48 protein-coding genes and 2 pseudogenes (2 of these 50 running past the window's edge) are annotated in these 57,671 nt (G+C 70.5%); 35 read left to right on the plus strand and 15 right to left on the minus strand.

Annotated features, from left to right (window positions below; genetic code table 11):
• Window positions 1-1,032, plus strand: partial view of an aldehyde dehydrogenase family protein gene (locus ACZ7L1_RS14750; protein ID WP_471437410.1) — the 3' portion only. The gene continues 348 nt to the left of window position 1, outside the view; only the last 1,032 of its 1,380 coding nucleotides appear in the window; the start codon falls outside the window, past its left edge; the stop codon is at window positions 1,030-1,032.
• Window positions 1,029-1,820 (plus strand): 3-oxoacyl-ACP reductase, encoded by a 792-nt coding sequence (locus ACZ7L1_RS14755; RefSeq protein ID WP_471437259.1) that lies wholly within the window; start codon window positions 1,029-1,031, stop codon window positions 1,818-1,820. Before ACZ7L1_RS14750 ends, ACZ7L1_RS14755 begins: the two co-directional genes overlap by 4 nt.
• 88 nt (window positions 1,821-1,908) lie before the next feature.
• On the opposite strand, the gene ACZ7L1_RS14760 is transcribed toward ACZ7L1_RS14755, so the two are convergent.
• On the minus strand, window positions 1,909-3,111 hold the full coding sequence (locus ACZ7L1_RS14760) for an amino acid deaminase/aldolase (RefSeq protein WP_471437261.1): 1,203 nt from the start codon (window positions 3,109-3,111) through the stop codon (window positions 1,909-1,911).
• A gap of 596 nt (window positions 3,112-3,707) precedes the next feature.
• On the opposite strand from ACZ7L1_RS14760, the gene ACZ7L1_RS14765 reads away from it, so the two are divergent.
• Window positions 3,708-5,141 (plus strand): hypothetical protein, encoded by a 1,434-nt coding sequence (locus ACZ7L1_RS14765; protein WP_471437263.1) that lies wholly within the window; start codon window positions 3,708-3,710, stop codon window positions 5,139-5,141.
• Window positions 5,138-6,304: a type VII secretion-associated serine protease mycosin gene (mycP, locus tag ACZ7L1_RS14770; protein ID WP_471437265.1), complete on the plus strand. Its 1,167-nt coding sequence runs from the start codon at window positions 5,138-5,140 to the stop codon at window positions 6,302-6,304. The genes ACZ7L1_RS14765 and mycP overlap by 4 nt, the downstream gene beginning before the upstream one ends.
• Window positions 6,305-6,328: 24 nt before the next feature.
• Here the strand turns inward: mycP and ACZ7L1_RS14775 are convergent, their stop codons facing one another.
• Window positions 6,329-7,279, minus strand: coding sequence for a serine hydrolase (locus tag ACZ7L1_RS14775; RefSeq protein ID WP_471437267.1), 951 nt, complete (start codon window positions 7,277-7,279; stop codon window positions 6,329-6,331).
• A 151-nt stretch (window positions 7,280-7,430) separates the two neighbouring features.
• Here ACZ7L1_RS14775 and ACZ7L1_RS14780 point away from each other — a divergent pair, with 151 nt between their 5' ends.
• Entirely contained in the window at window positions 7,431-8,162 is a 732-nt protein-coding gene (locus ACZ7L1_RS14780; protein WP_471437269.1) for an SseB family protein, read from the plus strand.
• Between the two features lie 28 nt (window positions 8,163-8,190).
• Here ACZ7L1_RS14780 and ACZ7L1_RS14785 read toward each other — a convergent pair whose 3' ends face one another.
• A complete protein-coding gene (locus ACZ7L1_RS14785; RefSeq protein ID WP_471437271.1) occupies window positions 8,191-8,586 on the minus strand; it encodes a DUF1844 domain-containing protein in 396 nt (131 codons plus the stop codon).
• Between the two features lie 370 nt (window positions 8,587-8,956).
• On the opposite strand from ACZ7L1_RS14785, the gene infC reads away from it, so the two are divergent.
• The 9 genes from infC to ACZ7L1_RS14830 all read left to right on the plus strand — a co-directional run bounded on the left by infC (window position 8,957) and on the right by ACZ7L1_RS14830 (window position 19,052).
• Window positions 8,957-9,604, plus strand: a complete 648-nt coding sequence (gene infC / locus ACZ7L1_RS14790; RefSeq protein ID WP_471437411.1) for a translation initiation factor IF-3 — start codon at window positions 8,957-8,959, stop codon at window positions 9,602-9,604.
• Between the two features lie 185 nt (window positions 9,605-9,789).
• Window positions 9,790-9,984, plus strand: a complete 195-nt coding sequence (gene rpmI, locus ACZ7L1_RS14795) for a 50S ribosomal protein L35 (protein WP_007829094.1) — start codon at window positions 9,790-9,792, stop codon at window positions 9,982-9,984.
• 113 nt (window positions 9,985-10,097) lie between these two features.
• Complete coding sequence (gene rplT / locus ACZ7L1_RS14800; protein ID WP_004002577.1) at window positions 10,098-10,481, plus strand: 50S ribosomal protein L20; 384 nt, start codon at window positions 10,098-10,100, stop codon at window positions 10,479-10,481.
• A gap of 218 nt (window positions 10,482-10,699) precedes the next feature.
• Entirely contained in the window at window positions 10,700-11,560 is an 861-nt protein-coding gene (locus ACZ7L1_RS14805) for a TrmH family RNA methyltransferase (RefSeq protein ID WP_471437273.1), read from the plus strand.
• Window positions 11,561-11,610: 50 nt separating this feature from the next.
• The gene (locus ACZ7L1_RS14810; RefSeq protein WP_471437275.1) at window positions 11,611-12,747 is read left to right on the plus strand and encodes a sensor histidine kinase; all 1,137 of its coding nucleotides are present in this window, start codon (window positions 11,611-11,613) and stop codon (window positions 12,745-12,747) included.
• Between the two features lie 139 nt (window positions 12,748-12,886).
• On the plus strand, window positions 12,887-14,008 hold the full coding sequence (gene pheS, locus ACZ7L1_RS14815) for a phenylalanine--tRNA ligase subunit alpha (RefSeq protein ID WP_471437277.1): 1,122 nt from the start codon (window positions 12,887-12,889) through the stop codon (window positions 14,006-14,008).
• Window positions 14,008-16,521 (plus strand): phenylalanine--tRNA ligase subunit beta, encoded by a 2,514-nt coding sequence (pheT, locus tag ACZ7L1_RS14820; RefSeq protein WP_471437279.1) that lies wholly within the window; start codon window positions 14,008-14,010, stop codon window positions 16,519-16,521. Before pheS ends, pheT begins: the two co-directional genes overlap by 1 nt.
• Window positions 16,522-17,014: 493 nt before the next feature.
• Window positions 17,015-18,355: a transcriptional regulator gene (locus ACZ7L1_RS14825; RefSeq protein WP_471437281.1), complete on the plus strand. Its 1,341-nt coding sequence runs from the start codon at window positions 17,015-17,017 to the stop codon at window positions 18,353-18,355.
• A gap of 151 nt (window positions 18,356-18,506) precedes the next feature.
• Window positions 18,507-19,052, plus strand: coding sequence for an NUDIX hydrolase (locus ACZ7L1_RS14830; RefSeq protein WP_471437283.1), 546 nt, complete (start codon window positions 18,507-18,509; stop codon window positions 19,050-19,052).
• Between the two features lie 17 nt (window positions 19,053-19,069).
• Here the strand turns inward: ACZ7L1_RS14830 and ACZ7L1_RS14835 are convergent, their stop codons facing one another.
• Window positions 19,070-19,327, minus strand: coding sequence for a hypothetical protein (locus tag ACZ7L1_RS14835; protein WP_471437285.1), 258 nt, complete (start codon window positions 19,325-19,327; stop codon window positions 19,070-19,072).
• A 951-nt stretch (window positions 19,328-20,278) separates the two neighbouring features.
• On the opposite strand from ACZ7L1_RS14835, the gene ACZ7L1_RS14840 reads away from it, so the two are divergent.
• From ACZ7L1_RS14840 to ACZ7L1_RS14855, 4 genes are all read left to right on the plus strand, one after another.
• Window positions 20,279-20,842 carry a BMP family ABC transporter substrate-binding protein gene (locus ACZ7L1_RS14840; protein WP_471437287.1) on the plus strand — a complete coding sequence of 188 codons (564 nt, stop codon included), beginning with the start codon at window positions 20,279-20,281 and terminating at the stop codon, window positions 20,840-20,842.
• Window positions 20,843-21,104: 262 nt separating this feature from the next.
• A complete protein-coding gene (locus ACZ7L1_RS14845; protein ID WP_471437289.1) occupies window positions 21,105-31,670 on the plus strand; it encodes a LamG-like jellyroll fold domain-containing protein in 10,566 nt (3,521 codons plus the stop codon).
• A gap of 10 nt (window positions 31,671-31,680) precedes the next feature.
• Window positions 31,681-31,917: a hypothetical protein gene (locus ACZ7L1_RS14850; RefSeq protein ID WP_471437291.1), complete on the plus strand. Its 237-nt coding sequence runs from the start codon at window positions 31,681-31,683 to the stop codon at window positions 31,915-31,917.
• Between the two features lie 132 nt (window positions 31,918-32,049).
• Window positions 32,050-32,208, plus strand: a complete 159-nt coding sequence (locus ACZ7L1_RS14855; protein ID WP_471437293.1) for a hypothetical protein — start codon at window positions 32,050-32,052, stop codon at window positions 32,206-32,208.
• A 185-nt stretch (window positions 32,209-32,393) separates the two neighbouring features.
• Here ACZ7L1_RS14855 and ACZ7L1_RS14860 read toward each other — a convergent pair whose 3' ends face one another.
• The gene (locus tag ACZ7L1_RS14860; protein ID WP_471437295.1) at window positions 32,394-32,747 is read right to left on the minus strand and encodes a VOC family protein; all 354 of its coding nucleotides are present in this window, start codon (window positions 32,745-32,747) and stop codon (window positions 32,394-32,396) included.
• Between the two features lie 72 nt (window positions 32,748-32,819).
• Here ACZ7L1_RS14860 and ACZ7L1_RS14865 point away from each other — a divergent pair.
• The 5 genes and pseudogenes from ACZ7L1_RS14865 to ACZ7L1_RS14885 form a co-directional block, all read left to right on the plus strand.
• Window positions 32,820-33,428: pseudogene (locus ACZ7L1_RS14865) on the plus strand (SIR2 family NAD-dependent protein deacylase); the annotation flags it as partial.
• Between the two features lie 263 nt (window positions 33,429-33,691).
• Complete coding sequence (locus ACZ7L1_RS14870) at window positions 33,692-34,162, plus strand: NUDIX domain-containing protein (protein WP_471437297.1); 471 nt, start codon at window positions 33,692-33,694, stop codon at window positions 34,160-34,162.
• A 131-nt stretch (window positions 34,163-34,293) separates the two neighbouring features.
• A complete protein-coding gene (locus ACZ7L1_RS14875; protein WP_471437299.1) occupies window positions 34,294-34,608 on the plus strand; it encodes a hypothetical protein in 315 nt (104 codons plus the stop codon).
• A 192-nt stretch (window positions 34,609-34,800) separates the two neighbouring features.
• Window positions 34,801-35,424, plus strand: coding sequence for a hypothetical protein (locus ACZ7L1_RS14880; protein WP_471437301.1), 624 nt, complete (start codon window positions 34,801-34,803; stop codon window positions 35,422-35,424).
• Between the two features lie 759 nt (window positions 35,425-36,183).
• Window positions 36,184-36,513: pseudogene (locus ACZ7L1_RS14885) on the plus strand (CU044_2847 family protein); the annotation flags it as partial.
• 265 nt (window positions 36,514-36,778) lie between these two features.
• On the opposite strand, the gene ACZ7L1_RS14890 reads toward ACZ7L1_RS14885, so the two are convergent.
• On the minus strand, window positions 36,779-37,636 hold the full coding sequence (locus tag ACZ7L1_RS14890; protein WP_471437303.1) for a 3-hydroxybutyryl-CoA dehydrogenase: 858 nt from the start codon (window positions 37,634-37,636) through the stop codon (window positions 36,779-36,781).
• A 170-nt stretch (window positions 37,637-37,806) separates the two neighbouring features.
• Here ACZ7L1_RS14890 and ACZ7L1_RS14895 point away from each other — a divergent pair, with 170 nt between their 5' ends.
• Window positions 37,807-39,027, plus strand: a complete 1,221-nt coding sequence (locus tag ACZ7L1_RS14895) for a glycoside hydrolase family 10-like protein (RefSeq protein ID WP_471437305.1) — start codon at window positions 37,807-37,809, stop codon at window positions 39,025-39,027.
• 9 nt (window positions 39,028-39,036) lie between these two features.
• Here ACZ7L1_RS14895 and ACZ7L1_RS14900 read toward each other — a convergent pair whose 3' ends face one another.
• The gene (locus tag ACZ7L1_RS14900; protein ID WP_471437307.1) at window positions 39,037-39,246 is read right to left on the minus strand and encodes a DUF1918 domain-containing protein; all 210 of its coding nucleotides are present in this window, start codon (window positions 39,244-39,246) and stop codon (window positions 39,037-39,039) included.
• 149 nt (window positions 39,247-39,395) lie between these two features.
• Window positions 39,396-40,328: a DMT family transporter gene (locus ACZ7L1_RS14905; RefSeq protein WP_471437309.1), complete on the minus strand. Its 933-nt coding sequence runs from the start codon at window positions 40,326-40,328 to the stop codon at window positions 39,396-39,398.
• Here ACZ7L1_RS14905 and ACZ7L1_RS14910 point away from each other — a divergent pair.
• The 3 genes from ACZ7L1_RS14910 to ACZ7L1_RS14920 all read left to right on the plus strand — a co-directional run bounded on the left by ACZ7L1_RS14910 (window position 40,327) and on the right by ACZ7L1_RS14920 (window position 42,988).
• Window positions 40,327-41,769, plus strand: a complete 1,443-nt coding sequence (locus tag ACZ7L1_RS14910) for an aminotransferase-like domain-containing protein (RefSeq protein ID WP_471437311.1) — start codon at window positions 40,327-40,329, stop codon at window positions 41,767-41,769. The two genes, ACZ7L1_RS14905 and ACZ7L1_RS14910, sit on opposite strands and share 2 nt — an antisense overlap.
• Window positions 41,770-41,829: 60 nt before the next feature.
• Window positions 41,830-42,297, plus strand: a complete 468-nt coding sequence (locus ACZ7L1_RS14915) for a GNAT family N-acetyltransferase (RefSeq protein WP_471437313.1) — start codon at window positions 41,830-41,832, stop codon at window positions 42,295-42,297.
• A gap of 73 nt (window positions 42,298-42,370) precedes the next feature.
• Window positions 42,371-42,988 (plus strand): histidine phosphatase family protein, encoded by a 618-nt coding sequence (locus ACZ7L1_RS14920; protein ID WP_471437315.1) that lies wholly within the window; start codon window positions 42,371-42,373, stop codon window positions 42,986-42,988.
• Here ACZ7L1_RS14920 and ACZ7L1_RS14925 read toward each other — a convergent pair.
• From ACZ7L1_RS14925 to ACZ7L1_RS14935, 3 genes are all read right to left on the minus strand, one after another.
• Window positions 42,946-43,419: a DUF6314 family protein gene (locus ACZ7L1_RS14925; protein WP_471437317.1), complete on the minus strand. Its 474-nt coding sequence runs from the start codon at window positions 43,417-43,419 to the stop codon at window positions 42,946-42,948. The two genes, ACZ7L1_RS14920 and ACZ7L1_RS14925, sit on opposite strands and share 43 nt — an antisense overlap.
• A 173-nt stretch (window positions 43,420-43,592) precedes the next feature.
• Entirely contained in the window at window positions 43,593-44,030 is a 438-nt protein-coding gene (locus tag ACZ7L1_RS14930; protein ID WP_471437319.1) for a carboxymuconolactone decarboxylase family protein, read from the minus strand.
• Window positions 44,027-44,458 (minus strand): MerR family transcriptional regulator, encoded by a 432-nt coding sequence (locus tag ACZ7L1_RS14935; RefSeq protein ID WP_471437321.1) that lies wholly within the window; start codon window positions 44,456-44,458, stop codon window positions 44,027-44,029. The genes ACZ7L1_RS14930 and ACZ7L1_RS14935 overlap by 4 nt, the downstream gene beginning before the upstream one ends.
• A gap of 424 nt (window positions 44,459-44,882) precedes the next feature.
• On the opposite strand from ACZ7L1_RS14935, the gene ACZ7L1_RS14940 reads away from it, so the two are divergent.
• From ACZ7L1_RS14940 to ACZ7L1_RS14975, 8 genes are all read left to right on the plus strand, one after another.
• The gene (locus ACZ7L1_RS14940; RefSeq protein ID WP_471437323.1) at window positions 44,883-47,570 is read left to right on the plus strand and encodes a YfhO family protein; all 2,688 of its coding nucleotides are present in this window, start codon (window positions 44,883-44,885) and stop codon (window positions 47,568-47,570) included.
• A 22-nt stretch (window positions 47,571-47,592) separates the two neighbouring features.
• Window positions 47,593-48,570 (plus strand): glycosyltransferase family 2 protein, encoded by a 978-nt coding sequence (locus ACZ7L1_RS14945; protein WP_471437325.1) that lies wholly within the window; start codon window positions 47,593-47,595, stop codon window positions 48,568-48,570.
• Complete coding sequence (locus ACZ7L1_RS14950; protein WP_471437327.1) at window positions 48,570-48,971, plus strand: GtrA family protein; 402 nt, start codon at window positions 48,570-48,572, stop codon at window positions 48,969-48,971. Before ACZ7L1_RS14945 ends, ACZ7L1_RS14950 begins: the two co-directional genes overlap by 1 nt.
• A gap of 96 nt (window positions 48,972-49,067) precedes the next feature.
• A complete protein-coding gene (argC, locus tag ACZ7L1_RS14955; RefSeq protein WP_471437329.1) occupies window positions 49,068-50,096 on the plus strand; it encodes an N-acetyl-gamma-glutamyl-phosphate reductase in 1,029 nt (342 codons plus the stop codon).
• A gap of 112 nt (window positions 50,097-50,208) precedes the next feature.
• Complete coding sequence (gene argJ / locus ACZ7L1_RS14960; protein ID WP_471437331.1) at window positions 50,209-51,360, plus strand: bifunctional glutamate N-acetyltransferase/amino-acid acetyltransferase ArgJ; 1,152 nt, start codon at window positions 50,209-50,211, stop codon at window positions 51,358-51,360.
• Window positions 51,357-52,292: an acetylglutamate kinase gene (gene argB, locus ACZ7L1_RS14965; RefSeq protein WP_471437333.1), complete on the plus strand. Its 936-nt coding sequence runs from the start codon at window positions 51,357-51,359 to the stop codon at window positions 52,290-52,292. Before argJ ends, argB begins: the two co-directional genes overlap by 4 nt.
• A complete protein-coding gene (locus tag ACZ7L1_RS14970) occupies window positions 52,289-53,494 on the plus strand; it encodes an acetylornithine transaminase (RefSeq protein WP_471437335.1) in 1,206 nt (401 codons plus the stop codon). Before argB ends, ACZ7L1_RS14970 begins: the two co-directional genes overlap by 4 nt.
• A 7-nt stretch (window positions 53,495-53,501) precedes the next feature.
• Entirely contained in the window at window positions 53,502-54,038 is a 537-nt protein-coding gene (locus ACZ7L1_RS14975; protein WP_471437337.1) for an arginine repressor, read from the plus strand.
• A 232-nt stretch (window positions 54,039-54,270) separates the two neighbouring features.
• Here the strand turns inward: ACZ7L1_RS14975 and ACZ7L1_RS14980 are convergent, their stop codons facing one another.
• The 4 genes from ACZ7L1_RS14980 to ACZ7L1_RS14995 all read right to left on the minus strand — a co-directional run.
• A complete protein-coding gene (locus ACZ7L1_RS14980) occupies window positions 54,271-55,008 on the minus strand; it encodes an FAD:protein FMN transferase (protein ID WP_471437413.1) in 738 nt (245 codons plus the stop codon).
• A 60-nt stretch (window positions 55,009-55,068) separates the two neighbouring features.
• Window positions 55,069-55,863 carry an FMN-binding protein gene (locus ACZ7L1_RS14985; RefSeq protein WP_471437339.1) on the minus strand — a complete coding sequence of 265 codons (795 nt, stop codon included), beginning with the start codon at window positions 55,861-55,863 and terminating at the stop codon, window positions 55,069-55,071.
• 29 nt (window positions 55,864-55,892) lie between these two features.
• Complete coding sequence (locus ACZ7L1_RS14990) at window positions 55,893-57,230, minus strand: ferredoxin reductase family protein (protein WP_471437416.1); 1,338 nt, start codon at window positions 57,228-57,230, stop codon at window positions 55,893-55,895.
• Between the two features lie 124 nt (window positions 57,231-57,354).
• Window positions 57,355-57,671: the 3' portion of an FMN-binding protein gene (locus ACZ7L1_RS14995; RefSeq protein WP_471437341.1), read on the minus strand. The gene runs 217 nt beyond the window's last position; 317 of the gene's 534 nt are visible here — the last part of the coding sequence; the start codon falls outside the window, past its right edge; its stop codon occupies window positions 57,355-57,357.

The raw sequence follows: 57,671 nt of genomic DNA on the forward strand, positions 1-57,671 counted from the left end.
GACGTCACGATTCTCGAACCGCTCGGTGTCGTGGGCGTCATCGCGCCCTGGAACTTCCCGATGCCGATCGCCGCATGGGGCGCCGCCCCGGCGCTCGCGGCGGGCAACGCGGTGCTGCTCAAGCCCGCCGAGACGACCCCGCTCACCGCCCTGCGCCTGGCCGAACTGGCCCTGGAGGCGGGCCTGCCACAAGGTCTGTTCCAGGTGCTGCCCGGCCACGGCCCCGTCGCGGGTGCCGCGCTCGTCGAGCACCCGGGCGTGACGAAGATCGTCTTCACCGGGTCGACGGCCGTGGGCAAACAGGTGTTGGCGAAGGGCTCGGCCCTGCTCAAGCGCGTCACCCTCGAACTCGGCGGCAAGAGCCCCAACATCGTCTTCGCCGACGCCGACCTCGAGACCGCCGCGGCCACCGCCCCCATGTCGTTCCTCGACAACTCCGGCCAGGACTGCTGCGCGCGTACCCGTATCCTCGTCCAGCGCTCCGCCTACGACCGCTTCCTCGACCTGCTCGCCCCCGCCGTCGAGTCGGTCCTCGTCGGCGACCCGGCCGACGAGAACACCCAGATGGGCCCGCTGATCTCCAGGACACAGCTGGAGCGCGTCCGCTCGTACGTCCCCGCGGACGCCGAAGGGATCCGCGGCAAGGCACCCGAGGGGCCGGGCTTCTGGTTCCCGCCGACCGTCCTCACCGGCGTCGACCCCCGCGCGCGCGTGGCCGTCGAGGAGGTCTTCGGCCCGGTCGCCGTCGTCCTGCCCTTCGAGGACGAGGCCGACGCGATCCGGCTCGCCAACGACACGCCGTACGGGCTCTCCGGCTCCATCTGGACCCGGGACGTCGGCCGCGCGCTGCGCGTCTCCCAGGCCGTCCGCGCGGGCAACCTGTCCGTCAACTCCCACTCCAGCGTCCGCTACTGGACCCCCTTCGGCGGCTTCAAGCAGTCGGGGATCGGCCGCGAGCTCGGCCCGGACGCCCTGACCGCCTTCACCGAGACCAAGAACGTCTTCATCAGCACGGAGGGCCCCGCACAGTGACCGCTCAGATCCCTGACACCGTCTGCCGCCGCCTGGCCGGCCGTACCGCCGTCGTCACCGGTGCCGGCAGCGGCATCGGTCTCGCCAGTGCGCGCAGGCTCGCCTCCGAGGGAGCCCATGTCGTCTGCGGCGACATCGACGAGACCCGCGGCAAGGCCGCCGCCGAGGAGGTCGGCGGGCTGTTCGTGAAGGTCGACGTCACCGATCCCGAGCAGGTGGAGGCGCTGTTCGAGGCGGCCTACGACACCTACGGGTCCGTCGACGTCGCCTTCAACAACGCGGGCATCTCCCCGCCCGACGACGACTCGATTCTCGAGACCGGCCTGGAGGCCTGGAAGCGGGTCCAGGAGGTCAACCTGACCTCCGTCTACCTGTGCTGCAAGGCCGCCATCCCCTACATGCGGCGCCAGGGCAAGGGCTCCATCATCAACACGGCCTCGTTCGTGGCCCGCATGGGCGCGGCCACCTCGCAGATCTCGTACACGGCCTCCAAGGGCGGCGTCCTCGCCCTGTCCCGCGAGCTGGGCGTGCAGTTCGCGCGGGAGGGCATCCGGGTCAACGCGCTGTGCCCCGGGCCGGTCAACACCCCGCTCCTGCAGGAGCTGTTCGCCAAGGACCCCGAGCGGGCCGCGCGCCGTCTGGTGCACATCCCGGTCGGCCGGTTCGCGGAGGCGGAGGAGATCGCCGCGGCGGTCGCGTTCCTCGCCAGCGACGACTCGTCCTTCGTGAACGCCACCGACTTCCTGGTGGACGGCGGAATCGCGGGCGCGTACGTCACGCCCCTGTAGCGGGCCTCGGCCTCGTGACCGGGTCACGGCGGCATCAGGGCGACCCGAGTGGCGGCACCGGCGCCTGGCGCCGGTGCCGGTGGCAGCGTCAGAGGAAGGTGTGCCCCTCGCCGCGGTACGTCGGCACGGTCGCCGTGACCCGGTCGTCCTCGACCAGGTGGAGCGCGTCGAAACGCTCGCACAGCTCGCCCGCCTTGGCGTGCCGGAACCACACCTTGTCGCCGATGAGCAGGTCGTCGGCGGCCGAGCCCAGCAGCGGCGTCTGCACCTCGCCGGGCCCCTCCTGCGGGTCGTACTTCAGCCCCTCGGGCAGATACGGCACGGGCAGCCGGTCGGGGCCCGCGGCGCCCGACGCGGGGTAGCCGCCGCCCAGCACGGTCACCACCCCGACGCCGGGCCTGCGCACCACCGGCTGGGCGAACAGGGCGGCCGGACGGCCGTGGAACGAGGTGTAGTTGTCGAACAGCCGAGGCTGGTAGAGCCCGGACCCCGCCGCTACCTCGGTCACCGCGTCCTCGGCGGCCGTGTGCTGGACGCTGCCTGTGCCGCCTCCGTTGACGAACTCCAGGTCCGGCGCCACGGCCCGGACCGCGCGCACCACTTCCGCGCGCCGCCTGCCGAGCTCCCTGCGCGCCGTGGCCTGCATCAGCCGGATGGCCCGCGACCGCACCGGACGCCCGGCCACCGCGTCGCCGACACCGGCGACATGGCCCTCGTACGCCATGATGCCCACCAGCCGGAAACCAGGCGTGCGGACCACCGTCCGGGCCATCTCGGCGACCTGTTCGGGGGAGTGCAGCGGCGAGCGGCGCGCGCCGACGCGGACCCGGCCGCCGAGCAGCTTCAGCGAGGTGTCCAACTCCAGGCAGACACGCACCTCTTCGGTGCCGCCCCGGCGGGCGTCCTCGATGAGGCGCAGCTGGGCCGGGTCGTCGATCATCACCGAGACGGCGGCGGCGAGCTTGGGGTCGCCGGTCAGTTCGGCGAACGCCTGGCGGTCGGCCGAGGGGTAGGCCAGCAGGACGTCGTCGAAACCGGAACGGGCCAGCCACAGGGACTCGGCGAGCGTGAAGGACATGATGCCCGCGAAACCGTCCCGGGCGAGCACCCGTTCGAGCAGAGCGCGGCAGCGTACGGACTTGCTGGCGACACGGATCGGCTTGCCGCCGGCCCGGCGGAGCAGGTCGTCGACGTTCGCGTCGAACGCCTCCAGGTCCACGATGGCGACAGGGGCGTCGAGATGAGCGGTGGCCCGGTCGTAGCGGGCCCGGTCTGCGGCGCGGGCAGTCATGGACGCAGCCTGCCAGATGCGATTACCGCAGGGTAGGGGGACGATCCGGGCAGATGCCGCCGGTGACGTGGACCGGTTCCCGTTCGAGGCGGATCAACCCGTAGAGTGACGCGCACGTGGGCAAGCGGCTGCTCCGCTCGGGCGCGTACGCCTGGGATGGGCGCCCGCTCGCGCGGGTATGTCTGCCCAGGGCGGGCCGGCGTCCGCACCACGCCCACCGGCCGTCCGCCCTGGGCGGTCGAACACCCGGGACGTCCCGGGAGGTCCGGCTACAACGAAACGGGGGGTGCATGAGCACGGAAGCGCACCGCGCCTCCATCCCTCCGCGCCCCTCGACCCCGCCCCGCCCGGCCACGCCGCCGGGCGACCCCATGACTGCGCGCCGTCCGTCGACGGCACCGGACGAGCCGGCGACTCCGCCCCGCCCGGCGACGCGCTCCGACGCCTCCGTGCCTGCGCCGCGCCCGTCGACGACGACGCCGGGTGTCCGGCCCGTGGGGGCGAACGGCACTTCGGCGCCCGGAGGCGACCGATCTCGGCCGACGCAGCGCAACGGCTCCGCCGGAACGATCCCGCCCCGCCCGGAGCAGCCGCCCGTGGCGGCACCCCCGTCCGGCCCGCAGGTCCCGGCCGCACCGCGGCGAACGCCGCCGGTCCGTGCGCCCTTCCCGCCGGTCCCGTCCCGCCCCGAGCAGCCGCCCCGGAGGCAGACCGCGACCGGGTCCGGCGCGGCCGGGGCCCCGGTGCGGCCCGGTACGGACGAGTTCTTCAGCAGTTCCGGTGCGGAGGGCACCTCTCGCCGGCCGGACACGGCGGACGCCCCCGGGCACTCCGCCGCGGCCGGGCCCTCGGCCCCTTCCGGTACGGCCCGTCCCCCGGCCGGTCCCGGTGCGGTCGGTGCGTCCGCCCGGACCGGTGCCGTCGCGCGGCCGTTCAGGCTCGGCGCGGACGGGCCCCAGCGGCCCGCCGACGTCCCCCAGGGCGGACCCGGTGGTGACGGGCAACCGTCGGCGCGGCCCGCCCCCGAGTATCGCCGGCTCGCGGACGTCCAGCGCGACCCGCACGCCGACGCCCCCGGTCCGCCCCCGCCGGCGGCCACCGCACGCTTCCCCGATGCGCCCCCGGCCGTCGGCGCCGCCCCCGCCGCGGACGCCCCCGGCATCGTGGAGACCACCGCGCGGCTGCGGCCCGTCCAACCGGCGCGGCCCTTCGTGACCCTCGCGCAGCCCGACACCCGCGGTGTCGAACCCCCCAGGCCGCGGCTGCCCTTCGGCGCCCGCGTCCGCCCCCGGGTCGCCGCGTCCGCCGCCTGCCTCGTCCTCGGGCTCGGGCTGATCGGCGGTGCCGTGACCGGCAGTTGGCTCACCGGGGACGACTCACCGAACGGTGCGCGGGGTGCGTACGCCGTCGCCGGAACCCTGTGGCACAGCGTCCCCGTCGACCGGCTCTTCCCGCCCACCGTCAACGGCCCGGGCGCGGGCCCCGGCGGCGCCGACCGCACCTGGACCCGTATCGCCGTCGCCCCCGACAGCGGCTGCGCGGACGCCTTCGACCCGCTCCTGCGCAAGGCCCTGGCCCCCGTCGGCTGCCTGCGCCTGCTGCGCGCCACCTACACCGATGCGACCCGCAGTCAGGTCACCACCGTCGGACTGCTGTTCACACGGGCCGACGCCGCCGCCATGGGCGCCCTCGCCAGCCGCTTCAAGGACGAGGGCCTGGACCGTCGCACCGACCTCATGCCCCGCCCGTACGCGGCCGAGGGGACCGTCGCGGCGGGCTTCGGCGACGCCCAGCGCGCGTCCTGGACGATATCCGTCCTCACGGACGCCCCCGTCGTCGTCTACGCCGTCTCCGGCTTCGCCGACGGCCGCACCGTCACCGAACCCGAGCCGGCCGAGAACGCCGTGAAGACCGGCGCCACCACGGCCCCCGCACAGGCGGGGCTCGGCAATGACGCGGCCGGCCTCGCCGACCGTGTCGAGGCGGCCCTGCGCAAGACCTTCACCTCGGCCACGGAGAAGCCCTCATGAGGGCCCGTACGACCGGCGCGCGCCTGCTCACCCTCCTCCTCACCGCCGCCCTCTGCGTGCTGCCCGCCACCGCCGCCCACGCCGACGGCATCCGGGCCCAGGAGTGGGCCCTCGACGCCCTGCACATCCAGCAGGCCTGGCAGACGACCAAGGGCAAGGGCATCACCGTCGCCGTCCTCGACACCGGCGTCGACGACACCCACCCCGACCTGGCGGGCAACGTCCTCCCCGCCAAGGACCTGGTCGGCTTCGGCGCCCGGCGCGGCGACCGCCCCTGGGCCCGGCACGGCACCGCCATGGCGGGCATCATCGCCGGGCACGGCCACGGCATCGGCGACACCGACGGCGTCATCGGCGTCGCCCCCGAGGCGAAGATCCTCCCCGTCCGCGTCATCCTCGAGGACGGCGACCCGGCCCGTGCGAAGGCCCGCAACACCCGCGGCAACGCCCTCGCCGAAGGCATCCGCTGGGCCGCCGACCACGGCGCCGACGTCATCAACCTCTCCCTCGGTGACGACTCCGACTCCGCGCACCCCGAAGCGGCCGAGGACGAGGCGATCCAGTACGCGCTGAAGAAGGGCACGGTCGTCGTCGCCTCGGCCGGCAACGGCGGCGAGCTCGGCGACCACACCTCGTACCCGGCGGCCTACCCGGGCGTCATCGCCGCCACCGCCGTCGACAGCGACGGCACCCGCGCCTCCTTCTCCACCCGCCGCTGGTACGCCACGGTCAGCGCCCCCGGCGTCGACGTCGTCATCGCCGACCCGGACCGCAAGTACTACGAGGGATGGGGCACGAGCGCGGCGTCCGCCTTCGTCTCGGGCGCCGTGGCGCTCATCAAGGCCGCCCATCCGGGACTCGGCCCGGCCCAGATCAAGCAACTCCTGGAGAAGACCGCCCGCAACGTCCCCACCGGCGGCCGGGACGACTCCCGCGGCTTCGGCTTCATCGACCCCGCGGCAGCCATCAAGGCGGCGGCCGGCCTCAGACCGGACAACCTGCGCCCGGCGGCGTACGGCAAGGAATACTTCGGCTCCGGCCCGGACGCGGCCGCCGCCGCCTCGGACTCCCCGGGCTGGGCGAGCTCCCTGGCGGGCGCCCTGGGCGTGGCACTGCTGGTGGCTTCGGTACTGCTGTGGAGGAGCCGCGCAAGCGCCCCGTAGGCGCCCCGCGGTGCTACGGCGCTCTCACCCGAACGCGGCCACGGCCGCTCGCGCCGCGGCCTCCACCACGGAAATCCCCTGCTCCTTCGTCGAGTTCCCGTCGGACAGCGCCGCCACCAGGTAGTCGCGTCCGTCGGCCGTGACCCGTCCGATGCTGTTGACGTCCCACAGCCCGGTCGTGCTCCGCGCCAGCCATCCGTTCTTGAGCGCCCACGCGGAGCCGTCCGCCGCTGCGGAAACCCCCCACCGCTGATCCTCGGCGATGTCGCCCATGAGCCCCCGCAGATAGGACCGCGAGGCCTCGCTCAGCTGAGAGTCGTCCCCGAACACCTGCCGGAGGAGGGTCAGCTGATCCGCCGCAGTGGTCTGCGTGAGCCCCCACAGCGTGCCGTCACCGCCGACCGTGTCCGTCAGACCGAAGCGTTTGTTCGCGCTGTCCAGGCCGTCGGCGCGCCCGATCGCGTTCCACAGCGCCGAGGCGGACGCGTTGTCGCTGGTCTCGATCATCGCGGTGGCGTACGCCTTCTCCTGCGCGGTCAGGTGCCGGCCGGCGTCCTGCGCCCGGAGCAGCAGCCCCGCCAGGATGTCCACCTTCACGATGCTCGCCGTGTCGAAGGTGCCGTCGCCGTACGCGGCGCTCTCCCCGGAGTCCATCGAGAGGACCGCCACGGCCACGTCCGCCGCGTCCTCCACGGCCACCGACGTCATCGCCCGCTTGAGCAGCGCCTCCCGGACCACCGAGGGTTCCGCGGCAGGTTCCACCGATGCCTCCCGGCTCGACGAGGCCGACGCCGAGGGCGTCACCGACGCCACCGACGATACGGCGCCCGCGTCGGCGTGTGCCCGCTCCCTCAGGTACACCGTCCCCGTCGCCGTACCGCCGGCCGCGACGGCTGCTGCCAGCGCCGTACAGAAGAACGACCGGCGCCTACAGGCGCGGGCGTGGCGGCGACGGTGGGTTCTTCGGGACTCCATGGCCGCCGATGGTCTTCACCCGTGCTGTGCGCGCCGTGGGACGGGCGTGAGAGGTGCGTCAGGAGGCGCTGAGAAATCGGTGAGAGCGGTGACCGCCGTGACTCAGGGGCGCCACGACCCCGGCGAAGACCCCCCGATAGGGTCGGTGACCGTGGCGAACAAGAACATTCCCGACTCCGGCTTCTCCGATGACGACGGTTCGGCCGACCCCCGGCTGAGCGCGGCGCTCGCCGCCTGGGCCGAGGACCGCACCGCCGTGGGGCCCGTCCTCGAGGCGCTGAAAAGCGCACGGCTCCTCGTCCCCGTTGTCGCGATCCTCGGCGAGGTGGAGGAGGACGAGAAGGGGCTGCGCCGCGAGAAGACCAGCGAGATGGCCGTACCGACCCTTAAGGCCGGTGGCCGCACCGCCCTGCCCGCCTTCACCTCCACACACGCGCTGGCCCGCTGGGACCCCGAGGCCCGCCCGGTCGCCGTCCCGCTGCACCAGGCCTTGCAGGCCGCCGCGCACGAGAAGGCCGACACGATCGTGCTGGACCTGTCCGGGCCGGTGCCGTTCGAACTGACGGGCCCCGCGCTGCTGGCCCTCGCCGAGGGCCGTACGACGACCGACCCGCTCGCCGACCCGGCCGTCACCGGCGCCGTACGGGCCGCCGTGGCCGCCGAGCCCGCCGTGCGGCGCGCCTACCTCGGCCCGGGCCGGGCGGACGGCATCCTCGCGCTCGTCCTGGACCCGGCGGCGAGCCCGGGCGAGGCCGCGCGCGCCGTGGCCGAGCGGATGGCCGCCGACGACACACTGAGGGCCCGCCTGGTGCGCGGCCTCGACCTGGCAGTCCTGCCGGCCGGAGCGACGCCTCCGGGCGAGCCCCTGTTCGTGCGTTCGTGAACGATCTCCGTATGGTCGCGGGTTCGCCCTAGCCGTAGATCGGCCCGGTGTACTTCTCGCCCGGGCCCTGGCCCGGCTCGTCCGGGACGACCGACGCCTCGCGGAACGCCAACTGCAGCGACTTCAGGCCGTCGCGCAGCGGCGCAGCGTGGAAGGAGCTGATCTCCGTCGCGCTCGCGTCGAGCAGCCCGGCGAGGGCGTGCACCAGCTTGCGGGCCTCGTCCAGGTCCTTGTACTTGTCGCCCTCCTCGGTGAGACCGAGCTTTACGGCGGCGGCGCTCATCAGGTTGACGGCGACCGTCACGATCACCTCGACCGCGGGCACCTCCGCGATGTCGCGGGTCATGGCGTCGAAGTCGGGCTGCGCGGCGGAATCCGGGTGTTCCGTGGGGGCCTCGGATTCCGAGGGGGAGGTGTCACTCATGCACCACACGATAGGTGCCGGACGTGCGTTCGCCTGAATTAGCCCTGGCCGACCGAAGCTGCTAGCCTTGACTGACGACCGGCCGGACACTTGGTTGCCCGGCCCACAAGTGGAGGCTCCGATCTCCCACCTGGCTGCCCCTAGGGGCGGCGGGTCACCGGTCAGGCGGCCACCACCGTTCCGTACGGACGGTGGAGTCGCCCGAAAGCGCGCCCCGCGGTCCACCGCGGCGGTGCTCCGGAAAGCTCGGAGTCCCGCCTGTGTCCCGTCCGGGGCATTTTTCATGCGCCGTGATGGTTGGTCCTTATGTCAACCCAGACATATACGCGGCCGTCCGCCAGGCGGCCGTAGGTGCTACCGAGGAGGATCCATCAGCGCCGAGCCCCGCATCAACGACCGGATTCGCGTTCCCGAGGTGCGACTTGTCGGTCCCAGTGGCGAGCAGGTCGGCATCGTGCCGCTTGCCAAGGCACTGGAGCTTGCGCAGGAGTACGACCTGGACCTGGTCGAGGTCGCGGCGAACGCCCGTCCGCCCGTGTGCAAGCTCATGGACTACGGGAAGTTCAAGTACGAGTCGGCCATGAAGGCCCGTGAGGCGCGCAAGAACCAGGCGCACACGGTCATCAAGGAGATGAAGCTCCGGCCGAAGATCGACCCGCACGACTATGACACCAAGAAGGGTCACGTCGTCCGGTTCCTCAAGCAGGGCGACAAGGTCAAGATCACGATCATGTTCCGTGGCCGCGAGCAGTCCCGCCCCGAGCTGGGCTACCGACTGCTGCAGCGCCTCGCGGAGGACGTCCAGGACCTCGGTTTCGTGGAGTCGAACCCGAAGCAGGACGGCCGCAACATGATCATGGTTCTCGGTCCGCACAAGAAGAAGACCGAGGCGATGGCCGAGGCCCGTCAGGCGCAGGAGGCCCGCAAGGCCGAAGCGAAGGCCCACCCCGGCCGCTCGCAGAATGCCGCCGACGCCGAGACCGCCGAGGCACCGGCCGAGGCTTCCGCCGAGGCCTGATCCCGGGGCGTGAGCCCCGGGGGAGCCGGACGCACGGACGTACGACCGCCGCAGGGCGGACGTGCGGACCCCGGAAAGCCCGGGACGCCAGTCCCAGGATGTAACCGATACAAGAGCGACGCTTCATCGTGCCCGGTTTTAGCGACCGGGCACCGGAGCGCCACCGACGAGGAGAGAACGGCGCTATGCCGAAGAACAAGTCGCACAGCGGTGCCAGCAAGCGCTTCAAGGTCACCGGCTCCGGCAAGGTGCTCCGTGAGCGCGCCGGCAAGCGCCACCTGCTCGAGCACAAGTCGTCCCGTCTGACGCGTCGCCTCACCGGCAACGCCGAGATGGCCCCGGGCGACGCCAAGAAGATCAAGAAGCTTCTCGGCAAGTGACGCCACGGCGCTCGATCTTCTGATCAGTCCGCGCCGTACGTACGTCAGGACCGGGACCCAATCGTTTCGGGCCGTGTGAAGACCACCACGGCCCCGCTACAAGGAGTTAACAAGTGGCACGCGTCAAGCGGGCAGTCAACGCCCACAAGAAGCGCCGGGCGATCCTCGAGCAGGCCTCTGGCTACCGCGGTCAGCGTTCGCGCCTGTACCGCAAGGCCAAGGAGCAGGTCACCCACTCGCTGGTCTACAACTACAACGACCGCAAGAAGCGCAAGGGCGACTTCCGTCAGCTGTGGATCCAGCGCATCAATGCCGCTGCCCGCGCCAACGGCATCACCTACAACCGCTTCATCCAGGGTCTGAAGGCGGCCAACGTCGAGGTCGACCGCAAGATCCTCGCTGAGCTGGCCGTCAACGACGCGGGTGCGTTCGCCGCGCTCGTGGAGGTCGCGCAGAAGGCCCTGCCGTCGGACGTGAACGCGCCCAAGGCCGCGTGACGCGACGGCACCGCGTCGGCTCAGGCCGAAGTGACTGAACGGACCCGCAGGCTACGAAGCCTGCGGGTCCGGTTGTGTCCGGGCCGGCTGGAGTCGGCAAGTCCCCCGGTGCGGCGCTGCGGCACGCACTGCGCGTCGTATCCGGCAGTTCGGCACCGCCGAAGTCCGCCGTCGTGGCTGAGCCGCTGCGGCGGCGACAAGTACTGAAGGTGAACAGCATGCCCTCGGCCACCCCCGAGCTCATCTCTCCCCGCTCTCCCCGCGTCAGCGCCGCGCGGCGGCTGGCGAAGCGGAACTTCCGGGGCAAGGAGCGGCTGTTCCTCGCGGAGGGGCCGCAGGCCGTGCGGGAGGCCGCGGGGCACCGGAGCGGGGGTACGGCGACCCTCGTCGAGCTGTTCGCCACCCCGGACGCGGCGGAGCGGTACCCGGACATCGTGGGGGCGGCCCATGACGCCGGCGCCCGCGTCCACCTCGCCGCCGAGCAGGTCATCGCCGACATCTCCACCACCGTCACCCCGCAGGGCCTCGTCGGGATCTGCCGGTTCCTGGACACCGACCTCGACGCGATCCTCAGGGCCCGCCCCCGCCTGGTCGCCGTCCTCGCCCACGTGCGTGACCCGGGCAACGCCGGAACCGTCCTGCGCTGCGCCGACGCCGCCGGTGCCGAGGCCGTCGTCCTCACCGACGCCTCCGTCGACGTGTACAACCCCAAGGCCGTCCGCGCCTCCGTCGGCTCCCTCTTCCACCTGCCCGTCGCCGTCGGCGTCCCCGTCGAGCGGGCCGTGGCCGGGCTCAAGGACGCCGGCGTGCGCATCCTCGCCGCCGACGGCGCGGGCGAGAACGACCTCGACGACGAACTCGACAAGGGCACCATGGGCGTGCCCACCGCCTGGGTGTTCGGCAACGAGGCATGGGGACTGCCCGAGGAGACGCGGGAGCTGGCCGACGCCGTCGTCCGTGTGCCCATCCACGGAAGGGCCGAGAGCCTGAACCTCGCGACCGCCGCGGCCGTATGTCTCTATGCGTCCGCCCGTGCACAGCGCGCCCCCGCAGGGTGCCGCTCCGTCACTCCCGGCTAGTAGGGTGGCGGGCTCGGGGCCCACGGCCTGACGAGAGGTGGGGTACGGGGATGAGGGTCGGCACGAGCAGAGCACCGGAGGCACGGGACGCGCACCGCGCCCCCGGGCCCCGGCACGGCGATCTCGCCGAGCTCGGCATCGACCCGGACGAACTCCCCGACGGACTCGTCATCGCCGACGAGCACGGCCGCGTGATCTGCTTCAACGCCGCCGCCGAGCGCATCACCGCCGTCCGCGCCGCCGACGCCCTCGGACAACGGCTCGACAAAGCCCTGCCATTAGAAGATCTCGAGGGGCGGCGCTGGTGGCAGCTGACCGATCCCTACGGGGGGCTCGCGATCCGCGTACGGCAGCCGGAGCGCAACCTCCTGCTGCCCGGGGGGCGCGAGGTCCTCGTCTCCGCGCGCTATGTGCGCACCCGCCCCGCCGGACCCATCCGTCGCGTCGTCGTCACCCTCCGCGACACGGAGGCCCGCCGCCGTACCGAACGCAGTCACGCCGAACTGATCGCCACCGTGGCCCACGAACTGCGCTCCCCGCTCACCTCCGTCAAGGGCTTCACCGCCACCCTCCTCGCCAAGTGGGAACGCTTCACCGACGACCAGAAGCGGCTCATGCTGGAGACCGTCGACGCCGACGCGGACCGGGTCACCCGGCTCATCGCCGAGCTGCTGGACATCTCACGGATCGACTCCGGGCGGCTGGAGGTCCGCCGTCAGCCCGTCGACATAGGAGCGGCCGTCGGACGGCACATCCAGGCCTACGTCGCCGCCGGCCAGCCCGCCGACCGTTTCCTGCTGCGCATCGAGCAACCCCTGCCCGCCCTGTGGGCCGACCCCGACAAGATCGACCAGGTGCTCAGCAACCTCCTCGAAAATGCCGTGCGCCACGGGGAGGGAACCGTCACGATTGACATCACGCCCTCGGTGTCGCCCCGCGAAGGCGAGGACACCGGCACGTCGGTCACGGTGAGCGACGAGGGCCCCGGCATCCCGGAGGAGTCCATGAACCGCGTCTTCACCCGCTTCTGGCGGGGCAGCAAGCGCGGGGGCACGGGCCTCGGGCTCTACATCGTCAAGGGCATCGTCGAGGCCCACGGCGGCACCATCACGGTCGGCCGCGCCCGCGGCGGCGGCGCCGAATTCCGATTTACGTTGCCCGTGGGGGCACCGGCCTACCTGGCCTGAGCAACCCACGGGCGCATTCACTTTCCCCAGCCCCGTTAGACTCGGCCATTGGCGCCTTTGCGTCCCAATATCCGGAGACGATTCGTCCGCGAGTCGGTGACGGGGACCGTCAGCCAGCCAATCGGAAGCACGGGAAGAGATGTCGGCACCCAATAAGTCGTACGACCCTGTCGAGGTCGAGGCCTTGAAACCGGAAGAGATCGAGCGCATGCGGGACGAGGCGCTCGCCGCCTTCGCCGCCGCGGACTCCCTCGACGCGCTCCACGAGGCCAAGGTCGCCCACACCGGCCCCACCTCGCCGCTGGCTCTCGCCAACCGCGAGATCGGCGCCCTGCCCCCACACGCCAAGGCCGACGCCGGCAAGCGCGTGGGCCAGGCCCGTGGCGCCGTGAACAAGGCCCTCTCCGGCCGCCAGGCCGAACTCGAGGCCGAGCGGGACGCCCGCGTGCTGGTCGAGGAGTCGGTGGACGTCACGCTGCCCTACGACCGCGTGCCCGCGGGCGCCCGGCACCCGCTGACCACGCTCTCGGAGCGCATCGAGGACGTCTTCGTCGCCATGGGCTACGAGGTCGCCGAGGGCCCCGAGGTGGAGGCGGAGTGGTTCAACTTCGACGCCCTGAACATCGGCCCGGACCACCCGGCCCGCGGCGAGGCCGACACCTTCTTCGTGCAGGCGCCCGACGGCGGCTCGGAGTCCGGTGTCGTGCTGCGCACCCACACCTCGCCCGTGCAGATCCGCTCCCTGCTGAACCGCGAGCTGCCGGTCTACGTGATCTGCCCCGGCCGCGTGTACCGCACCGACGAGCTGGACGCCACCCACACCCCGGTCTTCCACCAGGTCGAGCTGCTCGCGGTCGACGAGGGCCTGACCATGGCGGACCTGAAGGGCACGCTGGACCACATGGTCCAGTCGCTGTTCGGCGAGGGCATGAAGACCCGGCTGCGGCCGAACTTCTTCCCGTTCACCGAGCCGTCCGCCGAGATGGACATGGTGTGCTACGTCTGCCGCGGTGAGTCCGTCGGCAACCCCGACCGACCCTGCCGCACCTGCTCCTCCGAGGGCTGGATCGAGCTCGGCGGCTGCGGCATGGTCAACCCGCGGGTGCTCACCGCCTGCGGCGTCGACCCGGAGAAGTACAGCGGCTTCGCCTTCGGGTTCGGCATCGAGCGGATGCTGATGTTCCGCCACAACGTCGAAGACATGCGAGACATGGTCGAGGGTGACGTCCGGTTCACCCGGCCGTTCGGGATGGAGATCTGATGCGGGTCCCGCTTTCCTGGCTGCGGGAGTACGTCGACCTGCCGGCGACTGAGACCGGGCGTGACGTCCAGGCCAAGCTCATTTCGGCCGGCCTCGAGGTGGAGACCGTCGAGCAGCTCGGCGCCGACCTCACGGGTCCGCTGGTCGTGGGCCAGGTGCTGACCATCGAGGAGCTGGAGGGCTTCAAGAAGCCGATCCGCTACTGCACCGTCGACGTCGGCAAGGCCAACGGCACCGGCGAGCCGCAGGAGATCGTCTGCGGCGCCCGTAACTTCGCCGTCGGCGACAAGGTCGTGGTGGCCCTCCCCGGCGCGGTCCTGCCCGGCGACTTCGCGATCGCGGAGCGCAAGACGTACGGCCGGATGTCGCGCGGCATGATCTGCTCCAGCGAGGAGCTGAACATGGGCGACGACGGCACCAAGGGCATCATCGTGCTGCCGCCCGGCACCGAGGTCGGCAAGGACGCGATCGAGCTGCTCGAGTTGGTCGACGAGGTGCTCGACATCGCGGTGACCGCCAACCGCGGTGACTGCCTGTCGATCCGCGGTGTCGCCCGCGAGACCGCCATCGCCTACGGCCTGCCGCTGCGCGACCCCGCGCTGCTCGACGTGCCGGCGCCGAACGCGTACGGCCACCCGGTGAAGATCTCGGAGCCCCTCGGCTGCGACCGCTTCACGGCCCGTACGGTGACCGGCGTCGACCCCGAGGCCCGCTCCCCGATCTGGCTGCAGCGCCGGCTGCAGAAGGTCGGCATGCGCCCGATCTCGCTCGCCGTCGACATCACCAACTACGTGATGATGGAGGTCGGCCAGCCGCTGCACGCCTACGACCGCAAGCTGGTCCAGGGCACGATCGGCGTACGCCGCGCCGAGGAGGGCGAGAAGTTCACCACCCTCGACGGCGTGACGCGCACCCTGCACGCCGAGGACCTCGTCATCACCGACGACCGCGGCCCGATCGGCCTCGCCGGCGTCATGGGCGGCGCCAACACCGAGATCGCGGACCACGACGACGTCGAGAACGCCACCACCGAGATCGTCATCGAGGCCGCGCACTTCAACCAGGTCTCCATCGCCCGTACCGCGCGCCGTCACAAGCTGTCCTCCGAGGCGTCACGCCGCTTCGAGCGCGGTGTGGACCCGCTGGCCGCGCCCGCCGCCGCCCAGCGCACGGTCGACCTGCTGGTGCTGCTCGCGGGCGGTACCGCCGACGCGGGCGTCACCGAGATCATCGCGCCGTCCGCGCCGCACACCATCGCCATGCCGGCCGACCACCCGGACAAGGTCGCCGGCGTGCACTACGGCCGCGAGACCGTCGTACGCCGCCTGCAGGAGGTCGGCTGCGACGTCTACGGCCAGGACGAGCTGATCGTCACCGTGCCGTCCTGGCGGCCGGACCTGGCGGAGCCGAACGACCTGGCCGAGGAGGTCATCCGGCTGGAGGGCTACGAGAACCTGCCCTCCACCCTGCCCAAGCCCCCGTCCGGGCGCGGTCTGACCCACCGGCAGCGGCTGCACCGCCGCGTCGGCCGGGCCCTGGCCGGGGCCGGTTACGTCGAGGCGCCGACCTACCCGTTCGTCAGCGAGCAGGTCTTCGACCAGTTCGGTCTGGAGAGCGACGACCCGGCCCGCCGCGCGGTCAAGTTGGTCAACCCGCTCAGCGACGAGGAGCCCGCGCTGCGCACGACGCTGCTGCCGGGCCTGCTCGGCGCGCTGCGCCGCAACGACGGCCGCGGCTCGCACGACCTGGCGCTGTTCGAGACCGGGCTGGTCTTCCACCCGCGTCAGGAGCGGCGTGTGGCCGCCCACCTGCCGGTCGACCGGCGTCCCACCGATGAGGAGATCGCCGCGCTGACCGCCGTGCTGCCCGAGCAGCCGCGCCACGTGGCCGTCGTCCTCGCGGGCGCCCGGGAACAGGCCGGCTGGTGGGGCAAGGGCCGCCCGGCCGAGTGGGCCGACGCGGTCGAGGCCGCCCGGACCGTGGCCCGCGAGGCCGGGGCCGAGCTGATCGTCCGCAAGGGCCAGTACGGGCCGTGGCACCCGGGCCGCTGCGCCGAGCTCGCCGTCGTCACGGACGGTGCCGAGCGGGTCGTGGGCCACGCGGGCGAGCTGCATCCCCGCGTTCTGAAGGCGCTGGGGCTGCCCGAGCGCACCTGCGCGATGGAGCTGAACCTGGACGCGCTGGAAGCGGTCGGCGACGGCACTCCGCAGGCACCGGGCATCTCCACCTTCCCGGTCGCCACGCAGGACGTCGCGCTCGTCGTCGACAAGCCGGTGCCGCAGGCGGATGTCGAGGCCGCGCTGCGCGAGGGCGCCGGTGAACTCCTCGAGTCCATCCGGCTGTTCGACGTCTACGAGAACGAGGAGCAGCTGGGGGAGGGCCGCAAGTCGCTGGCGTACGCGCTGCGCTTCCGGGCGGCCGACCGGACGCTCACGGTGGACGAGGCGTCCGCCGCGCGCGACGCGGCGGTGGCGCTGGCCGCTGAGCGCACGGGGGCAGTGCTGCGGAGCTAGCTCCGCCGGGGAGTGTCGGGGAACTGCGGGTTGTTCGCCGGTCGCGGGCCGTCCGTGGCTGGTCGCGCAGTTCCCCGCGCCCCTATCGGGGCGCGTCCGTGTCGAGCTCGCGCAAACGTGCCCCTTTCAGGGGCGCGGAGCTGCGACATCATGCGGCTTCGGCGCGTCCGCGTGTGCGCGAGAAACCACGACGAGCCCGCGCCCGACGAACGAACTGGGGTACCCGGCGCTTCCAGCGAAGCGCCTGGCACGGCCACGCCGTCCGCCGGCCACGGAGTGTCGGGCAGGCAGCCGGTCGGACGGCGTGGAGGGGCCGCCGCACTGTACGAGGGGGAGCCGGCGGCCCGGCCGGCCTCTTGCGAGGGATTTCAAGTCAAGCGGCCGGAAACCCTCCGCGACAGCGCACGCACAGCGCGGATTCGCGCACTCCGTTCACACCCCGTGTGAAGTGGTTCGCACTACCCTGGCGAAACCGAGCCACCGGAGTGCACCCATGCAGCCCAACACTCTGCTCGACGCGATCCTCGACGAGGCGGGAATCTCCCACGCGGGACTGGCCGCGCACGTCAACCAGGCGGGGCGGGCACGCGGCCTCGCGCTGAGGTACGAACACACGGCCGTGGCACGGTGGTTGAAGGGCCAGCGCCCGCGCGGCCAGGTGCCCGACCTGATCTGCGAGGTGCTCGCGGCCCGGCTGCACCGCCCGGTGACCCTCGACGACATCGGCCTCGGCGTGCCCGGCGAACCGGCCGCCCCGCACGGCTCCAGCCTCTCCGGGTTCGTCGAGCGGGCCACCGCCCTGTGGCGCTCCGACGAACAGCAGCGCCCTCACGTCCTGGGCGCCCCGGCCGTGACCGGCACGCCCGCCGTGATGCCCGTGTGGGAGTGGGAGAACCCGCCCGAGGACGTGGACGTCTCCCGCGGCGGCCGCCACCGGGTCACCCCCGCCGACATCGACATGCTGCGCGCGGCCCGCGCCCACTACGAGCAGATGTACCGCAAGGCGGGCGGCATAGCCACCCGTGCCCGTATCGTCGGCTTCCTCAACGCCGAGACGGCACCGCTGCTGCGCGGCGGCTACACCGACGCGATGGGCCGCCAACTGCACCGTGCCACCGGGGGACTTGTCGCGATCGCCGGTATCTGTGCGTACGACTCCGACGCCCACGGCCTCGCCCAGCGCTACTTCCACCAGGCCCTGCGCCTGGCCAAGGCCAGCGGGGACCGGGGGCTCGGCGCGTACGTCATAGCCCTGCTGGTCAACCAGTCGCTGCTCATGAGGGAGTACCGGCAGGCCGTGGCCTTCGCCGAGGCCGCGCTCCGCGCCGCGGGCAAGCAGATCACCCCGGCGCTCGCCTCCGACCTGTACGCGATGCAGGCGAAGGCGTACGCGCACCTCGGGGACGTGTCGGGCGCGCTGTCCTGCATCCGGCGGGCCGAGTCGGCCGCCGAGCGCATCCGGCGCGGCCACGAACCGGACGAGACCGGCTACGTCCAGCCCGGCCTCGTCAACGTCCAGGTCGCCGAGGCGCTGCTCAGCCTTGGCGACCTGACGGCGGCCGGGGAGCACGCCGCGGCCGCGGTGGGTACGCCCGCGCACGACCGGGGCCGGGTGCACCGGCTCGCCATGCTCAGCCAGATCGAACTGCGCCAGGGCAACGCCGACAAGGCGGTGGCCACCGCCGTGGAGATGGCGGAGCGGGCCCGCGGAATGGAGTCCATGCGCCTGCGCGACAGACTCCGGGCGGTGCGCGAACACCTCGTCCGCAGTGGCTGCGCCGGAACGGCCGAGGCGGCCGAACTCATCGACGGGGCCCTGCGCGTACCGCTGTAGTCACCGCCCCACCACTGCATGAGTGCCGCGCGATGTCCGCCGGCACGGACGACTGCGCCCGCCGCTGCGCCGGGCGTGCGCCGCTGTGAGCCTGCTGAGTCGCCGCTCCTGCTGCGATATTGCCCCTTACTCGGCGGAAGGTGGCAGAACCATGCAGTGGACGAAACAGAACGAACAAACTGTGTATGAAAACCGCTGGTTCAGCGTCAACCTGGCGGATGTCGAGCTGCCGGACGGCCGGCACCTCGACCACTTCCTGATACGGCTGCGGCCCGTCGCCGTGGCCACCGTCGTCAACGACGCCAACGAGGTGCTGCTGCTGTGGCGGCACCGCTTCATCACCGACAGCTGGGGGTGGGAACTCGCGGCGGGCGTCGTCGAGGACGGCGAGGACATCGCCGACGCGGCGGCCCGTGAACTCGAGGAGGAGACCGGCTGGCGGCCGGGACCTCTGCGGCATCTCATGAGCGTGGAGCCCTCCAACGGACTCACCGACGCCCGGCACCATGTCTACTGGGCGGACGAGGGCGAGTACGTCGGGCACCCCGTGGACGACTTCGAGTCGGATCGCCGGGAATGGGTTCCCCTCAAACTCGTCCCCGACATGGTCGCCCGTGGGGAGGTCCCGGCCGCCAACATGGCGGCCGCGTTACTGCTTCTGCATCACCTCAGGCTCGGGCAGGACGCGATGTCCTGAGCCACGTGCGTCCGGCTCTAGTGGCCAAGGGCCTGCCAGACGGCCACGACGAGCGCGCCCACCGCCGTGAGGGTGGCGACGGCGGGCAGCGGCCAGCGTGCCTGTTCCAGCGTGATGAGGCGGGTGTGCAGTTCGTCCAGCTCCTTGGCCGTCTCCTCGGTGCGATGGCTGAGCAGCGCCAGCCCACCCTCGACGCGCGTGTAGGCCACGTCGAGTCGGCGGCGTAACTCTGCGAGTTCTCCATGGACGACGGGATGCTCGGGATCGGCGGTCACAAGTCCGCTCCTTTCCGTAGTCGTCTCACATCCCTTGCATGCGCATGCTGAGTCAACTCGCCTGGTGGGCGGGTGAGGAGAGTGTGCGAGCGGCATATGCGGGTTCGTCCCGCACACGCCGTGTGAACGGCGTGTGCCCGGCACCGTCCGACGGTGCCGGGCCCACGCGAGCCGGGTCTTGACGCCGGGTGGTCAGGAGTAAGTGTAGAAACCCGAGCCGGTCTTGCGCCCCGGCCGACCCGCTTCGACCCCCGGCCAAAGCCGATCGGGCTGGGGCCCGCAGGTTCGCCGAGCAGCACGGCGGCCTGCGTGAACTCCTCGGCGAGCTCCCCCTCGGGTTCGAAGCCGAAGCCGCGCGCGTAGTCGGCGGCCCCGAACACCAGAGCGCGGGCGAGGTCGGCCGGAACCTGCACATGCCCCTCGAAGGCGCTGAGGTAGAGCCCCCCCGGTGCCTGGCCAGCCGACTTTCACTCATCGGCTCCGGAGCGAGCGCGTTCTTCACCCCCAGACACCACACGCCCAGCAGGAACCCCGCGACCTGCGCCTTCGTTGAACGCGTGCTGTCCGCGGCGACGAGCACCGCGACCAGGCCGCGCACCTCCTCCGCGTCGGAAGCGCCGGGGTCAAGGCCTGCCCACTGCGGCGCACCCTCAAGATCCACACTGCGGCTCCAGCCGGCGTTCACCCAGCAACGAGGCTCGCCGCGACCCGGCCCCGAGGCCGCGACCGCGCCATTCAGCACCCCGACAACGTCTGCGGCGCTCATCCCCATCGCCCTGGCGATCGCCTTCACCGACCGACCCTGCTGATCAAGCAGCCGCACCCGCGCAACAAGCGACTCATCCACTGGTCGAGCCCCGGCTGACGCAGAGTCCTTGAGGTCGGAACACTGTTCTATTCTCGCCTCCGCACGGGGTGATGGTCACTCCGGGATTCCGGAAGGACACGGACATGCAGTGGTCGTGGCAGTGGTTGGGGCGGATCTGGTCGGCTTCGCAGGGGGCGGTGCGTGGGCGTCCGGTCGTCTTCGGCGTGGGACTCGGGGTCGTGGTCGCCGCCGCGGTGGCGGCGGTCTTCCTGTGGCCGTCCACGGGGAAGGACGATGTGATGCCGACGGCGCGGGCCTACCGCGACGTGGACGCCTGTCTGCTCACCGACAGCCGCGGAATCTCGCCGGGTCTACCGGCGGCGCCGGTGTGGGCCGGCATGCAGGACGCCTCCCTCGCGACCAAGGCGCGGGCGAGTTTCCTGTCGGCGATGGGGCCGGACACCCAGGCGAACGTCGTGCCGTACGTCAACTCCCTGGTGCAGGAGCACTGCTCGGTGGTGGTGGCCGTGGGCTCGACGCCGGTGAACGCCGTGCGTGCGGTGGCGCCCCGTCAGAAGGATGTGCATTTCGTCGTCGTGGGCGACGGAGTGGATTCCGCGAACGTCTCGGTGGTGCGGGAGGGCGACCGGACGAAGGTGAGGGAGCACGTGCGTGAACTTCTCACCTCTCTGACCCGAGCGTCCTGACACATCCCCTTCGAGGAGTTCAATCCGCTTATGACCCAGGCATATTGGGCTGGTCGGACACCAGTTGCCTCATACCCAGTAAGGATCATGTAAAAAGATCGACTGACTGTGGTCAGAACGTGATCACCAAGGAAGCATTGATCTTGTTTTGTGTTCACAATGTTTCCTTTAAGGATCGATCATGTCCTCCGTTCAACGTCGCCGCTCAGCGCGGCAACCACGGTGGTTGCGCCGCCGTTGGTTGGCGCGTGGCGTCACCCTGATGGTCAGTTTCCTGCTCGCGTTCATACCGTCCGCCGAAGAGGCGATGGCGCAGGGAATGACGCTCCCGGCTCTGACCATGCCGAAGATGACCCTGAGCGGCCTCTGGGACTGGCTCAACACCTCGCCGCTCAAGCTGCCCAAGCAGCTCGGCGGTTCGGCGAGCGGGCTGGCCCACACCGCGTCGGCGGCGCGCACGCGCGCGAACGGCGGCCACGGTCACAAGCCGGGCTCCGGCAAGGGCGAACTGCCCGCGGACACCCGGCACCACCGCGCCACGAAGGAACACACCACGGGCGCCGCGGTGGTCAAGGGGCGTGACGGTTTCGTCGCGGCGACCAGCAAGCGCGACGCGGCCGCCTCGTCGGCGAAGGTCGACGTGTTCCGCAACGCGAACGGCACGACGACCAGGCGCGTGTACTTCTCCCGCCACAACTTCCGTGCCCCCGACGGCTCCTGGAAGCCGATCGACACCACGCCGGTGAAGTCCGGCGGACGTTGGCGGGAGAAGGCCAACGACGTGGCGGTCGACCTCGCCGGTGTGGCGGGCGACGAGCGGCTGGCGTCGGTGGAGTCCGGCTCCGGGCACAACGTGGCGTACGCGCTGAAGGGCGCGCAGGACGTGCCGGGCGTCACGGACGCGGACGGCACCGTCTCCTACGCCGGCGTGCTGCCGGACACGGACCTGAAGCTGGTACCGCTGGCGGACGGCGTCAAGGAGAAGATCGTCCTGTCCTCGGCGAAGGCGCCGACGTCGTGGTCGTTCAAGCTGGACGCCTCGGGTCTGACGCCGCGCCTCGCCGACCAGGGGTCGGTCGAGTTCACCGACGCCTCGGGCGCCGTGGTGGAGCGGATTCCGCACGCGTTCATGCAGGACTCGAGCGTGAACCGCAGGTCCGGCGAGCCGACGACCTCGCAGGCGGTGGAGTACGGTCTCTCGCGGTCCGGCGACGACTGGATCCTGACCATGACGGCGGACCGTTCGTGGCTGGGCGCCAAGAACCGGGTGTGGCCGGTCACGGTGGACCCGACGCTGGCCGTGAGCGACAGCACGTACGCCGAGAGCAACCTCTCGGGCGACCACTCCACGGAGGACGTGCTCAAGGTCGGCTCGTACGACTCCGGCACGCACAGCGCCAACTCGTTCCTGCACCTGACGGGCCTGACCGGCATGATCACCGGTCAGACCGTGTCGGCGGCGAGCCTGCACCTCTTCGACATCTGGGCCGCGACCTGTACCGCTGAGCCGTTCTCCGTCGCCTCGATCAGTGCCTCGTGGACGGGTTCGGCGGTCACGTCCTACCCGGGCCCGGCGTACGACAGCCCCGCGCTGGGACAGCTGACCGCCAACCCGGGTGCGGCGTGCACCAACTCCGGCGGTTCGCGGACCACGGGTACGTGGATGAACGTGCCGCTGAACACCACCTGGTTCAACGGCATCGCCGGCGGAACGGTCAGCAACCACGGTCTCGCGCTGTACTCGACGAACACCGACGCCCTGCACTGGAAGCAGTTCGACTCGGTCAACGCTCCCACCAGCTACCGGCCCTACCTGGACCTGACGCTGAACGGGAACGTCGCCCCGCAGATCGACGCCTCCTACCCGCCGGACAACTACAACACCCAGACGCTGAAGCCCGAACTGGTGGCGTACGGCTACGACTCGGACAACTACCCGGGTTCGGCGCTGAAGTACCAGTTCCAGCTCCTGGACGCCTCCACCGGTGCGGTGATCTCCGACTCGGGGCTGATCACCGGTGGTGACTGGACCGTCCCCTCGGGGAAGATGACCTGGGGCGGCACCTACCTGTGGCAGGTGCGCACCTACGACAGCCTGCTGTACTCGCCGTGGACGCAGAGCGAGCTCACGGCCGTGGTGCCGCAGCCCGTGGTGACCTCGGGTCTGTCGCAGAACACCGACGGACACGACTTCGATCCGAGCGTCGGCAACTACACCACCTCCGACACCGACGCCGACGTGCAGACGGTCGGCCCGTCGCTGTCGGTCGAGCGTGACTACAACTCCCTGGACCCGCGGGTGGACGGCGCGTTCGGCGCGGGCTGGTCGACGGTCGCGGACATGGAGGCCGCGGAGGTCAAGGACTCCTCGGGCGCGTTGGCGAGTGTCAACATCACCTACCCCGACGGTTCGCAGGTCGGCTTCGGCAAGAACGCCGACGGCTCCTTCACCCCGCCGCCGGGGCGCTGGGCGTCCCTGACCGCGACCACCACGCCGGCCGGCTACAAGCTGGTGGACAAGGACGACACCGCATACCTCTTCCAGAAGGGGATCACGGGCAGGACGGGCGCGTACGCGATCACCTCGATCACGGACTACGCCGGCCGCGCGGAGACCTTCGACTACAGCTCCGGCCCGCTCACCAAGATCACTTCGCAGGTCTCGGGCCGCACGCTGAACTTCACCTGGTCGAAGCCCGCGGGCGCGACCGTCTCCCACGTGGCGACGGTGGCGACCGATCCCGCGACGGCGGGGAACTCCAGCACGATCGAGACCTGGAGCTACGGCTACAGCGGCGACAACCTGACCTCCGTCTGCCCGCCTGCCGACCCCACGCACTGCACCACCTACGGCTACGCCGCCGGCAACCATTACCGGACCACGGTGTTGGACGCGGACCCGTTCGCGTACTGGCGCATGGGTGAGACGTCCGGCACGACGGCCGCCGACGGTGTGGACACCAACGAGGGCAACCTCAACGGCACTTATCACAACGTCACCCTGGGCTCGACCGGGCCGCTGGCGAGCAGCCACGCCGCGTCGTTCAACGGCACCAGCTCGTACCTGTCGATCCCGGGCACGCCGGGCGCGACGCGCACGTACGCGTCGGTGTCGCTCTGGTTCAAGACGTCCCAGGCCGGCGGCGTGCTGTTCTACTACGGTGACAAGCCGCTGACCGACTCCGACCCGGTCGCGAACACCAAGTACAACACCCCGGCGATCTACATCGGCACCAACGGCAAGCTGCACGGCTGCTTCGCGATGGCCGCCGGCTGCAACACCCCGATCCAGTCCGCGACCACGGTCAACAACAACGCCTGGCACCAGGTGGTCCTCACCTCCGCGGGCAACACCCAGTCGATGTACCTCGACGGCGCCCTGGCCGGAACCATGGCCGGCAGCCTGTGGTCCTGGAACCAGCCGTACGTCACCTTCGGCGCGGGTGTGGACACCCACGGCTGGCCCGACATGCCCGCCGACACCCTCGGCCACTACAGCGGTCTGATGGCCGAGGCGGCGATCTTCAACCAGCCGCTGGACGCGGCGACGATCACCAACCAGTACTCGGCGGCCACGACGTCCGCGAAGGTGCTGCAGACCATCACGCTGCCCTCGGGCAAGACCCAGAACAGCGTGCAGTACAACGCGGTCGACGACACCATCTCCCAGGAGACGGACAACAACGGCGGCGTCTGGAAGCTGAGCCCGCCCACGGTCACCGGATCCTCGCAGGTCTACCGCTCCGCGGTGATGGGTGCCGGACCCTCCGGCTACTGGCGGCTGAGCGACACCTCGGGTTCCGCCGGGGCCAACGAGGTCAACACCGGCCACGCCACCTACAACAACGTCACCCTCAACGCCGCCGGCCCGTTCGGCGCCAGTGACGTGAAGGCGGCGTCGTTCGCGAACGCCTCCGGCTCCTGGGCGAGCCCCGGCACGTCGGAGGTCGACACCTCCAAGAGCTTCAGCGTCTCGGCGTGGGTGAACCTCAACTCCACCACCCGTAACTACACGGCCGTCAGCCAGGACGGCACGTACCACGCCGGGTTCTACCTCGGTTACGAGCACACCCAGAACAAGTGGGCGCTACGGGTTCCGACGGCTGACTCCTCGAGCGGCAACCTGACCACGCAGGCCGTGTACTCGACCGCCATCGCGGCGACCGGCCAGTGGACCCACCTCGCGGCCAGCTACGACGCCACGAGCGGCCAGCTCGCGCTCTACGTCAACGGCACGCTCCAGGGCACGATCGCACGGCCGAACGTGTGGTCCGCGACCGGCGCCCTGCAGATCGGACGCGCCCTGTACGCGGGGAACGAGAGCGACCACTGGGAAGGATCGCTCGCCGAGGTCGCGGTCTTCCGTTCGGCCCTGAGCGCCGCCCAGGTGACGCAGCAGTGGTCGGCGTACAAGGCATCCTCCGGTGTCGCGCCGGTGCGGACGGTGCAGATCCAGGTGCCGACCACCGACGGGTCGACGAAGTACATCACCTACGGCTACGACGTCGACAACGGTGACCGGGTCCTCTCCCAGACGGACGCCCTGGGCAACCGCACCACCTACGGCTACGACACCTCCGGCTTCCTCTACACCACCACGGACCCGGACGGGAACACGACCACCACCGGTCACGACGTGCGTGGCAACGTGGTGTCGAAGACGACGTGCCAGGACCAGTCGCAGAACCTGTGCTCGACGGAGTACTACACCTACTATCCGGACGACACGACGGCGAACCCGACGCCGGACCCGCGCAACGACCTGATGCTCACCGAGCGGGACGGGCGCTCCTCCGGTCCGACGGACAACACGTACCTGACGAGCTACGGCTACGACCAGTACGGCAACCAGACGACGGTGACCACCCCGCCGGTGCCGGGCTTCCCGGCCGGCCGGACCACGACGACGACCTACACCACGGCGACCACGGCCGCCGCGGACACCGGGTACGCCCCGGCGTACCTGGAGGCGTCCGTCGTCACGCCGGGTGGCGCGACCACGACGTACACCTACAACCACAACGGTGACCTGGCGCGGCAGACGGACGCCAACGGCGCGTCGGTCAACTTCGGTTACGACAACATCGGCCGGAAGCTGAGCAGCACCGAGATATCGGACAGCTACCCGGCGGGTCTGACGACGTCGTACACGTACGACAAGGACGACCAGGTCGTTTCTGAGACCGCCCCGCCCGTCCTCGACCGCGTGACCAGCGCGACCCACACCGCGCAGACGACGACGGTCTACGACACCGACGGCAACCCTCTCTCCGAGACGATCAAGGACCTGACCGGCGGGGACGGACAGCGCCGCACCGAGTGGACCTACGACTCGGGCAACCGCATGGCCACCAAGTCGGAGGTCTCGGCCTTCAACGCGGACGGCTCGGACAAGACGCTCCTGACCACGACCTACACGCACGACGTGTACGGCAACGTGGTCACCGAGGTCGACCCGTCGGGGAACGAGACGGACTACACCTTCGACGCCGACAACCGTGGGATCACCACCACGCAGCCCGGCTACACAGGTGACCCGGACAACCCGTCCCCCGCACGCACCCTGACGCTGGACTCGCGGGCGTACGACCCGGCGGGACGTCTCGCCTCGGTCACGAACTCGATGGGCTTCACGACGTCCTACACGTACACGGACAACGGGCTCCCGGCGACGATCACGCGCACGGACGCGGTGACGGACCCGGCCAACCCGAAGTCGTTCGTGGACCAGGTCAACACCTACGACGCCGCCGACAACCTGATCAAGCAGGTCTCCGACGACGGCGCGGCCACGACCACCTTCGCGGTGGACGCGGCGTCCCGCACGACCACCACGACGCTGGACCCCACGGGGTTGAACCGCAGCGACACGGTGTCGTACGACCCGGACGACCACGTGGTCACGTCCACGCACACCGGCGCCTCCGGTACGCCCGAGACGACGTCGTACTCCTACGACGCGCTCGGCAACACCCTCTCGGCGACGGTGCACGACGCCAACACCGCGCCGGTCGGCCGCTGGAAGCTGAACGAGACGTCCGGAACCAACGCGGCCGACTCCTCCGGGGCGAACAACCCCGCGACCGCCGCGAGCGGTGTGACGAGGTCGACCGACCACGGCGGCAGCGCCGTGTTCAACGGCACGTCCACGTCGTACGCGGAGACCGCGAGTCCGGTCGTGGACACCGCGACGGGCTACACCGTCTCGGCGTGGGTCAAGCTCGGCTCCTCGGCGAGCAACTCCACGTTCGTCTCCCAGAACGGCACCACCACCAGCGGCTTCCAGCTGTACTACTCCTCCGGGTCCAACGCCTGGGCGTTCGGTGGTCACGCCAGTGACACCACCGGCGCCGTCTGGACCGCTGCGTACGGCGGCACTCCTGTCGTGGGTCAGTGGACCCACCTGACCGGTGTCTACAACGCCGCGGCGAGCCAGTTCGAGCTCTACGTCAACGGTGCTCTGGCCGGCACGAAGGCCTTCACCACCCCGTGGAACGCCACCAGCACCTTCGACATCGCCCGGAAGAAGTCCGCGGGCACCTGGGGCGAGTACGCCAACGGCTCGATATCCGATGTCCAGGCCTACTCCAGCGCACTGTCCGCCACGCAGGTCTCGAGTCTGTACGGCGGGACGCTCCCTGTGGCGAACTCGACCGTGCACACCACGCGGGAGGACCTGGACCAGCGGGGACTTCCCCTCTGGGCGGCCGACGCGAACGGCAACGTCACGTCCTACGCCTACGACGAGGCCGGGAATCCCGCGGTCACGACGGCGCCGACGGCGAACTCGGAGACGGTCGACGCGGCGACGGGCACCTCGGCCGTCGGGGCCTCGCACGCGGTCGCCTACAACGGTTACAACACCTTCGGCGAGGTGGCGGAGACCAAGGACCCGAACGGCAACGTCGTCACGATCGGTTACGACGCGCTGGGTCAGCAGGTCTCGCAGACCATGCCCACGTACACGCCGCCGGGCTCCTCGACACCGATCACCCCGGTCAGCTCCACGCAGTACAACGCCGCCGGTCAGATCACCTCCGAGACCGACGCACTGGGCAAGGTCACGTCCTACACCTACGACCAGCTCGGCGACCAGGTCGACGAGACGCTGCCGGGCGGACGCACGACGCACTCCGCCTACGACACCAACGGTGACCTGCTGTCGGTGACCGACCCCACCGGCGCGGTGAGCCAGTCCACGTACGACTACCTGGGCCACCAGCTCACCTCCACGCAGGTCGAGCGCCGGCCGTCGCAGGCCGCGTACACCACCACCAACCACTACGACGCCCCCGGCGGCCTGCTGTCGTCGTCGGTGTCGCCGGACGGTGTGACCACGTCGTTCACCTACAACGCGGCCGGTGAGCAGACCACGGTCGTGGACGGGGCGAACAACACCACCCAGTACACCTACGACCTGGACGGCCGCCAGACCAAGGTCACCAACCCGGACGGCACTTTCTCGACGACGACGTACGACGCCTTCGGCAACGCGGTCGGCACCGCGGACTACGACGCCACCTCGATGCTGCGCCGCACCACCTCCGCGCAGTACGACCCGGAGGGCAACCTGACGTCCTCCACCGACGGCAACGGCCACACCACCACCCTCGCCTACGACGCGACGGGAATGGTGACCAAGGAGGTACAGCCGGTCGCGGCCGGACAGTCGATCACGACCTCGTTCGGATACGACGCGGTCGGCAACATCACCCGGTTCACCGACGGCAACGGCTACGACGCCTCGGGCAACCCCGTCGCCGGACACGACTGGCTGACCACGTACAACAAGTGGGGCCTGCCGGAGTCGCAGATCGAGCCGTCCACGCCTGCCTACCCGGCGGTCGCGGACCGGACCTACACCACCGTCTACGACGCCGACGCGCGGGTGACGCAGCAGATGTCCCCCGGCGGCGTGTCCGTCGTCGACTCCTACGACTCGACCACAGGAGACCTGACCAGGCAGACCGGCACCGGTGCCGAGGCGGCGACCGCGGACCACACCTTCGGCTACGACGCCGACGGCCGCGTCACCTCCGCCGCCGCTCCGAACACGGACGACACCTTCACCTACGACGACCGTGGCAACCTGCTCACCACCGCCGGACCGTCGGGAACCTCGTCCTTCGCCTACGGCGGCGACGGGGAGATGACCAGGCGTACCGACGCGGCGGGCACCTCCACCTACGGTTACGACACCGCGGGCCGGCTGAAGACCATCGCTGACGCCGCCACCGGGTCCACCGCCACCGTCAGCTACAACACGATGTCGCTGCCGTCGTCCATCTCCTACGGGACCGGCAAGGCGAACCGCACCCTGCAGTACGACTGGGCGCACCGGCTCACCAGCGACACCCTCACCAAGCCGGCGGGCGGGACCGAGGCGTCGGTCACCTACGGCTACGACCTGAACGACAACGAGACCTCCAAGACCACCACCGGATTCTCGGGGGCCGCGACCAACACCTACACCTACGACTGGGCCGACCGGCTCTCCTCCTGGAACAACGGCACCACCACGACCACCTACGGATACGACAACGCGGGCAACCGCACCAGAGTCGGCGCGGACACCTACACGTACAACGCCCGCAACGAACTGACGTCGGACAGCCACAGCACCTACAGCTACACCGCCCGTGGCACCCTGCGCTCCGTCGTCAACGCACAGAGCCAGACCACCAGCACCACCGCGGACGCCTTCAACCGGGTGATCACCTCCGGTGTGAAGACGTACGCGTACGACGGACTGGACCGGATGGTCACCGCCGGCAACGGGGCCGCCAACCAGACCTTCTCCTACACCGGTATCGCCAACGATCTGGCCTCCGACGGCGCCACCACCTACAGTCGCGACCCCGATGGCGCACTGATCGGCATCAACGCGGGCGGCACCAAGGTGCTGGCCATGACCGACGTGCACGACGACGTGGTCGGCCAGTTCACCGACGCCGGCACGGCGCTGACCGGATCGACCACCTACGACCCGTTCGGCAAGGTCCTCGCCACGCAGAGCATGGTCGGGGCCCTGGGCTACCAGTCGGAGTGGACCGACCCGGACACCTCCCAGGTCGACATGGCCGCGCGTTGGTACAACCCCAACATCGGCCAGTTCTCCTCCCGGGACACGGTCAGCAACAACCCCGTCCCCGACTCGGTCGACGCGGACCGCTTCGCCTACGGCGACGACAACCCGCTGACCAACACCGACCCCACCGGCCACTGGTCGCTGTGGGGCGCGGTGAAGTCCATCAAGAAGAAGGCCTCCCACGCCTGGCACCACTCCAGTCTGCGCCGTCACCTGAAGTCGGCCGCCAGGCACGTCAAGAACTTCGTGAAGCAGGTGAAGAAGCACGGACTGAAGGCCGCGATCAAGAAGGTCGCCAAGCACTACGCCAGGAAGGTCGTCAAGTACGTCCGTGACCACCATCCGGCCATCTACCACTACGTCAGCCACACTTACCACCGCGTTCGGCATTACGTGCACCGCGCGATCAAGAGCGCGACGAGGCACTACCACAGCGCCGTCAAGCAGCTCAAACACGCCGCCAAGGCGGTCGGCGGTGCGCTGAAGAAGGCCAAGAGGGCCGCGGACAAGTTCATCAAGAAGCACAAGACCGCCATCGTCGCGACGCTCGTCACCCTGGCGGTGGTCGGTGCGGCCGTCTGTGTCGTCGCCACCGCCGGCGCCTGCATCGGAGCCATCGGCGGCGCCATGCTCGAGGGCGTCGCGATGGCAGGCGCCGGAGGCGCACTCGCCGGTGGCATCACAGCCGCTATCGCGGAAGGCGGTTCAGCCCTCATCGGCGCCGGCGTCGCAGCCACAGCGGGCGGAGGCGCACTCGCGGTCGAGTCGGCTGCGGGCGAGGAAGCGGCAGCAGGTTCGTCTGCGGCCAAGTCGGTCAGCTCTGCCTCGCCGAGGTCGGCCGGAGGAACCGCCAGGGCCGGCGGAGGTGCCAAGGTCGACGAGGGCGGCGAGGGCGGTGGCCTCAAGGCACCGAAGAAGTCGTCTCAGGGGAATTCGTGCACCTGTCCGTGCAGCTTCTCCCCGGACACCAAGGTCCTGATGAAGGACGGCAAGACCAAGGCGATCGGCAAGATCAAGGTCGGCGACAAGGTCGAGTCCGCCAGCCCCAAGACGGGTAAGCACGAAGGCGCCCGCGATGTTGAGCACGTGTGGGTCAACCACGACCGTGACCTGCTCGACCTGACCGTCCGCACGAAGGGCGGCAAGACCGCCACCCTCCACACCACGTCTAACCATCCCTTCTGGAACGACACCACCCACGCCTGGGTCCCCGCTGGTGAACTTCACCACGGCGATGTCCTCAACACGGCCACCAACGGGCACGTCTACGTAGTCACCACCCGGATCACCCCTGGTGAGGCAGACCGCTGGAACCTCACCGTCCAGGAACTCCACACGTACTATGTGCTGGCAGGGGCCACGCCGGTCCTGGTCCACAACTGCGACGTCTACGACGACCTTCTCTCCGAGGCGCGGGATTCCGGTACCCGCATCGACCCGAAGGACAAGCGGGCGGAATACGAGAGCGCGGGGCGCGCGCTTGAGAAGCACTCAGGGCCAGGTCGTGAGTCCTACGTTCCGGGCCGGTGGCCCATTCCTGAGGGAAAGCGAAACCCAGCGGCGTGGAACTCCCTCGGGCGGCGGGTGCAGGACGAGATATTGGGCAGCGTCGATACGGTAGAGCACTACTACTCCCGAAAGTACAAGAGTAATCTGCTTGACATACGAAGCAGTGACGGAAGGGGGATTAGATATTGGGTCACCGACGGAAAGTTGCGGTTCATGGGATTCCTCGACTAGGAGTTACTCGGTGAGTTTCGAAAGCCATCGCGGACACGAAGTTCAAGTCGCGAAATTCTCGCCGATCGACTCGGATGAGATCATTGTCGAGTTTCGCACCAGAGACGATCACGGGGCCATCGTGGAAATCCTTGAGGTTTTCCGAAACGAGGGGTCGGAGGAGTTGTTTATCCGACTCATCGACCAGCCGGTGAGTGTCAAGCTGATGCAATGGGCAATTGAGGAGGCAGCGAAGAGGCTGGCCTAACGGGGCGGCCGCTGGGTAGCCGGGTGTGCCGCTTTCATGCTGGGCGGCACACCCGGCTTCGACTTTCAGGGCGCAGAGAAGCCGCCAGGATGTGCAGCGTTCACGCCTTCGGGCGGTGGTTGCTCTCCGCCCATGGAGACGGTCCTGGCCGACTCCATGGTCAACCGGAAAGTGATACAGCAAATTACACGGCTGCGCGAGGATCTTTCCGATGCACTCGAAGGCACCGCAGGAGTGGACGAGGCCGAGAAAGTCTCCGAAGAAGCATACTTCTACGAAGATCCAGCCTGAGCGCCAATTAGCCCGTACCCGGTGACGCCCGCCGGATCCCCGGCGGGCCGTTTTCTAGTTCGGCGGGGAGGTCCAACCGATAATGCGGGATGGTCTACCGGCACCACGACCTCGACGGCGAGATGCAACCGGGAGCCGGGAAGCGGCAGGGCATCACCGGGTGCGCGCACGCCGCGCGGAAGCCGTCAGGCGGGCTGCCAGAGTTCGATGCGGTTGCCCTCCGGGTCGGTGACCCAGCCGAAGCGGCCGACGCCGTTCATTTCCTGGGTCTCCTCGGCCACGTCGGCGCCTGCGGCGCGCAGCTGCGTGAGCATCGCGGCCAGGTCGCGGACGCGGAAGTTGAGCATGCTCTGCTGGGTGCGGGACCCGAAGTAGTCGGTGCCGGCCTCGAACGCCGCGAACACCGTCGGCCCCTCCCCCTGCCGCCACAGACCGTTCTCGTCGGCGTCCAGGCCGAGGCAGTCGCGGTACCACTCGCTCAGGGCCGCCGGGTCCGACGCCCGCAGGAAATATCCACCGATTCCCAGTACTCGTTCCATGGCGCCATCCTGCCAGCGCGGTCTCCCGATATCCGTTCGCCCCGGGCGGCCGCCCGGCCTACGCTCGGCCCCATGAACAGGCCACTCGTCGCCATCCTCAGCGGAGCGGGTATCTCCACCGACTCGGGAATCCCGGACTACCGCGGCCCGAACGGGCTGTGGCGGCGGGATCCGGAAGCAGAGAAGCTCGTGACGTACGAGTACTACATGGGCGACCCGGAGATCCGGCGCAGGTCATGGCAGCTCCGGCGCAAGAACCGGACCCTGAAGGCCGAGCCCAACGCCGCGCACCTCGCCGTCGCGGAGCTCGAGAAGTCCGGGATCCCGGTGCGGGTCATCACGCAGAACGTGGACGGGCTGCACCAGCTCGCCGGCATGCCCGCCCGCAAGGTGCTGTAGCTGCACGGCACCGCACGCAGCGTCGTGTGCACGCGGTGTCACGCCCGCGAGCCCATGGAGGAAGCGCTCGCCCGGGTCGAGGCCGGCGAGGAGGACCCGGCGTGCCTGGGGTGCGGCGGGATCCTGAAGTCCGCGACCGTGATGTTCGGTGAGCGGCTGGACCCCCAGGTGCTGGGGCAGGCCGTGGCGATCGCCACGGCCTGCCAGGTGTTCATCGCCGTGGGCAGCAGCCTCCAGGTGCAGCCCGCCGCCGGCCTCGTCGGTGTCGCCGCCGACCACGGGGAGCTGCGCCCACACCGCGCGCTGGAACGGTGTTCCGTGGAGGGCGAGTTCGAGGGTGAACTCGGTCGACTCGCCATCGAAGTGGCCCTCTACCGTGCCGACGACCAGCAACTCGTCAACGCCCACGTCTGGGGCGTCAACGCCTACGCCGCCCCCGTGTGGCATCTTCGCCGTCACGAGACAGGCGGCATGTTCGACACCTACGCCGACAGCTTCGACGCCGTGTGGGCGACCGCAACCCCCGTACGAGAGGAAGGCTGACCGTGGCCCGCACCGAGTACTACGACGACCCCACCGCACCCAAGCCGAACAGCATGGTCGTCGCCGCATCCGCCGTCGTCACCGACGACCACGGCCGCATCCTCCTCCAGCGCCGCCGCGACAACGACCTATGGGCACTGCCCGGCGGCGGCATGGACCTCACCGACTCCCTGCCAGGCACCGCCGTCCGCGAAGTCAAGGAAGAAACCGGCCTCGACGTCGAGATCACCGGCCTGGTCGGCACCTACACCGACCCGAAACACATCATCGCTTACACCGACGGCGAGGTCCGCCGCCAGTTCAACGTCTGCTTCACCGCCCGCATCACCGGCGGCCAGCTGGAGATCTCAGACGAATCCACCGAACTCCGCTTCGTACCGCCCGAAGAGATCGAACAGTTGCCGATGCACCACACCCAACGACTCAGACTCCAGCACTTCCTGGAACACCGGGAGACGCCGTACCTGGGCTGAACCGCCTGACGGCAGTAGCTGACGGCAACAACCCCGCACAACCACGGACACCCACGCACCTCACCGGACCAGCAAACGCGCTTGACCTGCATAAAAGCAGGTAGAGGGGTGCCGCATAGCACACGTACTATGTGCTGGCGCGAGCCACGCCGGTACTGGTCCACAACTGCGACGAGGACGGCGGTGACTGGACTCCTGACCCGGAGTACTCGAAGAAGGCCATCGATGAGCGTCACAACGAGTGGAAGAGTCAGTCGGAACTGACCAAGGACCACGACTATCTGGCGCGCAAGGTGGCATCTGACCCGAACTACCCTCAGCGACTCACCAGGGACCCGAACACCAACACGCTGGTGCCCGACTTCTGGCAGAACAGGTCGAATGTCGCGGGTTGGGGAGACTGGAAGGGGGCGAAGATCTACGATATGGAGCCCCTGGGTAAGTAAAGCCAGGTACGCATAATGGTCCACCCGAAGACGGGTGAAATCGCCTGGTTCCCGATCAGGAACGGGACACACCAATACGGAGATCCCAGGTACTACAAGTACCAGACGAAAAACTGATCTGAGGGCGGGCGGGCCGTCGCACAAGACGGCCCGCCCGCCGGTTCGACCGAAGAAAGAAAGAAGGAACAAAGAGTGACGGCCGACTTCCCACAGGAACTTGCGGACAAGCTCTCCCGCGCCGGATTCACTTTCCTGGAAGTGGTCGACACTCGGGACGATCTCGTGCCCTATCTCGTCGCGCGGTATGTGACGTACCTGCAGTCGGAAGACGGCCGCTCGGACGTCATCATCGAACATGACGAACCGAACCTGGGCGCCAGGTTCAACGCGGAATGGGAGCGTGCGGCCCAGGAGTGCGGCTTGTTCTCGACAGCGAGTGACGGTCGACGGGAATTTCTGCTCGGCTTGGACATATCGGCCGATGCGCCGGATGCGGAAGACGAGGAGAATCCTCCCGCCTATCGATGGGTGCGTGTCCTGCTCCGCGACGAATGGGACATCGCCGGCGTCGGCTGTGCGAACGGAGTCTTCGGATCGGGTGAGAACAACCCGACCTTCGCCGCGACGTCGTTGAGCGGTGACGTGGTGATGGTTGCCGGATACTGGCAGGTCGGTATCGGGTTCACTCTCGCTTCGCACCCTGAACGCATCGCGACGCTGCGGGAGCACGCGAAGCGCATCGCATCCTACGAGCACGTCGAGCCTGCGCAACGGCAGTGGGCCGAACGCTGGCTCGCCCACAGCCAGGCACGATGACGCAAGTGAAGCCCTCCTGAAGCTTTCAGCTCCGGGCGATACAGGCGACTTGGTAGGTCACCGGCATCAACCGGAGCTTCGTTGCATACGGGGCGGCCCGCGACCCCATCGTCATGATGCCGTGACCAGCACGGATCCTTGATCCGCAAGACTTTGAAGCCGCCCTGGCCTTGATCCGCAGCCTGAATTCTGAGCACGGGTTCGGGCGGGTTCCGGGTGTTCCTTTGGGGTGCGGGCAGCGGTGATCGCCGGATCGCCGTCCGGTGCGGGGTCTCCAAGTTATTTCGGGTCGTGGACGGGCAGGGCGGTCGTGCGGCTCAGGTGACCATGCGCTGTCCGGTCGCCGTCCATAGGTCGGTGAAATCGTCGGCCCAGCTCGAGTGTTGGGGCAGGTGGAGGGTGAGGCGGCGGGCGCCGGTGGCGATCCGAGCGGGGATGTTGATCAGGTGGCGGCGGATCGTGCCGGTTCGCGCTCTGGCGTGGAAGGCGGAGGCGAGGTGGCCGACGGCGCGGATGTGAGGTGGTGGCGCCGGACGCCGAACAGTTCGGCCTGCCCCGGCATGCTCTTCGGGTTCAGGCGCTTGACCCGGCGCACGATCAGCCGGGCGGTGGCCTGGAATGCCTTCTTCTTGCTGGTGAACGCAGTGAAGGGGACATAGGCGATCTCGGCGTCGGAGATCCAGCGTTCCTCCTCGGCGTCCCAGACGGCAGCGGCGTTGATCGCGGTTCAATGCCCGCGGTGATGGCCAGTGGGAAGACGACTCGCCCGTCGGACCGGTCGGCGCTGGTTCCCGGGTGATCCAGCGGTCGGGTCAGTTGCTGCACGACGCCTTCGCCCCGCTGGTGCCGATCCTGTCGGGCATCCACGATCAAGCACTCAGGATGGGCAACGCACCGGATGAACTGTCTGTCGAATTCGGCGTGAAGCTCACTGCTGGGTTGAAGATGGCAGTTGCGAGCGGCGGAGAGGCTAGCTTCACCGTGACCGCTACATGGAACACGCCCCGGGAACAACCGCAGAACCACAGTTGTGTCAATGCATCCCAGCCCGCCGCCCTAGTCGTCGGTGGTGGGGAGCCATTGAGCTGATTCGGGTCTGGCGCACGGATCGTGATGGAGGCAGACGAACCGCTGTGGAACGCGTTCGTAGCCCCCGTGGCTGGCCTCCTTGTGGAGATGCTCGATGGCTCGCGCCACCCCTTGGCGCTGCGCGATGCTGCGATCCGTGCAGGCGAGGACCGCGCGGATGAGGACCTGGCGAGCGCCACGAGGCCAAGAAGGCAGCGCCGCCGTGGGCGCTGGTCCGGGTGAATTCGCCCTTGAACAGCGCCACTTGGCGGCGTCGCCGCACTCGCTAGTACGAGTAGAAGCCGGAGCCCGTCTTGCGGCCGAGCCGGCCCGCCTCCACCATGCGCTGGAGCAGCGGGGGAGCGGCGTACAGCGGCTCCTTGTACTCGTGGTACATCGAGTTGGCGATCGAGACGACGGTGTCCAGCCCGATCAGATCGGCGAGCTTCAGCGGGCCCATCGGGTGGGCGCAGCCCATCTCCATGCCGTTGTCGATGTCCTCGCGCCCGGCGATGCCCGACTCGAACATCCGGATCGCGGACAGCAGGTACGGCACCAGCAGCGCGTTGACGACGAAGCCCGAGCGGTCCTGGGCGCGGATGGCGTGCTTGCCGAGGAGCTTCTCCGTGAACAGCTGGGCCCGGCTCAGGGTGCCCTCGGAGGTGGTGAGCGCCGGGATCAGCTCGACGAGATTCTGCACCGGGGCCGGGTTGAAGAAGTGGATGCCGATCACCTGGTCCGGCCGCGAGGTCGCCACGGCCAGCTTCACCAGCGGGATCGAGGAGGTGTTGGAGGCGAGGATGGCGTCCGGGCGGGTCACCACCTGGTCGAGCACCTGGAAGATCTCGGTCTTCACCTGCTCGTTCTCGACGACGGCCTCGATCACCAGGTCGCGGTCCGCGAACTCCCCGAGGTCGGTGGTGAAGGTCAGGCGCGCCTGCGTCGCCTCCCGCTCCTCCTCGGAGATCTTGCCGCGCTCGGCTGCCTTGGACAGGGAGTTGAACAGGCGAGTCCGGCCGATCTCCAGGGCCTCGCCGGTGGTCTCGGCGACCTTCACGTCCAGGCCGGCGCGGGCGCACACCTCGGCGATGCCCGCGCCCATCTGGCCGCAGCCCACCACTCCGACGCGTTCGATGTCGGTCACATCGTCCCTTTCGCTGATCTACGGCTGGCAGGTCCGATCGGGTTCCGGTCGCCTGCTCCGATCGTGCACGTTACTCCCAAGTATCGATGATCGATCGTCCGGGTGGGAGCATGCTGGGGCACCGGGACGATCCGTGACGAGGCGGGTCCGCAGAGTACGGGGGTGTGCCGATGGGCCGCTTGTCACGTCGGGCGTTCACGGTGGCCGCGCTGGCGAGCCTGGTGCCGGCGGGAGACGCCGCGGCCGCACCGCAGGGGTCGGCGGCCGGGGAGATGAGGGGCATGTGGCTGGCCTGCGTGGCCAACCGCGACTGGCCCTCACGTCCCGGTCTGACGGCGTCCGCGCAGCGCGCCGAGCTGTGCGCCCTGCTCGACGTGGCCGTGCGGCGCCGGCTGAACACGGTGTTCTTGCAGGTGCGCCCCACGGCCGACGCCCTGTGGCCCTCCCCGTACGAGCCGTGGTCCCAGTACCTGACCGGCGTCCAGGGGCGGGATCCCGGCTGGGACCCGCTCGGCACGGCCGTCACCGAGGCGCACGCGCGGGGCCTGCAACTGCACGCCTGGTTCAACCCGTACCGGATCGCCCTGCACGCCGACCCCTCCCGGCTCGCCGCCCGGCACCCCGCCCGCGAGCACCCCGACTGGGTCGTGCCCTACGGCGGAAAGCTGTACTACGACCCCGGACTGCCCGAGGTCCGGGCCTTCGTCGAGGACGCCATCCTGGACGCCGTGCGCCGCTACCCGGTCGACGGCGTCCACTTCGACGACTACTTCTACCCGTACCCGGTCGCCGGGGAGGACTTCGACGACGAGGACGCCTACGAGGAGTACGGCGAGGACTTCCCGAGCCGGGCCGCCTGGCGCCGGGACAACATCGACCGGCTGGTGCGCGAGACCGCGAGCCGTGTGCGGCAGACCAGACCGGCCGCGCGCTTCGGGATCAGCCCCTTCGGGGTGTGGCGCAACGCCGGCACCGACCCCCGCGGCTCGGACACCCGGGCCGGGGTGCAGACGTACGACGACCTGTACGCGGACACGCGGACCTGGGTGAGGTCGGGGTGGCTGGACTACGTCTGCCCGCAGATCTACTGGAACATCGGCTACGCCGCCGCCGACTACGCGCGACTCGTGCCCTGGTGGGCAGGTGTCGTCCAGGGCACGGACGTACAGCTGTACGTGGGTGAGGCACTGTACAAGGCCGGTGCATCGGCCGAGTCCGGCGCCTGGCAGGACCCGGCCGAACTCTCCCTGCACCTTGCTCTGGCCAGCCGTCACCCGCAGGTCCGCGGGCACGTCTTCTTCGCCGCCAAGGACGTGTCCGAGGACCCGATCGGCGCGATGACGCGGGTCGTCGCCGACCACTACGGGCAGCCGGCGAGGCCCCCGCGCTGACTCCGGTCCCTACTGTCCGATCGGCCGGCCGGCGTTCTCCTTGTGACGGATCTCGGTGTCCGGGCCGGGTGAGCACACCCCTTCGTGCCCGTCCTGGAAGCGGACGCGGTACGGCGGGTTGCCGTCCGTGCCCATCACTTCGACGATCTCGCCGACCTTGTCGTGCTGCCCGACGATCCTGCCGTGCTGCACCAGCTTGTCGCCCACAGTTGCGCGCATCTGTTGGGCCCTCCTCGTCGCGTAGCGGGAGTGTCGGTCCCGTTTTCAAGGCGGCTCGCCTCCGGGAGGCTGCAGCGCCTTCGGCTCACTGGCTGCGGCCGCGAGCCACGGCCGGTGGCGCCGGACGTCCCGGTCCGCCCCCACCCCGGTCAGCCCCGCGCCCGCTGGGTGACCGCGATGCACACGAGGACCGCGGCGGCCGTGAGCGGTGCGGCCGGGGTGAGGTGCTCACCGAGGAGCAGTACCGACCACACCAGTGTGAGCAGGGGCTGGGCCAACTGCAACTGACTGGCCTTGGGGATGCCCATCGAGGCCATGCCCCGGTACCAGACGACCAGCCCGAGGAACTGCGAGCCGGCCGCCACCCACAACAGCCCGGCCACGCCGTGCGCGGTGAGGTGGACCGGCTCGTACGACAGCGCCACGGCCGCGGCGGGCACGGTGAGCGGCAGGCAGAGCACCAGGGCCCAGCCGATGACCTGCCAGCCGGGCATGACCCGGGCCAGTCGGCCGCCCTCGGTGTAGCCGGCGGCGCAGATCAGCAGGGCGCCGAAGAGGTAGGCGTCCGCGCCGGTCAGCGCTCCGCCGCTCTGCTGCACGGTGAACGCGATGACGGCGGCGGCGCCGGCGAGGGCGGCGAGCCAGAAGGTGCGGGAGGGCCGGGTGCGCACGCGCAGCGCGGAGAGGAGTGCGGTGGTCAGGGGGAGCAGCCCGACGACCACGGCGGCGTGCGCGGTGGTCGAGGTCTTCAGGGCGAGGGTGGTCAGCAGCGGGAAGCCGAGCACCACGCCGGCCGCGACCACGGCCAGCCCCGCCCAGTGGGCCCGCGCGGGCACCGGCACGCGGAGTGCGAGCAGGCACCCGCCGGCGATGAGGGCGGCGAGCACACTGCGCGCGGCCACGAGCGACCAGGCGCCGAAGCCCTCGAGTCCCCAGGCGGTGGCGGGAAAGGTGAGTGAGAAGGCGACGACGCCGAGGGCGGCCGGAAGGGTGCCGGTGCGGCGGCGGGCCGTGTCGGCCTCCGTGACGGCCGCGGTCACTGCTATCGCGGTAGGAGCAGTAGCGCTATCCTGTGTCCTCATGCAAGAGAGTAGCAGTGTCGTTGAGCTGGCGAATCGCCTCCGGCATGAGTTGAATCGCTACTCCCCGGGAGAGAAGCTGCCGTCCAGCCGTGTGCTCGTCGAGCGGTTCCGGGTGAGTCCGGTGACCGTGTCGCGCGCGCTCGCCCAACTGGCCGCCGAGGGGCTGGTGGTCACGCGCCCCGGAGCCGGGGCTTTCCGGGCGGAGCCGCGGGCGGCGGCCCCGGCCGTGGGGGACACCGCCTGGCAGGAGGTCGCGCTCAGCGCCGATGCCTCCGCCGAGGTCGTGCCGCGCAGCGTCGACGCGTCCGGAGTGGTCGTCTCGCTGGCCGCCCCGCCCGCCGGTGTCATCGAGTTCACCGGAGGCTATCTGCACCCCTCACTGCAGCCCGAGCGGGCCATGGCCGCGGCCCTGTCGCGCGCCGGCCGCCGCCCCGGCGTCTGGGCCCGCCCACCCGTCGAGGGCGTCGCCGAACTGCGCGAGTGGTTCGCGCGGGCGATCGGCGGCGCGACGACCGCCGCCGACGTGCTGATCACCGCGGGCGGCCAGTCCGCGCTGACCACCGCGCTACGGGCCCTCGCACCCCCCGGCGCCCCCGTCCTGGTCGAGTCGCCCACCTATCCCGGCATGCTCGCCATCGCCCGCGCGGCGGGCCTCAGGCCCGTACCCGTGCCGGTCGACGCGGACGGGGTCAAACCCACTCTGCTCGCCGACGCGTTCCGCGCGACCGGCGCCCGTGTCGTCGTCTGCCAGCCGCTGTTCCAGAACCCGACCGGTGCGGTCCTCGCCCCCGAACGCCGAGGCGAGGTGCTGCGCATCGCGCGCGACGCCGGAGCGTTCGTGATCGAGGACGACTTCGTCCGCCGGCTGGTGCACGAGGACGCCGGCCCCCTGCCGCCCCCGCTGGCGGCCGAGGACCTCGACGGCGTCGTCGTGCACGTCAACTCCCTGACCAAGGCGACCTCGCCCAGCTTCCGGGTCGGCGCCCTGGCCGCCCGCGGCCCTGTCCTGGAACGGCTGCGCGCCATCCAGATCGTCGACACCTTCTTCGTGCCCCGCCCCCTTCAGGAGGCCGCGCTGGAACTCGTCGGCTCGCCCGCCTGGCCGCGGCATCTGCGCGCCGTGGCCACCGAGTTGAAGCACCGCCGCGACACGATGACCGCCGCCCTGCGCCTGCACCTGCCCGAACTCGCCCTGCCGTACATCCCGTCCGGCGGCTACCACCTCTGGGCGCGCCTGCCCGAGGGCGCCGACGAGTCCGCCCTTACCGCGGGCGCCCTGCGCGCTGGTGTCGCGGTCACCCCCGGCCGCCCCTACTTCAGCGCCGAACCCCCGGCCCCGCACGTGCGGTTGAGTTTCGCGGCCGCCGCCGGCGAAGGGGAGATCGCCGAGGGCGTACGCCGCCTGCGGGCGGCCTGCGACGAGGTGTTCCGGACCCGGTAGCGCAACGCCATCCGCCCGAATGCGTTCGACAGTGCTGCCCCGACCTGCGAGTCTCCCGTCATGACAGCGACCACCGACACGCCCCGCCTCCCGGACGGCTACGAATTCTCCGCCGACTCCGCCCGGATCGACATCGACCGCACCCACCACTGGCTCGCGACCGACGCGTACTGGGCGATCGACCGGCCCCGGGAGAGACACGAGCGCGCGGTCGCGAACTCCCTCAACTTCGGGGTGTACGACACCGCTTCGGGCGAGCAGGTGGCGTACGCGCGCGTGGTCACCGACGAAGCGTCCTTCGCCTGGCTCTGCGATGTCTACGTCGACCGTTCGGTGCGCGGCAAGGGCATCGGCACCGCCCTGGTCGCCGCCGTCCGCGACCACCTGGCCCCGCTCGGGCTGCGCCGCGCCCTCCTGGCGACGCACGATGCGCACGGGGTCTACGCCAAGCTCGGGTTCGAGCCGCTCGACCGGCCGGACCAGTGGATGGTGCACCGGTTCGACACGTCGAACAAGGTCCGTGTGTGACGTCCGCGATACCCTTGGTAACTCCTGGGTAATCCCTCTTGACCTGCGCACTTGCGCGCTCGACGATCGCCGCATGCATCTTCGGGTCACGTTCGTCGCCGCCGCGCGCAGTTCCTCGCTGCTCGCGGAGCGCTTCGAGGACGACCGGCCGCTGGACCAGGCCGGCTGGGACGAGGTGCAACGTGTCGCCCCCGACCTGGTACCGCTGGCGGCGGCCGAGCTGCGCTACTGCTCGCCCACGCCGCGCAGCCGGGCCACCGGGGACGCGCTCGGGTACGCGCCGCTGGTGCAACCGGCGCTGCGGGACTGCGACATGGGCCGCTGGCGCGGGTTCACGTTGGGCGAGGCGATGGCCCGGGAGCCCTCGGCGGTGGACGCCTGGCTCGCGGACCCGCGCTCCGCTCCGCACGGCGGTGAGTCGCTGCTGGCGTTCATCTCCCGCGTGGGCGGCTGGCTGGACACGCGCCCCGTGGAGGACGGCAGCCGTATCGTCGCCGTGGCGGAGCCGTCGGTGGTGCGGGCGGCCCTGGTGTACGCGCTGAGGGCGCAGCCGTCGTCGTACTGGAACATCGACGTCCGTCCCCTGTCGACGGTGACCCTGGCCGGGCGCGGGGGCCGCTGGAACCTGCGCCTCGAAGCCGCGCCACATCAGCCCTCCGACGTTCCCGGAGGCCGGCGCTCGCGGGTGTAGTCGGTGGTCAGGACCAGGTCCTTCGCGGGCCCGCCGACTCGCCACACCGTGCGCCAGCGGTCCTCGTCGTACACGGTGAACTCGCCTCGGTAGAGGTCTGCCGCGCACGGATGCTCGACGACGTGGTGGCCGGTCGTGAGGTCGAGGTCGTGGAACGGGCGGCCGTCCGCGAACGCGACGTCCGAGGCCCCGGGCGAGGCGCCGGGCAGGAACAGCAGCGTCCGCTCGGCGTGCCGGGACGCACCCTGCCAGAGGAACGTGCCGGACTCGTGGTGCAGCAGTCCGCCGCCCTCCCGCGGCGAGAACACCGTCGTCCCGCTGAACCGGCCTTCCTCGCCGCTCGCGAGATCCCGCACGACGCGCTCCACGTGCCAACGCCCGGCCAGATGGGCCAGCACGTCCTCGACCGGCCAGAAGGCGTCCACCGCCATGGCTCCCTGTCCTCCTGTCCCTTTCTCCACGCCCATTGACGCGATCATGCCGCCTCTCTCACCTTCACCGACGACAAGCCGGCCGAGCCCGTTCCGCCAGCTGGTCACCCGGGACGCGAGGACCGGTGAGCTGGTCGTCAAGGTCGGCAACGCCCAGATCGCCTTCCTCAGGATCAGGCAGAGGTAGCCGCGGTCTGCGCGGGCTGCTGCCCCAGCGGCAGCAGCCCGCGCTCGGCGAAGACCTGCTTCGCGGCGAAGGTCGCGTTCAGCGCCTTCGGTATGCCGCAGTACACCGCCGAGTGCAGCAGGGCCTCGACGATCTGCTCGGGAGTGAGGCCCACGTTCAGTGCCGCGTTCACGTGCACGTCGAGCTGGGCCTCGCAGCCGCCGAGCGCGGTGAGCATGCCCAGCGTCACCAGCTGGCGGTCGCGCGGGGCGAGCCCGGGCCGGTCGTAGATGTCGCCGAAGGCCCAGGCGACGATCTGGTGGCCGAGCTCGGGGCTGATGTCGGCGAGCGAGTCGACGACCCGCTGCCCGGCCTCGCCGTCGACCTTCCTCAGGACCTCCAGGCCGTGGGCGAAACGCTCGTCACGGGTGGTGCTCTCGCTCATGTCCGCTCATCCGTTCCCGGCTGTGTGGGCATGTCGCCGAGCAGCCGTTCGTAGTGGTCGATCTTGTCGTCCAGCGCGGCCGCGTTGCGGCGCAGTGCGCGGATCCGCTCCGCCAGCTCCGCGCGGTGCTCCCGCAGCATCGCCAGCCGGTCCGCGACCGTGGCGTCCCCCTGCGCCCGCAGCTGCGCGAAGCGCTGCATGTCGGCGACCGACATGCCCGTCTCACGCAGCCGCAGCAGGAACTCCAGCCAGGCCAGGTCTGCCGCGTCGTAGCGCCGCTGATTGCCGGTGGTCCGGCCGACCCGCTCGATCAGGCCCGCCCTCTCGTAGTAGCGCAGGGTGTCGTGCGAGAGGCCGGTGCGCTCGGCGACCTGGGCGATCGTCAGGGTCGGTTGGCGATCCCGCGGGAGGAGTTGTCCGCTGGTCATGACAAGACCGTAGAACCTGGAGCGTGCTCCAGGTCAAGCGGTGCCCGGTGAGCGTGCCCGACGCGCCCGACGGGCATGGCCGCGGCCGGCCCGCGCACGGCGCCGGGTGAACTCCGCCACGACACCTTCCTGAAATTCGGAATTCGTTCTTTATTTCTCCGGAGGTGCCGCAACCATTCGGATTCACTGCCAGTCTAACCGGCGAATCCATGTCGATCCTGGGAGTGAATTCCCAGGTCGGACGCCATGCGTCCTGAATTCTCCGGAGCTCGCCGAGAATGATGTGTTCGACCCTGTTCATTGCACGTTCACCGGACGTTTCTCCGGTATTCGGGGCAGTCGCTGTATTCCCCTCAGTCGGCTCTCTTCGCGCACGTGACGCCGCTCACGGGAACATGCGGCGCCGACCGAACAGGAACAGGGTGTGAACCTCACCGTTCAGCACGACCGCCGTGCGTGGCTCCGGCTGCCGCGCCCGACCGGACCCCGGCCGGCCGGCGCCCTGCTCGCCGCGGTCCTCACCGCCGCCGCGTTCTGCGCGGCCGACGCCGTCGCCCGCAGCTACCCGTTCGGACCCCACACCCGGAGCGTCAACGACCTGGGCAACCAGTACGTCCCGTTCCACGCGCACCTGTGGGACCTGCTGCACGGAAGGGGCGACGGAGGTCTTCTCGTCAACTGGCAGTCCGGGTACGGTTCCAGCTTCCTGCCCGACCTCGGTACGTACCTCAGCAGCCCGTTCGCCCTGCTCGTGGCGGTGTTCCCGCGCGACGAGATCGACCTCGCGGTCTATGTGATCACGGTGCTGAAGACGGCGTGCGCCGGCGCCGCCATGGCCTGGCTGCTGCTCACCCTGCGTCCCGGCCGCTGGTGGGCCGCGGGGCTGCTGGGCACCTCCTACGCCCTGTGCGGCTGGAGCGTGTCGTCCGCCGTGTACAACCCGATGTGGCTCGACGGCCTCATCGCCCTGCCACTGCTGTGCCTGGTCGGCGAATGGGCGCTGAACGGACGACACCGGGTCCTCGGCGTGCTGATCGTGGCGCTCGCCTGGACCGCCAACTTCTACACCGCGTACATGGCCACCCTCGGCGCCGGTCTGGTGCTGCTGCTGCGGCTGCTGCTCGCCGGACTTCCGCGCCGCCGGGCGCTGGGGGCGGCGGGCCGCGCCGTCCTCACCGTGGCACTCGGCATGGGCCTGGCCGCACCACTGGTGATGGTCGTGTACTTCGGCACCAAGCACGCCTCCCCGGGCACCTACGGGCATTTCGTGCCGGTGGCGGCGCGGGACCTGCTGGCCCGCCTGCTGCCGACGACGTACAACTTCAGTACGCCGGCCGTCTATGTGGGCGTCACCGCGCTCCTGCTCGCCCTCGCCCTGCCGTTCCACCGGGCGGCTCCCCGGCGGGTGCGTGTGGGCTGGACGCTCCTGGTGGCAGCGATGGTGCTGTCGATGCAGTGGGCGCCGACCCAACTGGCCTGGCACGCCTTCACCGAGCCTCAGGGCAGTTCGTACCGCCAGGCCTTCGTCCTGTGCGCGCTGCTCGTGATCGCCGCGTGGCACTCGCTCTCGTACGGCGCGCCCGACTGGCGGGCGCTGGCCCCGGCGGGTGCGCTGCTCGCACTGATCACTGCCGTCGCGAGCCGAAGCGCTCTGGTGAAGTCCACCGCCTGGTGGGTGCTGCTGTTCGCCGTCGTGGGCGCGCTCGGCGGGCTGGCCCTGCTCGGCCGCGTGGACGGTGGGCGCCGAGGAGGCGGCAGGCGCCACACCGCGCTGGCCGGGTTGGCCGCGGTGCTGCTCCTCGGCGCGCAGTTCGGCGAGGCCGCCGCCACCTCCGCCGAGGCCACCCGGCAGCGGCTCGAGCACCTGGACGACTACGCGCCCTGGGGCACGCGCCAGGACCAGCAGACGGAGGCGATCGCCCAGGCCGACGGCTGGCCCCGGTACCGTACCGACCCCGGCCGGGAGCAGACCGTCGCCAACGACCCGATGCTGGTGGGCGGCCAGGGCGCCCAGTACTACAGCAGCCTCACCTCCGACGTCCTCAACCGCATGCTCACCGCCCTCGGCGGCGGCTGGACCTCGCGCGGTCGGAGCCTGCAGAGCCTGGACAACGCCGTCACGGACGTGATCTTCTCCGTCGGCGCGCGGGTGCACTCCCCGCCGGACCCGCATCAGTGGTGGAATCCGCGCAGCGGCGGCCCGGTGACCGTGTCCCGCCAGGAGGTACCGCCGCTGGTCACGGTCCGGCCGTCCGGCACCTTGGGCCAGGCACGGACAGGCGTGTCCGCCTTCGGCCCGTCGCCGTACCGCAACCAGGAGATGCTGCTGGGCACCCGCGTCTACACCGTGCCCGCGCTCACCGTGCGCACGGGCGACGGGAAGCCGACGGCCCGCAGCCACGACGACCGGCCGGGCCTGGTCGTCGATCCGCCGGCGGCCGGGAGCGCCGCACGCAAGCCGACGATCACGGCCCGGTGCCCGGCGCGCAGCGAGGTGTACCTGTGGGCGCCGTACTACTCGGGCACCGCAACGCTCGCCGGCGCCCCGGCGGGCACGATCGGGCGGTTCACGTCCAGCCATCCCGTCACCAGGATCGCCGCCATGCAGCGGCTCGGTGAGGCACCGCCCTCGGGCCGCGTGCGGATCGAGCTGTCGCCCGACTGGGCGAGCGTCGTCCCCGACGGTGCGGTCGGCTGCCTGGACACCGCCCGGCTGCGCACCACGGTGGAGGGGCTCAAGGCCACCGGCGCCACCGAGGTGACCGTCTCCGACGGCACGATCCGGGCCACGGTCCCCGCCGGCAGCAAGGGAACCGCCGTCGTCGCGGCACCCAGGATCGCCGGCTGGCGGTGCGCCGCGGGGGACGCTCCGGCCGCACCCGCCGGGAACTACCACGGGCTGATCGCCGTGCCTCTGGACGGCTCCTCCACCACTCTCACCTGCACGTTCCATCCGCCCGGGCTGCGGCTGGGCACGGCCGTCGGGGCCACCTCGCTGCTGGCCCTGATCCTGCTCGGCGTCCTCACCGCCGTCCGTCGGCGGCGCGCCACGGGCCGACCGGCACCGCCCACGACCACCCGACCGCTCGAGCGCACGACCCACGCTCTCTGACCGCGTCCCCGAGGGAACAGCCATGCTCATTTCGATCGTCGCACCCTGCTACAACGAAGAAGAAGTCATCGGACGCTTCCACGAGGTGGTCCAGAAGGCCGCGGACGAGCTCCTTCCGCTCGGTCACGACATGGAGTTCGTGTACGTGGACGACGGCAGCCGGGATCGCACCCTCGACGTTCTGAAGCAGCTCGGTGAACTCGACGCGCGGGTTCGGTACGTCTCCTTCAGCCGCAACTTCGGCAAGGAGGCGGCCCTGCTCGCCGGCCTGCGCCACGCCTCGGGGGACTGCGTGGTCGTCATGGACTCGGACCTGCAGCACCCGCCGGAGCTGATCAAGCGGATGGTGGAGCTGAGCGAACAGGGCTACGACCAGGTCATCGCCAAGCGCACCAGAAGCGGTGACCGGATCACCCGCACCGTCACCGCCCGCCTGTACTACCGGCTCATCAACCGGCTCGTCGACGTGGAGCTCGTGGACGGCGTCGGCGACTTCCGTCTGCTGTCCCGGCGCGTGGTGGACTCGATCCTCGCCCTCACCGAGTACAACCGCTTCTCCAAGGGCCTGTTCGCCTGGGTGGGCTTCCCCAGCACCACCTTCGAGTACGAGAACGCCGTACGTGAGCACGGCCGCAGCTCATGGAGCTTCCGGAGCCTGCTCAACTACGGCCTCGACGGACTGCTCTCCTTCAACAACAGGCCGCTGCGCGCCGCCCTCTACCTCGGCATGGGCCTGCTGCTGTGCGCCGGGCTGTACACGGCGTGGATCGTGGGCGCCGCGCTCATCCACGGTGTGCAGACACCCGGCTATGTCACGATGATCACCGCCGTCACCGCGCTCGCGGGCGTGCAGATGATCATGCTCGGGGTCATCGGTGAGTACACCGGCCGTATCTACTACGAGGTGAAGGGCCGCCCGCACTTCCTGGTGAAGGCCACGAATGTGGAGCGGACGCGGGCCGGCGCGCCCCGCGGCACCGCGAAGGACCTCATTCCCTGATGGCCGCCACCAGTACGCGCCCCATCATGGGGCAGGTCGTCACCTTCGCCGTGGTGGGCGTCATCAACACCATGACGTATTACGGCCTCTACCTGTTGTTCCTCACCCGTTTGCCGTACCTTGCCGCGCATATTCTCGCGTTCATCCTGAGCATGATAGGGAGCTTTTTCCTGAATGCGCGCTTCACCTACCGGACGCGGCCGACCTGGAGGAAATTCCTGCTGTTCCCGCTGACGAACGCCACCAATTTCGTCATCACGACGGTGGGTGTCTATGTGATCGTCGACGTCCTGCACGCCGGGAGCCGGTTCGCCCCCCTGCTCGCCTCCGCCGCGGCGATTCCGGTGACCTTCGTCGTCTCCCGCACGATCATGCTGCCCAGGGAGCAAGGCGCCGCCTGATCGCATCCGGCCCCACGGCCCGTCATGGGATCCGATCTCCAGGATTGCATAAACGTGCGGCGATACGTATAGTCATGCCGTCCAGGAGGAGGTTCCATGACGGTACGTGCCGCAGTCGCCGGAGCGAGCGGATACGCGGGCGGAGAGGCGCTGCGCCTGCTCCTCGCGCACCCCGAGGTGGAGATCGGCGCCCTGACCGGCAACTCCAACGCCGGCCAGCGGCTCGGTGCGCTCCAGCCGCATCTGCTGCCCCTCGCCGACCGGATGCTCGCCGAGACCACTCCCGAGGCCCTCTCCGGGCACGACGTCGTCTTCCTGGCCCTGCCCCACGGGCAGTCCGCCGCCGTCGCGGAGCGGCTCGGACCCGATGTCCTCGTCATCGACATGGGTGCCGACTTCCGGCTGAAGGACCCGGCCGACTGGGAGCGGTTCTACGGCTCCCCGCACGCCGGGACCTGGCCCTACGGCCTCCCTGAACTGCCGGGTGCCCGCGCTGCGCTGGAGGGGTCCAAGCGCATCGCGGTCCCCGGTTGCTACCCCACGGCCGCCTCCCTCGCGCTCTTCCCGGCGTACGCCGCCGGGCTCGCCGAGAACGAGGCCGTCATCGTCGCCGCCTCCGGCACCTCCGGCGCGGGCAAGGCGCCGAAGCCGCACCTGCTGGGCAGCGAGGTCATGGGGTCCATGTCCCCGTACGGCGTCGGCGGCGTCCACCGGCACACCCCCGAGATGATCCAGAACCTCAGCGCGGCCGCCGGGGAGCCGGTCACCGTCTCCTTCACGCCCACCCTCGCGCCGATGCCCCGAGGCATCCTCGCCACCTGCAGCGCCAAGGCCCGTGACGGCGTCACCGCCGAGTCGCTCCGCGCCGCCTACGAGAAGGCCTTCGCCGACGAGCCCTTCGTGCACCTGCTCCCCGAGGGGCAGTGGCCGGCGACCGCGTCCGTCTACGGTTCCAACGCCGTTCAGGTACAGGTCGCGTACGACGCCGCCGCGCACCGCATCATCGCGATCAGCGCCATCGACAATCTGACCAAGGGCACCGCGGGCGGTGCCGTGCAGAGCATGAACATCGCGCTCGGCCTCGACGAGACCACCGGGCTTTCGACGATCGGAGTCGCACCGTGAGCGACGCACGTGCAGCCACCGGGCCGCAGACGACCATGATGACCGCACCGCTGCGCTGCACGGGCGGCAGTGACATCAGCCGCTACCGCGGCGGGGCGAACAAGGAGATGCAGTGAGTGTCACGGCTGCCAAGGGATTCCGGGCTGCGGGCATCGCCGCCGGAATCAAGGAGAACGGCAACCCGGACCTGGCCCTCGTGGTCAACACCGGGCCGCGCCGCGCCGCCGCGGGCGTCTTCACCTCCAACCGTGTGAAGGCCGCGCCGGTGTTGTGGTCCGAGCAGGTCCTCAAGAGCGGCCAGGTCTCCGCGGTCGTCCTCAACTCCGGCGGCGCCAACGCCTGTACCGGCCCGAAGGGCTTCCAGGACACCCACGCCACGGCCGAGAAGGTGGCCGAGGTGCTCGGCCGGGGCGCCATCGAGGTCGCCGTCTGCTCCACCGGCCTCATCGGTGTGCTGCTGCCCATGGACAAGCTGCTCCCGGGCGTGGAGACCGCCGCCGCCCAGCTCTCCGAGCACGGCGGCGAGAAGGCCGCCATCGCCATCAAGACCACCGACACCGTCCACAAGACGTCCGTCGTGACGAAGGACGGCTGGAGCGTCGGCGGCATGGCCAAGGGCGCCGGAATGCTCGCCCCGGGCCTCGCCACCATGCTCGTCGTCCTCACCACCGACGCCGACCTCGACAGCGAGACCCTGGACAAGGCCCTGCGCGCCGCCACCAAGGTCACCTTCGACCGCGTCGACTCCGACGGCTGCATGTCCACCAACGACACCGTGCTGCTGCTCGCCTCGGGCGCGTCCGGGATCGCCCCCGGGTACGACGAGTTCGCCGAGGCCGTGCGCGAGGTCTGCGCCGACCTCGGCCGGCAGCTCATCGGCGACGCCGAGGGCGCCAGCAAGGACATCAAGGTCGAGGTGATCAACGCCGCGACCGAGGAGGACGCCGTCGAGGTGGGCCGCTCCATCGCCCGCAACAACCTGCTGAAGTGCGCCATCCACGGCGAGGACCCCAACTGGGGCCGCGTCCTGTCCGCCATCGGCACCACCCGGGCCGCCTTCGAACCCGACCAGCTCAACGTCGCCATCAACGGCGTGTGGGTGTGCAAGAACGGCTCGGTCGGTGAGGACCGCGAACTGGTCGACATGCGCTACCGCGAGGTCCACATCGTGGCGGACCTGGCCGCAGGCGCCGAGACCGCGACCATCTGGACCAACGACCTCACCGCCGACTACGTCCACGAGAACAGCGCGTATTCCTCATGAGCGACACCTCTCCCAAGTCCGGCACGACGCGCAAACACACCGCGCTGCCCAAGGCCGAGATCCTCATCGAGGCGCTGCCCTGGCTCACCCGTCACCACGGCAAGATCGTCGTCATCAAGTTCGGCGGCAACGCGATGGTGAACGAGGAGCTGAAGGCCGCGTTCGCGCAGGACGTCGTGTTCCTGCGGCACGCCGGCCTCAAGCCGGTCGTCGTGCACGGGGGCGGCCCCCAGATCAGCGCCGCCCTCGACCGGCACGGCATCGTCAGCGAGTTCAAGGCGGGCCTGAGGGTCACCACCGAGGACGCCATGGACGTCGTACGGATGGTGCTAGCCGGGCAGGTGCAGCGCGAACTGGTCGGGCTGCTCAACCAGCACGGCCCGTTGGCCGTCGGCCTCACCGGCGAGGACGCGCACACCATCACCGCCACCAAGCACACGCCCGAGATCGACGGCGAGTCCGTCGACATCGGACGGGTGGGCGAGATCACCCAGATCGACACGGGCGCGATCGAGGCCCTGCTCGCCGACGGCCGTATCCCGGTCGTCTCCTCCATCGCCCGCAGTCAGGACGACGGACATGTCTACAACGTCAATGCTGATACGGCGGCTGCGGCACTCGCTGCGGCACTGGGCGCCGAAACCCTCATGGTCCTCACCGACGTCGAGGGCCTCTACGAGGACTGGCCGAACTCCGACGAGGTGATCAGCCGCCTGACCGCCTCCCAACTGGAGAAGCTGCTGCCGGAGTTGTCCTCCGGCATGGTGCCGAAGATGGAGGGCTGTCTGCACGCCGTGCGGGGCGGAGTCAACACCGCCCGCGTCATCGACGGCCGGGTCCAGCACTCGATCCTGCTGGAGATCTTCACCGACGAAGGCATCGGCACGATGGTCGTGCCCGACGAGAAGCCGGACGAACAGGGGGAGTCGTGAGCAACGAGGAACTGACCGCGCGGTGGCAGGGCGCGCTCATGAACAACTACGGCACCCCGCGGCTGCCCCTCGTCCGCGGCGAGGGCGCCAAGCTGTGGGACGCCGACGGCAAGCAGTACCTCGACTTCGTCGGCGGCATCGCGGTCAACGCCCTCGGCCACGCCCACCCCGCGGTCGTCGAGGCCGTGAGTCGGCAGATCGCCTCCCTCGGCCACGTCTCCAACCTGTTCATCGCCGAACCGCCCGTCGCCCTCGCCGAAGGGCTGCTGCAGCTCTTCGGCCGCGACGGCAAGGTCTTCTTCTGCAACTCGGGCGCCGAGGCCAACGAGGGCGCCTTCAAGATCGGCCGGCTGACGGGCCGCCGGCACATGGTCGCCGCCCAGGGCGGCTTCCACGGCCGCACCATGGGCTCCCTCGCGCTGACCGGCCAGCCCGGCAAGCAGGAGCCGTTCCTGCCGCTGCCCGGCGACGTCACCCACGTCCCCTACGGCGACGCGCAGGCCCTGGCCGCCGCGGTCACCGAGGAGACGGCACTCGTCATCATCGAGCCGATCCAGGGCGAGAACGGGGTCGTGGTCCCGCCCGCCGGATACCTGAAGGCGGCCCGCGCGATCACCGCCGCCACCGGTGCGCTGCTCGTGCTCGACGAGGTCCAGACCGGCGTCGGCCGTACCGGGCACTGGTTCGAGTACCAGGCCCACGAGGGCGTCCTGCCGGACGTCGTCACCCTGGCCAAGGGCCTCGGCGGCGGACTGCCGCTCGGCGCCACCGTCGCCTTCGGCCGCGCCGCGGAGCTGCTCCAGCCGGGCCAGCACGGCACGACGTTCGGCGGCAACCCGGTCGCGTGCGCCGCCGGTCTCGCCGTCCTCGACACCATCGCGGCCGAGGGCCTGCTGGAGAACGTCAAGCGGCAGAGCGAGAAACTGCGCGAGGGAATCGAGTCTCTGGGCCACCCGTTGATCGAACATGTCCGGGGCGCGGGCCTTCTGCTGGGTATCGTGCTCACCGAGCCGCTCGCCCCGCAGGTGCAGCAGGCGGCTCAGGACGCCGGCTTCCTGGTGAACGCCCCCGCCCCGAACGTCGTACGGCTGATGCCGCCGCTGAACCTCGGCGACGACGAGGTGCAGGCGTTGCTCCAGGCGCTTCCCGGTGTCCTCGAGGCAGTGGACCCAGCGAATGGGGACGGACGATCCGGAGAATGAGACGACGATGAGTCAGGCGCAGGACCACGAGCACACGGGGCCCGCCGTGCCGCAGACCCGCACCGCACGGCACCGCCGGATCGTGGACATCCTCAACCGGCAACCGGTGCGCTCCCAGAGCCAGTTGGCAAAACTCCTCGCCGACGACGGGCTGAGCGTCACGCAGGCGACGCTCTCCCGGGACCTGGACGAGCTGAACGCGGTGAAGATCCGCAACACCGACGGCGACCTCATCTACGCGGTCCCCAGCGAGGGCGGCTTCCGCACCCCGCGGGCCCCGCTCGGGGAGTCGGCCAAGGAGGAGCGGATGCGGCGCCTGTCCCAGGAACTGCTGATCTCCGCGGAGGCCTCCGCGAACCTCGTGGTCCTGCGTACCCCTCCGGGGGCCGCGCAGTTCCTGGCGTCGGCGATCGACCAGGCGGAACTGCACGACCTCCTGGGCACGATCGCGGGGGACGACACGGTGCTGCTGATCAGCCGGGAGCCCACTGGAGGGCAGGCGCTGGCGGATCACTTGCTGCGGCTGGCGCAGAACGGCCACTGAGGCCCGCGTAGCTGCGGGCAATCGTGCCTCCGCCGACGCCTTGACGGCCTGGGAGGTCCCCCCCCCAGGGGCGATGGGGGGTCCCCTGCTCGAGCGAAGCCGAGAGCTTGGGGGAGGGTGGGCGCTGCGGGTACCCCGTGCTCGAAGAGCTTGGGGGAGGCACCCTGCAAGTGCGGGCAAGCGAAACCCACCCCCGGCCCGACCACACCGCAGGGCGCGACGCGACCGACGCTCAGCCCAGCCGGGCGGCGAGACCGCCCGTACAGCGGACCTCGTCACCGGCGGTGATCAGCAGCGCCTCCACGTCCGGCAGTGACTCCAGCCACGCCAGTCCCGCCCGTGACCCCATCGCGAACGCCGCCGTGGCCCACGCGTCCGCCCAGGTCAGGCTGGGACCCACCACCGTCACCGCCACCAGGTCGGTCACCGCGGAGCGCCCCGTGCGCGGGTCCACGATGTGCGCGCCGCGCTCCGCGGTCCCCGACGTGGCCACGGCAAGCTCCTCCGCGCCGGCCGCGGACACCACAGCCGCCAGCCCGCCGGGCCGCAGCGGATCCGACACGCCGACCCGCCAGGGCCGGTGCGGTTCCGGCATGCCGTACATCTGCACGTCCCCGCCGCCGTTCAGGCTCACGCCGCCGGCCCCGGCCGCCGCCAGACGCCGGGCCGCCCGTTCCACCGCCCAGCCCTTCACGATCCCGGTCGGATCGATCCGGCCCGCGAAGCGGGTGCTGAACCAGCCGTCGCTGACCTGCTCCGCCTCCGCCCCCAGGGCCAGCACCTCGGCGACCTCCGGTTCGCAGTCCTCCACACCCACCTCACCGCGGGCGAGCCGCGATATCTGGCTGTCCTCGCGGTAGGGGCTGAACACCTCGTCCACCCGGTGGAGATGGGCGATCGCCTCCTCGAGCGCGGTTCGTACGGCCTCGGGTTCGCCGCCGCGCACGTCGAAGGAGAAGACGGTGCCCATCACCTCCTCCGCGTGGCGCAGCACGGGCGGTGCCTCGGGGTCGGTCACCTGGTCCGCCACTCAGCCACCGGCCTTGTCCAGGGCCGACTGCAGGGACTGCTTGTATCCGGTGCTGGTATAGGTCGCGCCGGAGACCGCGTCGATGTTCGCACCCTGTGCGTTCACCGCCTCCTGGTTGAGTTTGGGGACGGCCATGGCGGTCTTCTGGTCGCTCAGCCCGCCCTTGGGCGCCTGCACCGCCTCGGCCTTGGTGATCTTCCCGTCGCTGACGGTCAGGCGCACCTGGACGGGGCCGTACTGCGTCTGCGCCACGTTACCGGTGACCGTACGCGCCTGGGCCGCCCCCGACGACCCCGAACCGCCTGCGGGCCCGGACGAGGCCCCGCCGCCGGAGTCGGCCTTCGCCTTGTCGAGCGCCGACTGCAGGGACTGCTTGTACCCGCCGCTCGTGTACGTGGCGCCGGAGACCGCGTCGATGTTCGCACCCTGTGCGTTCACCGCCTCCTGGTTGAGTTTGGGGACGGCCATGGCGGTCTTCTGGTCGCTCAGCCCGCCCTTGGGCGCCTGCACCGCCTCGGCCCTGGTGATCTTCCCGCCGCTGACGGTCAGGCGCACCTGCACCGGGCCGTACTGCGTCTTGGCCACCTCACCGGTGACGGTCCGGGTGCCGGTCTGTTGTCCGCTGCCGCCCTGCGGCGACTCCTGGGCGGCGGCGGTCTGCTGCGGTGCGGCACCGCCCGCCGCCTGGGCGGAGGCGGGACCCGAGGCCGGCTTCAGGGACAGCAGCAGCACGATCCCGGACACGGTGGCGGCGGTGGCGAGCACGACACGCCGTACGGGGTGGCTCTTCCTCATCTTCTTCCAGGCTCCTGGTTTCCCGTCGCTCACATCTCGAACGACTCGTGATGGATGCGGCGGGCGGGGACCCCCGCGCCGCGCAGTGCTTCGTACACCTGCTGCGCGAAGCCGGGCGGCCCGCACATGAAGACGTCGTGGCGGTCGATGTCCGGCAGCTTCCGGCTCAGGGTCTCCGCCGAGATGTCGGGCCGCTCCCCGTCCGGGCTGTTGACCGCGTACATCAGCCGGGCGCCGCGCTCCTCCGCGATCTGCGCCAGCTCGTCCCACAGGGCCAGATCCTGGGTCGTGTTGGCGCGGTAGAGGAGCGTGATGTCACCGGGGGCGCCCGGCAGCGTCTCGAACAAGGCCCGCATCGGCGTGATGCCGACACCGCCGGCCACCAGCAGCACCTTGCCCCGACTGCGCCGGTCGGCGGTCATCGCCCCGTACGGGCCCTCCGCCCACACCCGCGTCCCGGGCTCGAGGTCCCGCAGTGCGGAGCTGTGGTCACCGATCGCCTTCACCGTGATCCGGAGCATGTTCGGGCGGGGTGCCGCCGACAGCGAGTACGGGTGCGAGCTGAACCGCATCCCGGGCGCGAGGAACCGCCAGCGGAAGAACTGCCCGGCCTCCGCGCCCATCCGGTGCAGCTTCCGCCCGCTCATCAGCACCGACACCACCCCGGGCGTTTCCTCGACGACCGCCTCCACCCGTAGCCGGTGCCGCAGGTTGAGCCGGATCGGCGTGAGGATCCGGTACCAGATCACCAGCGCGGTCACCGACCCGTACAGCGCGTACCAGGCGGTCTTCGCCTCCGGCTGCACGGCGAACTCGTTGCCCGTCGACAGCTGGTGCCAGAACGACAGGTACGTGGCCGCGTAGGTGAGCAGATGGACGTGGTACCAGAGGTCGTAGGAGATCCTGCGCCGGACCGGGCCGATCGAGAGCAGCCCGATGAGGACCAGCAGACCCGTGCCGATGGTGGCCTTGCCCACGTCCGGCAGCTGGTCGATCGAGTCGATGGTCTGCTGGACGATCCCACCGAGCCCCTTGCCGCTCTGCAGGGCGTAGCCCCACATGGTCAGGAACAGGTGGGCGAGGACCAGGCAGATGGTGTACCGGCCGGTCATGGCGTGCCAGCGGGCGACCCGGTCGGAGCCGACCCGGCGCTCCAGCGCGGGCACGCGGGCCATCTGCAGCACCACGAGGGCCATCAGATAGCCGGCGAGCAGGCCGGTGATCCGCCCCGCGTTGAGGATTCTGCTGTTGTTGTCGGCGATGGACGGCGTGTTCATCCACCACAGCCAGATGACGCCCGCCGCGCCCGCCCAGACGGCGAGCAGCAGCGGGACGGCGGGGGAGCGGCGTGGGCGGATGGCGCGCATCGTCTGGCGCCGCGCGGCGCGGCCACCGGCGATCGTGGACACGGTCTCCTCCGTGTTCCTGCGTGGGACGGGTGAGGCCAGTGGCCCCCTTGGCCCAGAGGTACGTGGCGGAGCCGCCGTGCGTTCAACCCTTCACGGAGTCCAGTGCCGACTGGAGTGACTGCTGGTAACCCTGGCTCGTGTAAGTGGCGCCGGAGACCACGTCGATGTTCGCGCTCTGCGCCGCCAGCGCCTCCCGGTTCAGCTGCGGGACGGCGTAGCTGTTGATCTCCTGGTCCCTCGGGTTGTCCTGCGGGTAGGTGACCGCCGTGACGTCGGTGAGCCTGCCGTTCGTCACCGTGATCCGGACCTGGACGGGGCCGTAGCGGGTCTGGACCGATTCCCCGGTGACGGTCTTGGTGCCGGTCGTGGCCGATCCGCTCGCCCCACCGGACCCGCTGG

Source organism: Streptomyces sp. NPDC107546 (genome assembly GCF_055639175.1).

Coding starts and splice junctions, on each gene's coding strand:
- ACZ7L1_RS14760 (WP_471437261.1), bottom strand. CDS start 3,111: ATGACTGCCCGCGCCGCAGACCGGGCCCGCTACGACCGGGCCACCGCT.
- mycP (WP_471437265.1), top strand. CDS start 5,138: ATGAGGGCCCGTACGACCGGCGCGCGCCTGCTCACCCTCCTCCTCACC.
- ACZ7L1_RS14775 (WP_471437267.1), bottom strand. CDS start 7,279: ATGGAGTCCCGAAGAACCCACCGTCGCCGCCACGCCCGCGCCTGTAGG.
- ACZ7L1_RS14785 (WP_471437271.1), bottom strand. CDS start 8,586: ATGAGTGACACCTCCCCCTCGGAATCCGAGGCCCCCACGGAACACCCG.
- rpmI (WP_007829094.1), top strand. CDS start 9,790: ATGCCGAAGAACAAGTCGCACAGCGGTGCCAGCAAGCGCTTCAAGGTC.
- ACZ7L1_RS14805 (WP_471437273.1), top strand. CDS start 10,700: ATGCCCTCGGCCACCCCCGAGCTCATCTCTCCCCGCTCTCCCCGCGTC.
- ACZ7L1_RS14810 (WP_471437275.1), top strand. CDS start 11,611: ATGAGGGTCGGCACGAGCAGAGCACCGGAGGCACGGGACGCGCACCGC.
- pheS (WP_471437277.1), top strand. CDS start 12,887: ATGTCGGCACCCAATAAGTCGTACGACCCTGTCGAGGTCGAGGCCTTG.
- pheT (WP_471437279.1), top strand. CDS start 14,008: ATGCGGGTCCCGCTTTCCTGGCTGCGGGAGTACGTCGACCTGCCGGCG.
- ACZ7L1_RS14825 (WP_471437281.1), top strand. CDS start 17,015: ATGCAGCCCAACACTCTGCTCGACGCGATCCTCGACGAGGCGGGAATC.
- ACZ7L1_RS14830 (WP_471437283.1), top strand. CDS start 18,507: ATGCAGTGGACGAAACAGAACGAACAAACTGTGTATGAAAACCGCTGG.
- ACZ7L1_RS14840 (WP_471437287.1), top strand. CDS start 20,279: ATGCAGTGGTCGTGGCAGTGGTTGGGGCGGATCTGGTCGGCTTCGCAG.
- ACZ7L1_RS14845 (WP_471437289.1), top strand. CDS start 21,105: ATGGTCAGTTTCCTGCTCGCGTTCATACCGTCCGCCGAAGAGGCGATG.
- ACZ7L1_RS14855 (WP_471437293.1), top strand. CDS start 32,050: ATGGAGACGGTCCTGGCCGACTCCATGGTCAACCGGAAAGTGATACAG.
- ACZ7L1_RS14860 (WP_471437295.1), bottom strand. CDS start 32,747: ATGGAACGAGTACTGGGAATCGGTGGATATTTCCTGCGGGCGTCGGAC.
- ACZ7L1_RS14895 (WP_471437305.1), top strand. CDS start 37,807: ATGGGCCGCTTGTCACGTCGGGCGTTCACGGTGGCCGCGCTGGCGAGC.
- ACZ7L1_RS14900 (WP_471437307.1), bottom strand. CDS start 39,246: ATGCGCGCAACTGTGGGCGACAAGCTGGTGCAGCACGGCAGGATCGTC.
- ACZ7L1_RS14910 (WP_471437311.1), top strand. CDS start 40,327: ATGCAAGAGAGTAGCAGTGTCGTTGAGCTGGCGAATCGCCTCCGGCAT.
- ACZ7L1_RS14905 (WP_471437309.1), bottom strand. CDS start 40,328: ATGAGGACACAGGATAGCGCTACTGCTCCTACCGCGATAGCAGTGACC.
- ACZ7L1_RS14915 (WP_471437313.1), top strand. CDS start 41,830: ATGACAGCGACCACCGACACGCCCCGCCTCCCGGACGGCTACGAATTC.
- ACZ7L1_RS14920 (WP_471437315.1), top strand. CDS start 42,371: ATGCATCTTCGGGTCACGTTCGTCGCCGCCGCGCGCAGTTCCTCGCTG.
- ACZ7L1_RS14925 (WP_471437317.1), bottom strand. CDS start 43,419: ATGGCGGTGGACGCCTTCTGGCCGGTCGAGGACGTGCTGGCCCATCTG.
- ACZ7L1_RS14930 (WP_471437319.1), bottom strand. CDS start 44,030: ATGAGCGAGAGCACCACCCGTGACGAGCGTTTCGCCCACGGCCTGGAG.
- ACZ7L1_RS14935 (WP_471437321.1), bottom strand. CDS start 44,458: ATGACCAGCGGACAACTCCTCCCGCGGGATCGCCAACCGACCCTGACG.
- ACZ7L1_RS14945 (WP_471437325.1), top strand. CDS start 47,593: ATGCTCATTTCGATCGTCGCACCCTGCTACAACGAAGAAGAAGTCATC.
- ACZ7L1_RS14950 (WP_471437327.1), top strand. CDS start 48,570: ATGGCCGCCACCAGTACGCGCCCCATCATGGGGCAGGTCGTCACCTTC.
- argC (WP_471437329.1), top strand. CDS start 49,068: ATGACGGTACGTGCCGCAGTCGCCGGAGCGAGCGGATACGCGGGCGGA.
- argB (WP_471437333.1), top strand. CDS start 51,357: ATGAGCGACACCTCTCCCAAGTCCGGCACGACGCGCAAACACACCGCG.
- ACZ7L1_RS14975 (WP_471437337.1), top strand. CDS start 53,502: ATGAGTCAGGCGCAGGACCACGAGCACACGGGGCCCGCCGTGCCGCAG.
- ACZ7L1_RS14980 (WP_471437413.1), bottom strand. CDS start 55,008: ATGGGCACCGTCTTCTCCTTCGACGTGCGCGGCGGCGAACCCGAGGCC.
- ACZ7L1_RS14985 (WP_471437339.1), bottom strand. CDS start 55,863: ATGAGGAAGAGCCACCCCGTACGGCGTGTCGTGCTCGCCACCGCCGCC.
- ACZ7L1_RS14990 (WP_471437416.1), bottom strand. CDS start 57,230: ATGCGCGCCATCCGCCCACGCCGCTCCCCCGCCGTCCCGCTGCTGCTC.